This window comes from Pseudomonadota bacterium, from assembly GCA_016711215.1.
Lineage (GTDB): Bacteria > Myxococcota_A > Polyangia.
Window position 1 is genome coordinate 1 of sequence record JADJTL010000002.1, and the last position, 57,671, is coordinate 57,671.

The window sequence follows — 57,671 nt, forward strand, 5'->3', positions numbered from 1 at the left end:
GGTGCTGACGGGCATCGGCTTTCTCGGCGGCGGCGTGATTCTCCGGCTGAGCGACGTCATCCGCGGCGTCACAACCGCCGCGGCAATCTGGTTCGTCGCCGCGCTGGGTATCGTGATCGGTCAGGGCTACTTTGGCCTGGCGCTGACGGCTACCGGCGTCGGGATGGTGGTGCTGTGGTTCTTCCAGTTCCTGGAGCGACCGCTACACGGGCAGATCTACCCTACGGTGCACTTGCTCGTCGAGGCCGAGCGGGTCGGCGACGTCCTGCCAGCGGCGCGCGCGCTGCTGCTCCGCAACGAGATTCGCCTGATGGACCTCAAGGCCGCGACCGACAAGGCCACCGCCGTGACTGAGCTCCATCTCTTCGTCCGCACGCAGCAGCACTTCCAGGCGCACGAGATCGTCGATGCCCTGGCGACGCTCGAAGGCGTCCAGCATGTGCGTTGGCGCTAGCGGCCCGCGCTGACCCGCTACACGCAGGACGGCGCAAGTTTACAGCGTGAGGCAGCGCAGCTAGGCTGAGGGTCGGCACGGCTCGGTTACCGCAAGCGCGGGGGCTGAGCGAGCGGTGCCGGAGAGGCAGGCTGGTTCGTGTTGCACTGTTTCGCCTTGCGTTGGAGCAAATCGCCACGACGGGGGCGCGGCGGCGCGCCCGGGCCTCGAGCCGGAGCGCGGACCTCGGTGCCGGTTTCGGGGCGCCCGACGTGGCCGCTCTGCGTCGTTGCGCTCGCGGCCCTCGGCTGCGGCGACGGGCTGAGCGTCAAGGGGCGCCTCGATCGCGTCATCGGCGAACCGCTGACCATCGAGCTGATCGAGGGCAAGCCGACCTTCGGCAGCGACGTCACGCTGGTCGATGCCGCGGGCAAGGTCTTCGAGGCCGACGCGCTGCGGGCCCGCCTGGTCAGCCCGCGGGAGCTGAGCTGCTTGATTCCGCGCGGCGCGCAGGTAGGCCCGGCGCGACTGCGGCTGCCCCGACAGGGGACGAGCAGCGAGTATGCGATCCCCTTGACCGTCAGCCGGCTGTTGATCGCGCTCGACGAGGCCGGAGCGGTCCACGCCTTGCCGCTGGCGGGGAGCGTGGTCGCTGGCGCCCAGCTCGATACCGCACGGCCCGTCGCCCAGCTTTCGCTCTCGCCGAGTGGGGGTCAGCTCGCGGTGGTGACGGTGCCGTCCGAGGACGCGCCGCACGGGCAGCTGCGGCTCTACGCCCTCGCCGCCGAGCCGCGGCTCTTGCACACCCTCGACCTCGAGCAGGCGCCCGCGGCCGTCGCGGCAACCGACGACGGTGTGGTGGTGGCCACCGCGGCCCAGCTGGCCTTCTACCGCGCCGATCGCGAGAACGGGCTGCAGACCGCCTTTACCGCCGCGCTCGCGCAGGTGCAGGGCCTTGCTGTCGCCGCCGAGGCGCCTGTAGCCGCCGTGCTGCTGCGCTGTGACTCGAACAACGACGGCACCGTCGACGCCGACTGCGTCGCGCGGCTGGCGCTCGATCGCGAGGATGCCGCTCAGCAGCTCAGCGCCACCACCGTGCTCGATTCCACGCCGAGCGCCAGACTGATCGCCCTGCGTCGCGACGGACTCGCCGTCGTCGTCGCTGATACGCAGGTGGTCTATGGCGTGCTCTACGACGGGGCGACTGCGCGGGTGACGGCGCAGGCCTGGGATCCGAGCCCGGCCGAGCCGACGAGCATCGATGACGCCCCGTCGGGCATCGGCGACATCTTCGCGATCAGCGATCGCCGCAACGGCGTGGTCTTCGTGGTGGGCTTCAATCCGGCGGCGAATAACGACCTCGGGGTCGTGCGGCGCTCTCCCGTGCTGGACATCGCGCCCGTGGCGCTCAGCTTCGGCCGCGGCACGGACCTGCTCGTGGCCAGCCCCGCGGGCGGGATCTTCGGCCTCGACGTCGCCACCGGCAAGAGCACGGATCAGGCGCTGCTGATGGGCCCGAGCGCCGGATTGCGCACCTTCGTCACGCAGCGCTGAGAGCGCTAACGCGCTCAAGCGCTGAAGCGCGGCACGAGCCGCCGACGCGCCAAGAGCGCCAGCGGCCCGCGCAGCCACCTCATGCTGCGCAGCCCCGCTACTCGCTGATCGGGGGCAGCTCGTCGAGCTTGGGCATCAGCACGATCTCGATGCGGCGATTGGCGCGGCGCCCCTCCTCGTCGGCGTTGTCGCCGACGGGATCGAACTCGGAGTAGCCCGCGGCGACGAGCTGCCGCGGATCGACGCTCTCGGCCTGAAGAAACTTCACGACCTCGACGGCCCGCGCCGCCGATAGCTCCCAGTTGGAGCGAAAGCGGCGCGTGCGGATCGGCACGTTGTCGGTATGGCCGGCGACGAGAAACTCGCGCTCGCCGATGTCGCGCAGCACGCCGGCCAGCGCTGTCAGGGCCTGCTTACCTTCTCCCTTGAGCTCCGTTTGACCCGGGTCGAAGAGGATCTTGTCGTTCATCTGCACGATCATCCGACCCTTGCGGATTTTGACGTTGAGCTGGCCCGAGTCGATCATCGCCCGCAGCCGCGACAGCAGCCCGCGGTAGGTACGGGTGCGCTCGTCGGCCGCGACTCGCGCCTGGCGCACGGCCTGCAGCTCCTTCTCCGTCGCGCCGAGCTGCCGCGCGAGGGCGTCCTTGTCGCCTTTGGCCGCCGCGAGCTGCAGCTTCAGCTCATCGCGGGCGGCGCCCGCCCGGTCGAGCTCGCTGCGCTTGGCGGCCAGCCCCGCCCGGCAGCGTTGCAGGTCCTTCAGCGTGGCGTTGTAGTTTTCTTCCGGGATGCCACAGCCCGCAACGGTCGCGGCGATCGCGGCCCAGATCCACCAGCGTGTCTGCATGTTCCCTCTCCTATGGTCGCGTCGGAGGTGCCCCGTAGGGCCCCGAACGCTCGCAGCATAGGCGCCCGCTCGGCGACCGCGCAACAGCCAGCGCGTGTCGGCCTGCCGACGACCAGCCGTGCCGGTTCTTTGACAGCAGAGGCGGGCGAACGTATCTTGGCGACCTACGTTATCCTACCTAAGCGCCTATGTAGGGATGACGATGTAGGATTCATCCGGGGCGGTTGTTGGCCACGCGAGCGGGGCGCGTTTGCGTGCGGGGGATTATCGTGGGCTCAAGAGTATCGCGCAGGCACGCCGCCGACGACGACCACTGCGGCGGGGCCGCGACCGACGCCCCCGGCTCGGAGCCGGGAGGCGGATCACGGCGGCGGCGCCACGAGTCCCTGGGAATTCTTACGATGACGGCCGCGCTGCTGACTGGGCCCAGTCTGGCATCGGTTCAGTTTGGCGACGGACGCCTGATGGGCCCCCTCGGTCGGATGGTCGGATCGGCGCTCAATGCCGCCTTCGGCCTCGGGGCCTATCTCCTGGTGCTTTGGCTGCTCGCCGAGGCGGTGGCAGTCTTTGCGGGAGCGCTTCCCTCGGCCGCCAGCGCGGCCGGCCGTGATCGCTTCAAAGGGGGCTGGCGCCGGTCGATCGGGCAATTGATGGTGCTGCTCTGCAGCGCGATGCTGCTGCACCTGATCGTCCATCCCCATCGCCTCGCGCATGCCTCCGGCGGCGGTGCGCTGGGGGAATACAGCGCCGAGCTGCTGAGCGCCGTGCTCTCGCGGCCAGGGACCTGGATCGTCGTGCTCGGCGGGTTGGCGCTGAGCCTCGTACTGAGCACCAATCTGAGCTGGGTGCGCCTCAGCCTGCGCTTGGCCGGCCTCTTGCGCCGGCTCGGGGCGGCGGCGCATGGGGCCTTGGCTCGCGTGCCGCCGCGGCTGCTCGCCCTGCAGCGCTGGGTGGCGCAGCAAGTCGCCTATGCTCGCCTGCCGCCGCAGCTCGTTGCTCATGGTGCCGGCGCCGCCACGCTCCCGCCAGTGCTCCGCCTCGACCTCGAGGAGGAGGGCGACGCGACGCTGGAGGACGCCCTGGCCGCGTTTCCGCCCGGTGGTGCCGGCCTCGGCAGCGGCGGCCTGCTGGCGCGGCTTCGCACGCATCTGCGCGGTCGTGGCATGGCCGGCTCGGGCCCGGCTCCGCTGACCGCCCCGCAGCGGCACGAGGCCTACGGCAGCGGCGCAGCTCTCCCCATCGAGGCGCCGCGCGTGGCGCAGGCCGTGGTTGCGGCGGACGCGCTCTTCGGCACGCGCCGGGCAGAGCAGCCGACGTCCGAGCCCACCTCAGAGCCGACGTCCGAGCCCACCTCAGAACCGACGTCACCGGGCCGCGCCCGCGCGCAGGTCGAGCGCACCCGCGCCCAGGTCGATTCTGCGGCGCGTCGCGCTGTTCGCCGGGATCAGGTCGCGCCAGGCGAGGCGCAGCCCGCCCCCGAGGCGGTGGTCGGCGCTGGAGCGCCAGCGCGGGAGGACAGCGCCAGGGTCGGTCTGACGATCGTCAAGCCGCACGTGACGCCCCCGGCGCGCGAATCGGCGGCGCTGGCGCAACCCACCATCGCGGCGATGGCCGAGCCGGAGGGCATCGATCCGGCCGCGAGCGGCTTCGTGTTGAGCGGGGCGACCTATCAGCTTCCGCCCCTCTCGCTGCTGCAGGAGCACGGCGCCGAGCGGATCGCCATCGACGAGGACGCGATTCAGCGCCAGGCGGCGCGACTGACGAAGACGCTCGCCGACTACAAGATCTTCGGACAAGTGACCGAGGTCCATCCGGGCCCCGTGGTCACGATGTACGAGTTCGTGCCGGCGCCGGGGACGCGCGTGAGCAAGGTCGCCGGGCTCTCGAACGACCTGGCGATGTCGCTGCATGCGCAGCGCGTGCGGATCGTGGCGCCGATTCCCGGCAAGGGCGCGATCGGCATCGAGGTCCCCAACGACCGGCGCGAGACCGTTTCGTTTCGCGATATCGTCGGCGACGAGGCCTTTCGCGGCAAGGCCAGCGCACCGCGCGGCAGCAGCGCGCGCGCGCCGCTGAAGCTGGCCTTGGGCAAGAACATCGCCGGCCTGCCGGTGGTGATGGATCTCGGCAAGGCCCCCCACCTCCTGGTGGCCGGCGCCACCGGTGCGGGTAAGAGCGTCAGCATCAACGCGATGATCTGCAGCCTGCTCCTGCGCTGCACGCCGGATGAGGTGCGCCTGATCCTGATCGACCCGAAGTTCCTCGAGCTCTCCGGCTACAACGGCATCCCCCACTTGCTCTTGCCGGTGGTCACCGACCCCAAGCAGGCGGCCGTCGCGCTGCGCTGGACGGTGGCGGAGATGGAGCGCCGTTACCAGCTGCTGGCCGCGATGCACGTGCGCGACATCGTCGGCTTCAACCGCAAGGTCGACCGCCTTCGTGAGGGGCACGAGGGCGAGGACGAGCAGCCGACACCGCGCGCGGCGGAAGCGGGCGGCGCGGGGCGCCACGGCGCTCACGACCCCAGCGCCGGGCCACCGCAGCGCCTGCCCTACCTGGTCGTGGTGATCGATGAGTTCGCCGATCTCATGATGTGCAGCGCCAAGGACGTCGAAACCTGCGTGGCGCGTCTGGCGCAGAAGGCCCGCGCCTGCGGGATTCATCTGATCGTCGCCACGCAGCGGCCCTCGGTCGACGTGATCACCGGACTGATCAAGGCGAATTTCCCGTCGCGGGTCGCCTTCCAGGTGGCCGCCAACCATGACTCGAAGACCATCCTCGGCACCTATGGCGCAGAGAACCTGCTCGGCGCCGGTGACATGTTGGTGCTCGATCGCGGCGTCGAGATGAAGCGCGTCCACGGCGCCTACATCTCGGACGACGAGATCCGCGCGATCATCGACTGGCTTCGCCAGCAGGGCCGGCCGATCTACGACATGGACATCCTCAAGGACGACGAGGAGGACGAGGACGGCGCGGCCCAGCCGGACGAGCCACATGACGAGCTCTACGACCAGGCGCTCGCCCTGGTCGCCGAGAGCCGTCAGGCCTCGATCTCGATGGTCCAGCGCCGCCTGCGCATCGGCTACAACCGCGCCGCCCGCCTCGTCGAGCGGATGGAGCGGGAGGGCGTCGTGGGTCCCGCGGACGGCGTGCGCGGGCGCGAGGTCCTGATCCAGCACCACGCGCCATGACCCGCGCCATGACCCGCGCCATGACCCGCGCCATGACCCGCACCGTCGCGCGCAGCGCGCCCTAGGCTTCGACAGGGCACGCAGGCGAAGTCCGGACCCCGGCCGTCACACCGCGCCCCGGTGCGCGCGCAGGCCGCTGTGCTAGGCTGCGCCGAGCCGGCTAGGCCCAGTAGAGTGGGGCCGGTCAAGCGAGAGGATTCCCCGATGCGACTCGACCGCTGCTGCGGGTGGCTGCTGCTGCTGGGCGCCGCCGCGTCTCCGCTGCACGCGCAGGGCGTTGAGCCCCGCGCGGCCGCCACCGTCGCCACCGTCGAAGCGATCGTACAGGCGGTCCAGGAGCGCTACGAAGGCACCGTGGATCTCAAGGGCCAATTCAAGCAGGTCTACACCGACCAGCTCTACGGGCGCAGCCGCACCAGCTACGGTTTCCTCTTCGTCAAGAAGCCCGGTATGATGCGCTGGAACTACGCGTCGCCAGAGCGCAAGGCCTTCATTTCAGACGGCAAGGTGCTGTGGGTCTGGGAGCCTGCGGATAAGCAGGCCTTTCGCAACCCGCTCGATCTCCGCACGCTCTCGACGGGCCTGACCTTCCTGCTCGGTGCCGGCGACCTGCGCCGAGAGTTCGCGATCGCCTTCGCCAGCGCCCCGCGCGACCGGCTGGGCGGGCCGGACGACTATGTGCTCAAGCTGACCCCAAAGCAGCCCAGTGCCCAGCTCGACTACCTGGTGCTCGTGGTGCGCCGCAGCGACCATGCGGTGCTGGAGTCGATGATTGTCAACGAGAGCAGCACCAATCACTTGATCTTCTCTAAGCTGGTCTTCAACTCGCGCCTCGGCAACGCGCGCTTCATCTTTCGACCGAGCGCCGATACGCGCGTGGTCGAGGGCGCCAAGCTCGAGCGCCCCTGAGCGCCGCGGCGACAGCCCCATGCGCGACACGGCGATCCGCCTGCCCGACGCTCGCTTCAGCTGCCAGAGCTGCGGGCGCTGCTGCACGCTCTGGAGCGTGACGCTCGACGCCGCGAAGGCGACGGCGTTGCGCCGGCACGATTGGTCGCACGTCGGTCGCGGCGATCCCTTCGAGCGCAATCGTGGGCCCGGCGAGCCCTTTCGCCTTCGGATGGTCGACGGGCGCTGCTTCTTCCTCGACGCGGACCGCCGCTGTTGCATTCACAGCGAGCTGGGCTACGAGGCGAAGCCCGAGGGGTGCAAGGCCTTCCCGCTGCACTTCACCACCGTCGCGGGCACGTCCCACGGGCGCCTCAGCTTCTACTGCCCGACGGTCACCAGCAATCAGGGCAAGCCGCTGCGCGACCAGCAGCGCTGGGCACGAGCGGTGCTCAAGCGCGCCGGAGCGGGCGCCCACGAGGGCGCGCTGCGGCTCAATCAGACGATCGAGCTGAGCGCCGCCGAGGTCGATCGGATCGAGCGCCAGCTCATCCGTTGGGTCGAAACACCGGGCGGCCCGGTAGCGCCGCGCCTGGCCGCCGGTGCCGCGCTGCTGGCCGAGCTCGAGCGGCGGGTTGCCGAGCAGGGCAAGCGAGCTGTCGCCGGCTGCCTCGCCGAGGCCGAGCAGTGGGACGTGGGGGCGCGCTACGGCCCATGGCAGGCCAGCGGGCGTGCCGCCCAGGCAGGGCCGGTGCTTTCGCTCTTCCTCGGGGCCGATTGCAGCCCCAGTCCCTGGCCACGCCTGCTGCATTTCTTCGGCGTGCGCTTCTTTCAGCTCGGGCTCGGACCGCTGCGTTCACGGCTGATGCAGGGGCGCGCGTGGCGCCGTCAGCTCTCCGGCATCGCCTTCGATCCCCCGCTCGGCGACGAGGCCCTGCTGCAGCGCTATTTCCTGCACAAGCTGCAGGGCCGGCGTCACCTTGGCGGTGATACGCCGCTGATCGGCGCCTTCAACCTGCTGGTGGCCGCATACGGCGTGATCAGCCTCTTGGCGCGGCTCAGCGCCGCGCACCATGGCCGCAGCGCGGTCGATGCCCACGACGTCGCGAGCGCCGTACAGGCCGCCGACCTGCTGGTCGTCGAGCATGCGACGATGCTGCACAAGCCGCTCTTCGCCGCCCTGATCGAGCGGGTGCTGGCATCGCCCTCGCTGGCGCCCGCGATGTTCGCGCGCGTAGGACCGAGGGGCTGAGCCGAGACGCCCGAACGAGCGCGACAACGCGCGTGACGTGGACGACCAAGGCCGCAGCCGTCACGAATTGAGCATCACGGGGAGCATCACGCGTCTAGCGGGGCTGCGAGGAGCTCGCGCTCCCCTTCGGCATCGCCACCGTCTCGCCTCCTTGGCGCGCGGGCAGACCTTGCCGCGCCGCGATGGCCGCCGCGAGCTCGCGGTCGACCTCCGGGCAGCGCGGGCGGTTGCGGCGACGCGCCCGCGGGGACTGCGCGTCGAGCAGCACGCGCAGGGCCCGCGGGTCGTCGAGGTGACGCAGACCGGCCACCGCGCGGCCCTGCAGCGCGCAGGAGGTGCGCTGGTTGAGGTCGAGCCGCCAGACGGTGAGCCAGTCGACGCGCCGGCTCGCACCGAGGCGCAGGACAGCCCCTAACGCTCGGTGGCGCCAGCTCGCGTCGTTGCTGGTCACCGCCCCCAGCAGCGGCTCGACACCGCCGGGCCCCAGTTCCTCGACGAGGAACGCGAGCGCCTGCGCGCGCGCGCCGGGCGTGGCGAGCAAGGCCCCGGCGTCCTCGAGCAAGCGTGCATCGCGCCGATAGCGCGCATCGAGGTGAATGGCGCGGCGATAGGCGGCGAGCGCCGCGCCGACCTCGCCCTGGCAGATCTTCGCCGCACCGAAGAGGTAGTGTAGCGGCGCCAGCGTCGGCCGCTCGGCCACGGCGTTGCGCAGATCGAGCGCGGCCTCGCGGCAGGCGCCGCGCGCGATCAACAGCCGCGCGGTGGCCAGCCGCTGCGCGAGCTCGTCGGGCATAGGTGGCGCGGTCGCGGCGCTCGACGCACCCCCGGCAACGACCCCCGAAGCAGCGATCCGTGAGGCTCGCCACCACCAAAGGCCGGCCAAGGCCAGGGCGCTCAGGGCCAGCAGCCCGACCAGCGCGCTGGCCAGCACGACGCGCCCGTGGCCCGGTCGGACGAGCAGGCGCAGGCGCAGCGACCAGCGCGGCGCGGCCTCGAGCTCGGAGCAGCGATACCAGCGGTGAAAGGCACGGGCCAACGCGCACCCGCCGCGCTGAATCGCGCGCAGCGAGCGCCAACGCGACGCCGTGCTGAGCCCACCGCCGCGCGCGCGCTGCACCTGGTCGAGCGCCCGGAGCATGGCCTCGGCGGAAGGAAAGCGTTGCTCAGGCTCACGGGCGAGGGCGCGTGCCACGAGCTGCTGGAGCGCGCGCGAAAAGACGCCCGGGGCCACCTCGTCGAGCGCGGGGGCGCGATGCGTCGTCTTCTGCCTGAGCACGCGCATTGGATCGTCGGCGCGAAAAGGAGGTCGCCCCGTCAGCAGGTAGAAGAGGATCACCCCGACGGCATAGAGGTCGCTGCGCTCGTCGATCGCCAGGCCGGCGGCCTGCTCGGGCGCCATATAGGTCGGCGTTCCGGCGACCTCCGCCGGGGCGGCCGGTCGCGGAGCGCCACGCGCCGCCGGCGGGACCGCCAACCCGAAGTCCAACACCTTCACGAGCGTCGACCCCTCGGGACCGTCGATCAGCATCACGTTGTCGGCCTTGATGTCGCGGTGGACCAGCCCGGTGCCGTGCGCATGCTGCAAGGCGAGCAGCACCTGCCGCACGAGGTCGAGCGCCAGCGAGACGGCCACCGGCTGGTTGAGCAGGCTCGTCAGCGAACGACCCGCGAGCAGCTCCATCACCAGATAGAGCTCACCCGTCGCCGCGTGGCCGAAGTCCGTCACGAGGACGCAGTTGGGGTGCTCCTGGCGGCTGGTCGCCAGCGCTTCGCGCTCGAAGCGCGCGGCGAAGCCCTTCAGGTCCCCGAGGTCGCGACGCACGACCTTGAGCGCGAAGCGCTTCTTCAGCCGCAGGTGCTGAACCTCGTAGACGGTGCCCATGCCGCCACTGCCGAGGCGGCGCAGGACCTCGTAGCGCTGGTCGATCTGCGCGCCGAGCAGCGGATCGTCGGCGATGTGCGCCCCGCAGCCGCGGCAGAAGGCAACGCCCTCGACGCGCTCACTCGCACATTGTGGGCAGGACGGCGGCGCCTGGTCGTTCGGCGAGCCCGCGGCGGTCAGCTCGCTCATGGCGGCAGACTGGCACCCTTCCGCCAGCGTTTCAATCGCGCTGCACATCGCGCTGCACCGGCGCGGTCCGCAATCGGGCGAGTCGATCGGGCTGGTCCACCGATCTGGCGCGCCGGGCGATCAACCGGCACACTAGAGGCCAGTCGGGTTGAGTGTCTCTGCGGTGACGGGAGCGAATACCGGGCGCTGAGCGCCTGGCACGCTGGCCGTGCCGGGCGGCCAGGAGGGCCCCGCGGCGCGACGATCAGGAGGGCTCTACGTGAACAACTCGCCGCGCTCGAAGGCCGCTGGCTGGCGCCTCGCCTCCCCGCTTGCACCCTGGATGCTTTTCGCCCTGGCGCTGAGCATCGGCTGCGGTCGCAGCCTTTCACTCGGCGACGAGGGCGATGAGGACGCTGCGGTCGGGCTGCGGGACGGAGCGATCGAAAACACCGACGGATCGGTGGCGCGCGACGGCGCGACGGCGCGTGATCAGGGGATTGCCCGTGACGCGAGCATTTCCCCTGATGCCACCCTCAGACGCGATGCCAGCGCGACGCGCGATGCCAATGGGCCGCGTGATGCCACTATCCGGCGTGATGCCTCTGGGCCGCGCGATGCCTCTGCAAGGCGTGATGCCTCTATCCGGCGTGATGCCTCTGTCGGGCGCGACGCCACTGGGCCGCGCGATGCCTCTGTAAGGCGCGACGCCACGCTCATGCGCGATGCCACTGGGCCGCGCGACGCCACGCTCAGACGCGATGCGGCCCTTTCTCGGGATGCTGCGCCCCGGCGCGACAGCGGCGGGCGCCGTGACAGCGCCTTACCGCTGCTGCGGCCGGACCTGCTGGTGGCGTCTTTTACCGCTCAGGCCGCTGCCAATGGCAGCGTGACCTACACGATCGTCACCTGCAACCGGGGCGCGGCCAGCAGTGCGGCGAGCCAGCTTGGCCTCTATCTGGACCTTCCGAGCGCGCCGACGCTCGCCACACCGCCGAGCCGCCTGGTCGACGTCGTGGCGCTCGGCGTCGGTCAGTGCCAGCTCGCGCGTCTGACCCTGACGCTGCAGTCCGGTAACTACCGCTCCTGGACCCGAGCGGACGTCCGGGCAGTGATCGCCGAGAGCAACGAGGGGAATAACCTGGCCGGCCCGGTCGTCCTCGCGATCGTCCCCGGACGTCCCGATCTGGTGATCAGCGCGCTCTCCGTCGCGGCGGGCACAACCCAGCGTGCAACGGTCTATCAAACGACCGTCTGCAACCGCGGCGTGGTCGCCTCACCGGCGACGCGGCTCGGGATCTTCTTCGACCGCCTGCAGGCGCCCAGCGTGAATAGCGCGGCCGACCGTGAGGTGGCCGTCCCGGCGCTGCAGCCGCAGCAGTGCAGCAGCCAGACGGCGAGCGTTGCGCTCGCCAGCGGCGCGTATTTCTCCTGGGCCCTGGTCGACCCGCGAGCCGCCGTTGTGGAAAGCAATGAGGCCAACAACGTCTGGGGCCCGCAGGTCTTCCTGGTGCTCAACACGGCCACGATTCCGCCCGCGTGCGTAAGCGCGTGCAGCGCGCTGGTCACGCCCTGCGGCTTGTTGGCGCGCAATCAGCAACAGAACTGCGCGCTGCTCTGCGCCACGCGCACCGCGGCTCGCATTGCCTGCGCGGGCGCCGCGGCGGCCAGTGGGCGCTGCTTTTCGATCGTCGGCTGCCTCCTGCTGCCTTAGCCGCCTGCGGATCGATCGCGGGCGGGGCGACGCTGGCGCCGCAGCCCGAGGACTGGTCGCGGCGGCAGCCACCTGCAGCGCAACGCCGACTTCGCACGGCGACAGGGGGCCAGTTTCGCAGTCGCGTCGTTCGCAGTCGAGTCGCTCGGTGCGCGGCTCAGGGCAAGGGAGCGGTGATTTGACAGCCGCCGGCCCGGGGACCTAGGATCAATCCCGCCGCAAGCACTGACGAAACGGAAGAAATCGGCCGCTCTCGCGGCGTCGCGCAAAGGCCTTCCAAGAGGGATGCTCGACCCCGCACCTTTGCTCGGTCGTGCGGCTGCGCTGGCCGGCCGCGGAGAGAACTATGCCTCGAGTGATGATCGTCGAAAGCGACAGCGACTACGCTGGCGAGCTGGCACGCGAGCTGACCGCGCGCGCGGCCCGGCTCTACCGTGGTCCGGCCATCGAAGTAACGCTGGCACGCGACGGCCAACTTGCGCTGGACGCGGCCACACGGCAGCCGCCCGACCTGCTGCTCGTCTGCGTCGAGCTGCCGACGATCAGCGGCTACTCGGTTTGCAATAAGGCCAAGAAGCACCCGCTGCTCAAGGATACCCCGCTGATCATCATGTCGGCGGAGGCCACGCCCGAGATCTTCGAGCAGCACAGTAAGCTGCGCACCCCCGCCGACGCCTACCTGATCAAGCCCTTTCCGATCGGGACGCTGGTCGAGCGCGTCGCGGCGTTGCTCAAGCTCGGCGACGACGGCACCCAGCTCGAGTCCGCCATCGACACGAGCATCGAGGAGGGGTTCAGCAGCAGTCAGCCGACGCCTTCGGAGCGCAGAGACGATGCCCTCGAGCTCGAGCTGGAGCTCGAGATCGACGACGGTGACCTGCTCGCCGACGAGCTCGCGCAGGCGGCGAGCAATCCCTCGCGCAGCGCTCCTGCCGGAACGCTCGCTGATCAGGAGATCGCCCTCGCCACCGACGCGGCCTTCGCCGCCCTCGAGCTGCCAGACGACCCAAGCCCCCTTCGGCCGCCGCCGAGCGCAGCCCCAACGCCGGCGTGGACCGTCCCGGCGCCGATCCCAAGGCTGCAAACGCCAGCGGTCTCGCGGCGCGCACCCGTGTCGACGCCCCTCGCGCTCGATCCGCCGACCGACCCCGACGATGCCGTCGAGCTCGAGGCACCACGCGCCACGCCCGAGCGTGATGCCGAGGCGGACGCATATGGCGAGCGCGAGGCGCTGGAGCCGATCGGGATCGACGAACCGCTGCCAGCGCTAGCCCCGACGCCCCTGGCGATCGACGAGTCGCTCGAGGACCAGCCCTTCGCGCTACAGACAGTCGCCGAGACCGTGGTCAGCTCCGGCCTGGCGCCCTTGGCAGCCGTTGCGGTCGAGCCCCGCGAGGCGCAGGCGGCGCAGGCGACCGAGCGGCGCGTAGCTGAGCTGCAGCGCGACAACGACCGCCTGACGCAGGCCCTGCACGAAGCGACCGCGGCGAAGCCAAGCGCCGGCGGCGCGTTGGTGCGCGATCGCGAGATCCTCGGGCTGCGCGAGGTGATCAACAAGAAGGAACGCGAGCTGCTCGATCTGCGGGATGAGCTCGATGCCAGAGAGCGGCAGATTCTCGATCACAAGGACAAGGTGCGCGAGCTCGACCGCCGGGCGCGCGACATGGACGAGAAGCTGCTGACCATCGAGAAGGAGATGGTCTCGGCGCGTGAGCGGGCCGAGGCCTTGCAGGAGGACAAGCAGCGCCTGGTTGACCGCGAGAGCGGCGTCAAGCAGCGGCTGGAGGAGGCCAAGCGCGAGATCGAGAAGGCCTACGCTGAGAACACGCAGGTCAAGGAGCGCCACGAGCGGGAGCTGGCGCGGATCAAGGAGCAGCATCGCGAGGAGCTGAGCCTAGCGGAGCAGCGACTGACGGACGAAGGGGCGAAGCTGAGGGAGCAGCAGGCGGCCGAGTTGCGCGAGCTGACCGAGGAGCTGCGGCAGGAGCAGCAGGTCGAGGCGAACGCGCACCTCAAGGAGACCGAGCGTCGTGAGCAAGAGCATCGCGACGAGGTCGCCGGTCTCGAGAGCCGCCACCAGCTCGAGCAGGCGGCGCAGCGCGAGCAGCAGCAAGAGCAGCTCGAGCGAGCGAAACAAGCGCACGAGCAGGCGCTGGCGGCGCAGCGCGCCACCGCGCGGGCCGAGCTGGAACAGGCCGAAACGGCGAGTCAGGCCGCGCTCGAGGGCCAGCGCGCCCAACACGAGGAGGAGCTCGCGCGTACGCTTCAAACACATCAGGGGCAGGTGCAGCAGGCGCGCGCCAGCCACGACGAGGCGCTGCAACGAGTCAAGCAGCAGCACCAGGATCTGATCGAGCAGATCGGGACCGAGCATGCCGAAGAGAAGGAGAGCCTGCGCGGCGCCCATCAGGGGGAGATGGACCAGCTCCGCCTGGACCATGGCAGCAGCCTCGCCACGCTCAAGACCCAGCACGAGGCGTCGGTCACGAGCCTCCGTCAGGACCACGCTGACGAGCTCAGCCGCCTGATCGAGCAGCAGCAGGCGAAAGCCGCGGCGTTCGAGCGAACGAGCGCCGAGCAGCAGGAACAGCTGGCCGCGTTGGGAGCCTTGCTCGAGAGCCATGAGCTACGCTTGGCCGATGCGCTGGCGGCGTTGCAGATCGACGCCGAGCTGGGCGAAAAGGCTCGCCGCGCGCTGGCGGTGGCGGTAGCGCTGGTCGACCAACAACGGGCAGCCACCGGCGCCGCGGTCGGCGACGACCGCAGCGCCGCGGACCAGCAGGTGCGCGATTGAGCGACCGACGACGGGTTTCAGCGGCAGCTGCTCTCTTCTGTAAACGCGGCTCATGCGCGCCGCTTCACGAGGTACGACCACGTCTGAGGTGACCGGAAATACGAACGGGCTACGCGCCAGCACCGTGCGCGCGATCGAGCGCATCTTCCGCCGCCGCGTGCGGCCGACGGAGGTGGTCTCGGGCGAATTGGCGACCTATCTCTGCCGCCTCTCGCATGAGCTGCACCGCCAAATCGGGGTGCTGATCGACCGGCGGGGCCAGCCCGAACACGTCGTGGTGGGGGACGCCAGCAAGCTCTGGCTGCCCGACATCGGTCGTTTACGCGCGGGACACGGGCGCCTCAGAGGGCTGCGCCTCGTTCACACCCATCTGCGTGGCGAGGAGCTGAGCAACGACGATCTGACCGATCTCGCGCTGCTGCGGCTCGACCTCGTCTGCGCCCTGACCTTCGCGGCCGACGGGCAGCCGACGCGCGCCTATTGCGCGCATCTCAACGCCGATGCCGCAGCGATTGATCCCTGGACTGTCCTGCCAGCGGTGGCCGCGCAGCAGCTGACGCTCGATCCGCTGGCGCTCGTGCAGGCGCTCGAGGGCCAGTTCGCGCGCCAGAGCGCCGGGCGCACCGCGGCAGCGCAAGGGGAGCGGGCGATCCTGGTGCACCTCGGCCTCGAGCGGGCCACGCGCACCCCTGCCGCCTGCATCGCCGAGCTCAAGGAGCTCTGCCGCACGGCGGGGGTGTCCGTGCTCGATACCGTAGTGCAGCGGCGGTCCCGCGCGGATCCGCGCTATGCGGTCGGGCGGGGCAAGCTCGAGCAGATTGTGCTCAGAGCGAACCAACTCGGCGCTGAGCTGCTGGTCTTCGACACCAATCTGACGCCGACCCAAGCACGCGCGATCAGCGAAGCCACCGAGCTGAAGGTGATCGACCGCGCGATGCTGATCCTCGACATCTTTGCGCAGCACGCGCAGACCAGCGAGGGCCGGCTGCAGGTCGAGGCGGCGCAGCTGCGTTACATGATGCCGCGGCTGGTGGAGAAGAACACGATGATGAGCCGCCTGACCGGCGGCATCGGCGGTCGGGGTCCGGGCGAGACCAAGCTGGAGATCAACCGCCGCCGCGCGCGGGAGCGCGTCACGCGGCTCAATCGCCAGCTCGCGCAGCTATCCGCGCAACGGCAGCGGCGCCGCGCGCTGCGCGAGGCGAGAGAGCTGCCGATCATCAGCATCGTCGGCTACACCAACGCCGGCAAGTCGACCCTGCTCAATGTGCTGACCAACAGCGACGCCGTCGCGGCGGACCAGCTCTTCGCCACCCTCTCGCCCTTGAGTCGGCGCTTGCGCTTTCCGCGCGAGCGCGAGGTCATCTGCACCGATACGGTCGGCTTCATCCACGACCTGCCCCAGGAGGTGATCGAGGCCTTTCGCGCCACGCTCGAGGAGCTCCGCAACGCTGATCTCCTGCTGCAGCTCGTCGACGTCTCGGATGACGACTTCCGCGCGCACATCACGACGGTGCAGAAGACCTTGGCCGAGCTCGAGGTCGGCGACACCCCGCGTTTGCTCGTCTTCAATAAGGTCGACCGCCTGGATCCCGACGAGCTCGCGGCGCGCCTCGCCGAGTTTCAAGCCTTGCCGATCTCCGCGCTGCAGGTCGAGGGCTGTCGCGGCCTGCTCGAAGCAGTGGCCGAGGCGCTGTGGCGCGAGGGTAAGCCGATCGCCCAACCGGCAGCCATTTCCACGGGCGTCTGACGCCGGCGCTCGCCCTACTTCGCGGTCGCCCGCAACACGACCTTGCCCTCGCGCACCACCACCTGAAACTCGATCTCGCGCCCGGGGTGGCGCTCGCGCAGCTGGGGAAGCTGCTTGCGGACAGTGCGCGCGAGGGTCTCAAAACCGACGGTGGCGGGATCCTGGCCGCAGTCCGCCTTGGCGCGCTGATAGCGGCGAAAGAGCGCTTGCAGCTGCTCCTCGCCGAGATCCGCATCGGCCGGCGCGATCGGCGCTGCCCGGGGGGCGGCTGGTGGCGGCCTGGTCACCGCCGTCGCCGGAGCGGCGCTCGGGGCCTCGGGCGCATCCTCCGCCTCCGCGCGACGCAGCGCGCTGGCGAGCGCCCGCTCCAGGTCGGCGGGGCTGTGGATGGCGATCTGGTCGGGAAGCTGCAGGCCGCGGCTGGCCAGGTGGCGCTTTGTCCGGGCCACGTCGCGGTGATAGGTGCCCGCCTCCATCTGGCGCACTGTGCGGCCCCAATAGGCGCGGTAGCTGCTGAGCTTCTGCAGCAGACCGCGATAGCGAAAGCGCACGGCGGTGTTGCGGATCTGTTGTTGATCGAGCAGGTACTGCAGCCGTGCGACGTTCTTCAGCAGCACCAGCGGCGCGCGCTTCTGGATACCAAGGAAGTACTGCTCGTAGAGCACGCGGAGGCGCTCGAGCTTCTGCTCGAACTCGGCAACCGCAGCTTCGACGTCCGGCAGTTCTGCAGCCACGGTCGGATACTAACATAGCCTCCCGCCGCTTCCCGGTGCGCGAGGCCGCAGTGGGATTCCACTGCCCCACGCCAAAGGAGCCCTTCGCAGCCGGCTCGCGTTGACGCCCGAAACCCGCGCACTACCGCATCCCGCTGACCCGCTCCAGTCGAGCGTCTGGCGGGTGGCTGCTGTGGCGCGCGTCGGCTACACTGCGCGCCGATGACCCTCCTCTACTTCGTGCTGCTCGTGGGCGTCCTGATCTTCGTGCACGAGTTCGGCCACTTCCTGATGGCCAAGCTCTTCAACGTCAAGGTGCTGAAGTTCTCGCTCGGCTTTGGCCCCGCGGCGTTGGGATTCCGCCGCGGCGAGACCGAGTACTGCATCGCGTGGCTACCGCTCGGCGGCTTCGTCAAGATGCTGGGGGAGGACCCGGCCGAGCCCTTGCGGCGCGAGGACCACGAGCGCGCCTTTCACCACAAGCCACTCTGGCAGCGCTATGCGATCGTCCTGGCCGGTCCGGTCTTCAACATCATCTTCCCGACGCTGATCTACTTCATCTTCTTCGCCGCGCAGAGCAGCTTGCCGCCGCCGGTGATCGGCAAGGTGCTGCCGGACGAGCCCGCCGCCGAAGCGGGGCTACGCCCCGGCGACCGCATTCTCTCGATCGACGGTCGGAGCGTGCGCTACTGGACCGATCGCGAGGCGGCCGGCGGTGGTCTTTGGTCGGTCACCCATAACATCGCGCCCTACCCCGGCACGGCCCTGCGCATCGCGATCAAGCGCAGCGGACAGCAGTTGGAGCGCTTCGTCACGCCGCGCGAGGACGTCTGCTATGACCGGCTCGGCCTGCGTTGGCGTTGCGGGCTGATCGGGGTCTCTCCGCTCTTCGAAATGGCGCAGATCGGCGTCATCGATCCAGCCTCGCCCGCCGGGCGTGCGGGCCTCCACACGGGGGACCTGATCACCGCGGTGAACGGGCGCCCGATCGAGCGCTGGGATGAGCTCGCCGAGGTGCTTCAGCGCAATCGCGGCGACGCGCTGCGGCTGGCCTATCTGCGACCCGGGGCCTCGCTGAGCGACTTCGCTGATCTGCGACTGCTGCAGCCGCAGACCACCGTGGTCGATCCGGAGCCACGCCACGAGGCGACGGTCGTGCGCTATGAGACCGGCATGGCCTCTGCCGAGCTCTTCGTGCGCCGCGTCGACCCTGGCTCACCTGCCGCCACGATTGGGCTGCGGCCGGGCGACCAGATCGTGGCGCTCGACGGGCGCCCCGCGCGCCACTGGGCGATCTTCGCCCAGGCGCTGCGGCAGCGTCCCGCGGCGGATCACCGGCTCGTCTGGTTGCGGCGCGGTGGAACGCGGCACGAGGCGCGCTTTCGCTTCGCCAAGGTGACCTATCGCGACGACATCGGCAACAACCAGGCACGCTACATCTTTGGAGCCGAGGCCGATGTGGTCGCGCGAACGCACGACCCGGTGCCGGTCGAGGGCCGCCTCACCTATGCCGCGGTCGAGTCCGTACGCTACACCAGCGATCTCGTGCAGAAGCTTCTCGTCGTGATCGTCGAGCTCTTCCGCGGCGGGATCTCGCGTGACACCATCGGCGGCCCGCTGATGCTGGCCAAGGCGGCTCGCGTCGCGGCGGAGACCGGTTGGGATAAGTTCTTGCTGCTGATGGCGCTGATCAGCATCAACCTCGGCATCATCAACTTGCTTCCCGTGCCGATTCTCGACGGCGGGCACATCATGTTCTTCACGGTCGAGGCGATTCGCCGGCGGCCGCTGAGTTTGCGCGCCCGCGCGATCGCCTCCTATATCGGTCTGGTGCTGCTGGTCTCCCTGATGGTGCTCGCGATGAAGAACGACATCACCCGCTACTGGTTGCGCTGAGCCGCGCTGCGATGATCAGGCCTCTGCACCTGCTCGCTCTGGACACGGCCACCCAGCAGGCCACCGTCGCGCTTTGCCGCGAGACGGCGATCGTGGCCGAGGCGTCGCGCGTGGTGACGACGCATAGCGCCGGACTGCTGACCCTGATCGAGGACGTGCTGGTCGGAGCCGGCCTGACGCTCGGCGCTGTCGATGCCATCGTTTGCGGTCAGGGGCCCGGCTCGTTCACGGGACTGCGCATCGGTCTGGCCACGGCAAAGGGCCTGTGCCTGGCTGCCGAGAAGCCGCTGCTCGTCGTCGGATCGCTGCTGGCGCTGGCACGCGCAGCGTTGGTCGAAGAGGCGGCAGCGACCCTTGCGCTGCTGGACGCGGGGCGTGGCGAGGTCTATGCGCAGGCCTTCGCCGCGGCGGAGCCGCTGGCGCCAGCCTGGCTCGGCGCGCCGCTCCAGGTGGGCGACTACCTCGCGACGCTTCCGCCCCGCGCCGGCACCGATTGGCTGCTGATCGGCGAGGGGGCGCTGCGTCACGCCGACGCACTGGGGCTCGCACTTCCCCAGGGGCGCCCAGCGGCGGCGACGCGGCACACGATCTGCGCCGCTGAGCTCGCACGCGCCACGCTGCCCCGCGCGCGCGCCGAGGACTTCGACGACCTCGCCCGCGCGGTGCCGCTCTATGTGCGCGCGCCTGACCTGTGGAGGCCCGCCCCGCCCGCGAACGCCGCCTGATGAGGGCGGGGCGCAGCAGCCGCGCTACAGCGTCACGATGAAGCCGACGGAGGCGCCCACGGCGCTGAGCCGGCCCCCCTGCCCGAGGTCCAGCGTGACCTGGTGAATCAGCTCGAGCTTGCCGTTCAGCACGACGTTGTAACCCAAGGCGACGCCGCCGACCTCGGCCGGTGGCGCACCGCTCTCGGGGCGGAAGTGATAGGTCGCGTCGTACTCGAGGAGGAGCTGGTGGCGACTGGCGACGGTGAGATAGAGCCCGAGGATCGTCGCCAGATCGACCGTGGTGTTCGCGGCGCTGGCCGCCCCGGACGCGCTGGGCCTGATGCCATCGACCGGTACGCCGAGGCGCAGGTAGAGCCCGCCCAGGCTCAGCCCCGGGCGGAGGTCGACGTTGAGCTCCAGTTCGGGACGGTAGCGGAGCTCCCTCAGGCCTGGCCCGGCCAGGGCCACGGCGAGCTGCAGGTCGAGGTCGAGGTGGTCGGTGTCCAACGGGGTGGCGACCAGCAGGAGGTAGCCAGCGGCATCTCCGTCCGGGTAGGCGTCGTCGCGACCATGCAGCGTCGTACCGACGCAGAGCGCCAGCCAATCGACGAGGCCGTAGCCGAGGATGAGTTCGCTGCGGCCGTGGGGCTTCGGTCGCCCGCGTCCCTCGCTCGCGGAGGCCAAGCCAAACATGCCGCCGTAGAGCTCAAGATCGTAGCCGCCAGCAGCGAAGGTCTCGATCGTGTCGGCCGCGCAGCAGCGGGAGGGGCGAGCGAAAAGAGCGCAGGGCAGCGCCAGCACCAGCGCTAGCGCCATTCGCCAGCGCGCGCGTGCGCTGGGCGCGGACGCGTTCAGGCAAGCCCTTCCCGCGTGAGGCTGAAACCAGGCGGCGACAGCCCGCGACTCGCGTTGCGGCCTCAGCGCCAAGGGAAGATCGTCGTGGCCAGGACGCCCGTGCCGTAGGTTGCGGCCGCAGCCGCCGCGCCGAGGCTGAGCATCCTCAAGGCGCCGCGCCCTGGGCTCCTGCCGGAGGTGGACGCCAGCCAGGCCCCGCCTGCCGCCAGCGCCACGGCGCTCACCGCGGCGCTGAGGGTCAGCGAGAGGCCGTTTGCTCCGATCACCAGCGGGACGAGCGGAATGGTCGCCCCGATCAAGAAGGACGCAAACGAGCTGAGCGCTGCGCCCGTGGGGCAGTCCAGTCGGTGGGGAATCAGTCCGAGATCGACGGCGGCGGCCTCCAACCGACCAGGCGTCGCGAGCACCGCGCGGGCCAGGTCCTCCGCATGCGCGGTTGAGAAGCCCCGCTTGGCAGCGGCCTCAATCAGCGTAGCCTTGGCCGCCCGAGGGTCATCGCGTATGAGCCGGTCGAGGGTGTGCAGGATGCTGCGGTGCCTCTCGTTCTGCGAGGTCACAGACACCCATTCGCCGGCCGCCATGGACAGCGCACCGCCGACGCCGCTGATGATCCCGGCGAGGATGGCGAGCTGGGTGCTTCCCGCCAGCCCGGCGACGCCGAAGACGAAGGCGAGGCTGGTGATCAGCCCGTCGGTGCCCCCCATCACGGACGCGCGCAGATTCCCGCCCTCGACAAGCCCACTCCACGGACCTTCGCCCGGTCGTGCAGCGCGCGAGCTTGGCCCTTGCGCCGGCTGCTCGTCCTCCGGCTCGAGGCCGCGCGCCCTGCGGTCCAGGGCGGGCCGCTCCTGTCGATCGCCCCTGCGGTGCCAGAACGCGCCGCGCAGCCCTCGGCGCCACGCGCTCGCCCCCGAGCCACCGCTGGCGCGCCTGCGCAAAGGCCACGCGCCGCTCGCCAAGCGCGCGCCGCCCGCCGGCCGCGCCGCGTCGCCGCAGCGGCGCCCGAGCGCAGGCAGCGGCCGAGGCGACGGCGCCTTCGTCCGCTGCGCGGCGGCCAGGGGGCTCGTCGCCAGCACCAGCCCGATGGCGAACACAACGCTCACGCCGGACGCCCGCGCCGCCACGGTGGCAAGGCGTGTCCGCCGAGGGCGGTAAGGCGGAAGCGGCGCTCGGCTGGATCGTCCCGCTAGCACTTTCGGCGTCCACTCAGAGAAGGAAGGAAGCGAGGGCGGATCAGCCCTCGTTGCGAACTTGCACCACACGCGCTTCCCCGCGCCGCAGCCTGAGCTGCGCGCCCTCGCAGCGGATCCAGAGCGGATCGCCGCGGTCCCCCACGCGTTCGAGGGCGATCGTCGTGTCGGGGAGAATTCCCATGTCGAGGATGCGTTGACGAAGCGCGCGGCCACCCTTGATCTGCGTCACCACGGCCCGTTGCCCTGGCGCCAGTTGCGCCAGGCTACGCAGATTCGCCGGTGCGCCCAGGGCGCCGGAGGCGCGATCCAGGCGGCAGGGGGAGCTGCCGGCGCCCGCACCCTCGTCCACGCCCTCGGGGAAGCGATCCAGGGCCTCGACCACCGCCCGGCAGTTGCCGATGGACTCGAAGAAGGTCACGAGCCGACCCATCGCCTCGTCGGTCAGGCTGTGCTCCATCGTGCAGGCCTGATCGCTGGCGGCCTCATGCGGCATCCTCAGCACCTGCTCGAAGAAGCGCGTCAGGAGCCGATGCCGGCTGAGCACCTTGCGGGCAGCGTCCTCTCCCTTCGGCGTCAGGCCGATGTACTCGCGGCGCTCGTAGTTGACCAACGCGCCCTCGGCGAGCTTGCGCAGCGCCACCGAGACCGTCGCGGCCTTGACCGCGCGCGCGCGCGCAATATCCCGCACCCGCGCGAAGCCATGCTCTTGGATCAGCAGGTAGATCGTCTCGAGGTAGTCCTCGAGGGCGGCGCTGATCGGGGCCGGCACGCTAGTAGTCGCAAGTTCCATTGTTAGCGCGTACTAACACGTGCGCCCAAACTGTCAAGCGTGGCGGCCGCGCCGAAACGCCGGCGGGACGCTGCCTCGGACCGGTCGCGGTCAGCGGGACTTGCGGCGCAAGGGGAAGACGCCGAAGAGCGCGTCGCGGTCGAAGACACGCAGCTCCACACGGTCGTTGTCGAAGAGGCTGAGGATGACGAGGGCCGTCGCGCTGCCCGTGTCACCGGTCGCAGGGGCCCACATAGGGGCCCACATAGGGGCCCAGAGCAGATAGCTGCGCAGCGGATCGCCGTCGAAGGTCAGGCTCGCCAGCGCGTCGGCGTCGCCTCGCGTTACCGGCTGCAGCGCGGTTTGGGCGAAGCGCCCATCGCTGGTGGTCAGCGTGGCCGCGAGGCTGCGCAGGGTCACGTCGGCGAGCGCGAGCTCGTCCACGCGAGTTTCAGCCTCAAAGCCGACGCGCACCGCCGGGTCCTCGATCACGGTTCCGGCCCAACTGCCCTCGTAGGCGCGCACATCGACGCAGCCAACGAGCGCCCCGAGCGCTCCGAGCGCCCCGAGCGCTCCGAGCGAGAGCCGGGGTCCTCGTCGCCGCTGCCGCAGGGGGCGCCCGGCGCGACGCATCACGCGAGGGCGGAGGGTGCCGACCCGTAGGGCTTCGAGCGCCATAGGTCCGTCTAGCACGACTCCGGCGGGGTTGGGGAGCACCTGCCGGCTTGACGTTGGGCGGTGGGCGACGCGATGCTGCCGCGTCGTGCCGAGGTCTGCCAAGCTCGCTGCTCTGCTCGTGGTGCTGCTCGCGGTGCTGCTCGGCAGCCAGGCCGCGCGTGGCCAGAGCCTCACCACGGGTCCGATCTACCGGATCGAGGCGATCGAGGTCCAGGGCAACCGCAGGACGCGTAGCCACCTGATTCGCCGGGCCCTGCTCGTCCGCGCCGGCGAGCGCCTGGCCGTCGACGACCCAGCCTTCGAGCTCTCCCAGTACCGCGTCCTGGCGCTCGGCTACTTCTCCTCCGTGCGTTTGCGCCTGCGCAAGGGGGCGAGCCGGGGCGCGGCGGTGCTGGTGGTCGAGGTCGTCGAACGCGGCACCCTGGTCATCAGTGACCTCTTTCTCGGAACGAGCGAAGCGACCCGGGCCTGGGGAGGTCTCGGCCTGGCAGAACGGAATCTCTTTGGTCGCGGCATCGAGCTCGAGGGCGCCTTCGTGCTTGGCACCGACCCGCTCGTCGAACGCGCCCATCTCCAGCAGTCGTATTGGTTGAGCGCGACCTCGCCCCAATCGCGCTGGCGGCGGCTCGAGGCCAGCGCCGCGCTGCTGCTCGTCGACGGCAGCGAGTTCTTCCGACGCTCTGGTGCTGACGCGAGCTCGGCGCCCCGGCACTTCATCTCGGCGGGTTATCGCCGGATCGGCGGCAGCCTCGGAGCGGGTCTCGACGTTGGACCGACCGTCCGCGTGCGCGCGGACCAACGCGTCGAGGCGGTCGAGGCGGCGATTCCCGTCGGTGCGACGCGGGAGCTGCCCGCGACCGGCGCCCTGCCGCCGCGCAGCGTGCCCGTGCCCTTCGCCCTGGTCGAGGGGCACAGCATGCTCTCAGTCACCTCAGTCACGCTCGAGCACGACACGCGATCCGATCCGATCATGCCCGAACGGGGCGCGTTGTTGACAGCCACCGCCGACGTCTCCAGTCGCCTCTTCGCGTCGCGCTATAGCTTCGTCAAGCTCAGCGCGAGCTATCGTCGCTACTGGGCGCTGCCCTGGCGCCACATCGCCTCGCTGCAGCTCTTCGGCGGGGCGATCTTCGGCGAGGCCCCCTTCTTCGAGAAGTTCTTCATCGGCGACCTCAATGACCTCGTGCCGGCGCGCGCCCTCGGGCTCAACTTCTCGACCCTGCCCTCGCGCAACGTCTTCGGCACCCCGATCAGTGGCCGGCGCTATGAGGACCTCGCGCTGCGCTGCAGCGGGCAGTACAGCATCCCCTGGTTTCGCGGCGGGCGCTTTGCCTATGCGGGGGACTTCTTTCTCGATGTCGGACTGATCTTCCTCGCGTCCAAGGACGACCTACGCCTGCGCGACCGGCCCTTGCTGCAGTCCGTGCCGCTCGACCTGACCGTCGACGCCGGGCTGCGCCTCGACACGCGGATCGGCGTCTTCCTCTTCTCCGTGGGCAACGGCCTCGGTCGCATCCCCTTCTGAGGACCTCGACGATGCCCCGCGCCCGTCTGCGACCGAGCCCCGTCAGCCGCTACCCAGCGCTGCTGCTGCTGGGCGCGCTGCTCGCCTCGGCGGCCGGGCCCACCAGCGCGGGCGCCAAGACGCGACTCCCGCTCAAGCCCGTGGCCATCGTGCGTGAGGGTAATCGCGCGCTGATCAGCATCGGCTTTCGCGAACTCTTCGACGCCGAGCTGCGTCGAAGACTGGACAGCGGCTTCGTGATGACGGTCGCTCAGACGCTCTCACTGCACGCGACGAGCGGCGCACGCGCGATCACCGTGGTCCAGCGCAGCCTGCGTGCAGTCTTCGACCTCTGGGACGAGCAGTATCTGGTGACCATCGCCGATGGGAAGGGTGAGCGGCGCGTGCGCTTGCGCCAACAGCGTGAGGTGGTCGAGCTGCTGACGAGCTGGTGGCGCTATCCGCTCGCCGTGCCCACAGCGAGCGGTAAACCTTCCGCCTATTTCCTCACCGGCCTGGCCCAGGTCAACCCGATCAGCGACCAGGCGCTCTCGCAGGTACGTCGCTGGCTGCGACGACCCTACCGCAAACAGCGCAGCGGTGGTGGCGATAGCTTCTTCGGCTCCTTCGTCAGCATCTTCGTCAACGCGCGGATCGCGCAGGCGGAGCGGAGCTTCGCCTTCCGCACGCCGGTCTTCTCGCTCGAACGTTGAGGTCTTGATGGCGCGCGCGGGCGGTGGCAAGCGGAGGGGCGAGCGCGGCGCGGCGCTCGATCGCCTGCGGCCTGCGCGGCGCTTCCGCTTCAAGCTCGTCGCGGTGATGCTGCTGATCGCGCTGATTCCGCTGGTAGCCTCGGCGCTGCTCGTCGATCAGGTGATCAGCGTCTCCGACGGCGTCGCCGCCGGGCAGGCACGGGCGCTCGTTGCCCCGCTGAGGCAGGCCGCCGACGCCTACCGGGCGCTCTTCCGCGCCCAGAAGCAGCTCTTTCGCCAACAGACGCAGCTCTTCGCCGTGGACGAGCCGCTGCGGCGTGCAGTCCGCGCCGGTGAGCGAGGGCCAATTGTCACGCGCCTCGCGCAGCTGGCCGCGCAGCGTGATGGGGTGCGTCGGCTGCGCGTGCTCGCCGCCGACGGGAGCGTGCTCGCCGACGCAGCGCACGCGCAGCCGGCGGGCGAGGCGCTCCGACCCTATCGGTGGTCTCGACCCGTGGCGGGGACCACCACGCGCCTGGAGGCGACCTTCGTCGCCAGCGGTGAGCACCTGACGCACTTCGCCGCGCTCGCCACCGCGCAGCGGGCGGCGCTCGAGATCGATCGCCTGCGCCGTGGCTTGGCCCCCTACTATCGCATCGCCTTTCTCAGCCTGCTCGGGCTCGCCCTAGTGCTGGCCACGGCAGGTGGGCTCGTCTTCGCTGGCCGCACCGTCCGCCGCGTGACCGCGCTGCTGCACGGGACGCGCCGCGTTGCCGCGGGTGATCTCGAGACCCGGGTTGAAGCGCCCGCCAGCGATGAGCTGGGGCAGCTCGCGCGCTCCTTCAACCTGATGGTCGAGCAATTGCGCGAGAGCCGCGATCGCATCGCCTACCTCGAGAAGATCGGCGCCTGGCAGGGCGTGGCGCGGCGCCTGGCCCACGAGATCAAGAATCCGCTGACGCCAATCCAGCTCGTGGTGCAGCAGCTCTTCAACAAATACAGCGGTGACGACCTACGCTTTCAGCGGCTGCTGACCGATGCCCACGAGATCGTCACCGAGGAGGTCCAGGGCCTGCGCCGCCTGGTGGAGGAGTTCTCGGCTTTCGCCAAGCTTCCAGCCGTGCAGGCGGAAGCGGTCGAGATCGATCTGGTGCTCGACGACTTCCTCAAGAGCTATAGCGAGCTCGCCGAGCGCACGCAGGCGCACTGGACGCCGCTAGGCCCGGGCCATGTCGTGCTCGTCGACCGCATGCTGATCAAGCATGTGCTGCACAACCTGCTGGAGAACGCGCTCCAGGCCGCCGCGGGGCCGGGGGCACGAGGCTCGGCTGGGCTTCGCGTCGAGCTCACCGCGCGCCTGCCGCTCGGCGCGGGCGAGCTCGCGCTCCAGGTGCGCGACAACGGACCGGGCATCGATCGAGAGGCGATGGAGCAGGTCTTCGACCCCTACTTCACCACCAAGGAGCGCGGGACGGGTCTCGGGCTGGCGATCGTCAAGAAGATTGTCCTCGAGCATGGCGGCGCCGTGCTCGTGCGCGCGGCGCCCGAGGGCGGCGCGGAGTTTGTGATCACCCTGCCGCTGGCCGAGGGCTCGGCCGACCTCGCCGGCGAGGAGGCGTCTCCTTGAGCTCCTGCCACGATGAACCGCAAGGTGGCGCCCCAGCGGCGGGCTGCGCCTAAGGGGCCAGGTTGTACCTGAAGAGGGTGCCGGTGCTGGTGCCGACGTAGAGCATCAGGGCGCGGGTGTCGTAGGTGGGGCTGCCGACGGCGGCGCTGCCGCTGCCGACGGTCTGGGTGTTGAGCAGGGCGCCGGTACTGAGGCTGAGCTCGCGCAGCTTGCCGTCGCTGGCGCCGACGAAGAGGCTGTCGCGCTCGGGGATGGCCAGGGGCAGGCTCGCCCCGGGGATAGCGCTGGCGGTCTTCCAGACCAGCGAGCCGTCGGCGTCGAGCAAGCGCAGGTGGCCATCCGCCGTGGCGAAGAGCAGGCGGCCGAGGTGGCTGCCGCTCCAGAGCACGACCACCCCCGAGGCGATGGCGCTGCCCGCCGCGCAACTCGTGCCGAGCGCGTCGGTGGCGGTGCAGAAGGCCTGCTCGCTGCCGCCGAAGGCCGTGCAGCCGCTGCCGCCGGTGCTCCAGCAGCTCACGCCGTCTGCCGCGCGGACGCGGTGCAGGCGACCGGCGTTGGTGCCGACGTAGAGGCTGGTGCGCGTGGTCTCGGCGAAGCTGGGCGAGGCGTCGCTGTCGCCGAGGTTACGGCTCCAGCTCACCGTCCCCGGCGTCGCATCCCCGGCATCGACCGCCCAGAGCGTGCTACCGCCGCTGAGGCTCGTGCTCGTCGCAAAGAGCTTGCGGGCCGTCGCGTCGTGAATCGGGCTGCCGCTGATCTGGCCCACATTTAGGGCGCCGGTGGCGCCGGCGCAGCTACCGTTGAGCACCCAGCGACAGGCGCCCGTCTTGGCGTCGAAGGCGAAGATGCGGTTCTGCGCGCCGCTGAGGTTGCGGGTGGCGAAAAACGCCAGGTTGCGCGTGGGCGAGACCACGGGCGCGGCGACCAGCGCCGCGCCCAGCGGCTGGTCGCCGGCGAGGCCGCTGTCGGCATCGGTCGTGAAGCGCAGCGCGCCCGTGTCGGCGTTGATCGCATAGCCCAGGCCTGAGGCCGTCGCGGCATAGAGCGTGTTGAAGCTGTCGCCCGGTAGCTTACCCACCGGGCTGCGGCCTTGCACCGCATCGGCCAGCCGCGCCGGGCTGTAGCGCGGCACGCGCGCCGTCGGGCTGAGTGCATAGAGCCAGCCGCTGTTATTGCCGGCGAAGGCCACGCGCTTGGTCAGGTCCGTGCTCGGCAACACCGTCGGCGGCGCCAGGCTCGCGACCTCCGTGTCGTAGAGGATCGACGGCTCCCAGGGCGGGATGCGCCGTACGACGGCGCCGTTGGCGCCCACCGCCACGCCCATCGTCCAATCCGCCGGCAGGGTCACGGCCAGCAAGGTCTCGCTGGTGCCCGAGGCCTCCTGCGTCCACGCACTGCCGCCATCGGTCGTGCGCAGCACCAGGCCCCCCTCGCCCACGGCCGTGCCCTGCAGCGCACCCAGGGGGAAGCTGAGCGCGTACAGCGTCCCGCAGACCGCGGTGGTCAGCGTGCTCCAGCTGCTGCCGCCGTTGATCGTCTTGACGATGGTGCCGTTGTCGCCGGCGGCGAAGCCCGTCTGCGGGCCGATGAAGGCCAGCGCCCGCAGCGTCGCCGGTGTGCCCGAGGTCAGCGCACTCCAGCTCGTGCCACCGTTGGTGGTCTTGAGCAGCACGCCGCCGTCCCCGGCCGCGAAGCCCGTCTGCACATCGATGAAGCGCAGCGCCTTCAGTGCCGCCGCCGTGCCCGAGGTCAGCGCACTCCAGCTCGTGCCGCCGTTGGTGGTCTTGAGCAGCACGCCGCCATCGCCGGCCGCGAAGCCCGTCTGCGCATCGAGCAGGGCGAGGGCCCGCAGCGTCGCCGTTGTGCCCGAGCTCTGCGCCGTCCACGCCAGGCCGCCGTTATTGGTCTTGAGCAGCACGCCGCCGTCACCCGCGGCGAGGCCTGTCTGGGCATCGGCGAAAGCCAGCGCCCGCAGCGTCGCCGCCGTCCCCGCGCTCAGCGCCGTCCAGCTCGCCCCGCCGTCCGTGCTCTTGAGCAGCGTGCCGTTGGTGCCCGCCGCGTAGCCCACAGTCGTATCGACAGGGAAGGTCACCGCCTGCAAGGTCGCGCTCAGCGCCCCGGAGGGTGCGCCCCAGGCCGTGCCTGCGCACGCCCCGCAGTCGCTCGGACACGAGCCGCAGCTCTCGCCCGCATCGCAGCTCGCATTGCCGCAGGCCGGCGCCGCGCACGCGCCGCAGTCGTCAGGGCAGCTCGTACACGTCTCGCCCGGCTCGCAGCCGTGCTTGCCGCAGGTCGTGTAGCAGGCGCCGCAGTCCCCCGGACAGAGCGCGCAGGTCTCGTCCGCCTCGCAGCGCGCGTTGCCGCATTGGCTCGGCGTACATGCGCCCCCCTGCACGCAGTCCGCCGGGCAACTCGTGGCACTCTCGAGCAGAGCGTCGCAGACGCAGTCACCGCAGGTAGCGGTGCAGTCCGCGCTGCAGCCACCGAACTGAGCCTCGTCGAGCTCGCAAACGCCATCGCCGCAGACTGGGAGCGGCGTTGGGACCCGCTTCTCCGAGATCGCGGAGCCACCGCCGGTGTCCTGGCTACCCCAACACCAGAGCGACCCGTCGCTGCGCCGCACGCAGGTGCTTTGGTCCCCGAGCTCGAACGCGACCGTGCTCGTACCCACGGCCGTGACCGCAGTCGGGACCAAGCGACCGATGGTCGTGCCGTCGCCGAGCTCACCGTGGTTGTTCCAGCCCCAACACCAGAGCGTTCCGTCCGTACGCCGCGCGCAGCTATGCTGATAGGCGATCGCCACGCGGTCGACGTTGGTGCCGAGCGCCGTGATGCGCACGGGCAGCTTGCGCATGGCCGTCGACCCATCGCCCACCTGACCGGCGTAGTTCCATCCCCAGCACCAGAGGCTGCCGTCGGTGCGCCGCGCGCAGCTATGGGAGGCGCCACCGAGGGAGACCTGGGCGACCGTCGTGCCGAGCGCGGTCACCCGCACGGGAAGCAAGCGCTTGATCGTCGTGCCGTCGCCGACCGCGCCAGCGTAGTTGTAGCCCCAGCACCAGAGCGTTCCGTCGCCACGCCGCGCGCAGCTCGTACCGCTGCCCAACGAAAACTCGGCGACGGTGGTGCTCAGCGCCGTGACCTGCACCGCGAAGGGCCGCGGGATGGTGGTGCCGTCACCCAATTGGCCATTGCTATTGGACGCCCAACACCAGAGCGATCCGTTGCTGCGGCGGGCGCAGCCGTAGGAGCCATCGCTGCCTCCGAGCGCGATCTCGGCGACGCTGCTCCCCAATGCAGTAACCGGCACCGGGCTGAGGCGGGTGATCGTCGTTCCGTCGCCGATTCCGCCATAGAGGTTGAAGCCCCAGCACCAGGCCGTGCCGTCGACGCGGCGCGCGCAGCTCGCGTTAGCGGCCAGCGAGAACTGCGTTACGGTGGTGCCGAGCAGCGTCACGGCCACCGGGGTCGGGCGCATGATGGTCGTTCCGTCGCCAACCTGACCGGATTCGTTCGCGCGGAAGCACCACAGCGATCCGTCGGCGCGACCCGCGCAGCCGTGGTACCCGCCAACCGCCACGTCCGTGTAGGTCCGCCGAGCGCAATCGGCGGGGCAGGAGAGCTCGTCCTCGTCGCCCGTGCAGCGGGTGTCACCGCAGCTCTCCCGACGGCAGTCGGAGGGACTCGACCCTCGCGTCTCCCCGCGGCCGCAGACCCCATCGCCGCTGTCGCAGCGCAGCCCCGCGACGAGCCGCGGGCTGGCCGCGTTGACGACCGAGCCGTCCCCGAGCTGCCCCGTCGCGTTGTAGCCCCAACACCAGAGGCGGCCGTCCGTTAGCCTGGCGCAGCTATGATACTGGCCCAGCACGAGCGCTGCCGTCGCCGTGCCGAGCGCCGTGATCGCCACCGGCAGTCGGCGCTGCGTCAGCGTGCCGTCACCGAGCTGGCCCACGGAATTATTGCCCCAGCACCAGACTGTGTTGTCGGCGCGCCGCACGCAGGTGCGCAGGTTGCCGGCGGCGACGTCGGTGACGGTGGTGCCGACCGCCGTGACGGGGAGCGGGACGAGCGTACCTACTGTCGTGCCGTTGCCGAGCTGGCCCCAGTGATTGTCCGCCCAGCACCAGAGCGTCCCATCGGTGAGGCGGGCGCAGCTATGCGCCTGCCCGAGCGCGACCTGAGCCACCATCGTGCCCAGCGTCGTCACCGCTACGGGCGCCCGCGGCGTGTAGGCCGTGCCGTCGCCGACCTGACCCCCGAGCACCGTGTTCGGCGCCACGTAGAAGCTCCCGTTGTTGCCCCAGCACCAGAGGGAGCCGTCCGTACGCCGCGCGCAGCCATGCACCGCCCCAACCGCAACCTCCAGGACGGTCGTGCCGAGCGCCGTCAGGGCCAAGGGACTCGGACGGTTCGTGGTCGTGGCGTCGCCGACTTGGCCCACGTCGTTCTTTCCCCAACAGAGCACCGAGCCGTTGGTACGCCTGACGCAGGTGTGCTCCAAGCCCGCCACCACCTGTTCGACGCCAATGCTCGTACCGAGCGCAGTGACGAGCACAGGGCTCGGGCGGTTCAGCGTGGTGCCATCGCCGAGCTGGCCGGCGCTATTCTTGCCCCAGCACCAGACGCTCCCATCGCTGCGCCTCGCGCAGGCGTGCGCGGTCCCAGTCGCCACCTCGAGCACCCCCGTCAAGGCCTCGCCCCCCAGGGACTCCAACACGGGCTGGGACAGGACAGACCCACCATCGACCAAGCCGCGACCGAGCTCGCCGTTGCGATTATCGCCCCAGCACCAGAGCGTCGCGTCGGTCTTCACCGCGCAGGTGATTGCCAGGCCGGCCGAAAAGCGCCCAACGCAGCAGCTCTGCCCCGGTTCGCAGGTGGCGAAGCTGGGGCAGCGGCGGGGCGTGGCGTCGCCGAGGTTGAGACCCATGCGGGTCTGCAGCGGACCCGTGCCGATGTCGAAGACTCGGCAGCCGCCAACCTGCTGCGTGGCCAGCACCGGGAGCCCCCAATCCTTGGCCCACGAGCAGCCATCCTGGTACCAGCCGGCGACGCTCAGGTTGAGGAGCATCCCCTGCTCCACGGCGCCGGTGGAGGCCAGGTCGGGGTAGCTGTGGTAGCCCGGCTCGCATTGGTTGAGCTCGCTGCTGTCGAAGCTCAGGCCGCCGGTGGCGTTGGCGCGGTTATAGGGGCTGACGGTCACACCCGTGCGGTTGGTCGCGGTCTTCAGCGCGAGCGCCGCCAGGTAGTCGGGCTCCTTGCTCGCGCCGCTGCCGGCGTGCGTCTCGCGCGGGTTGAGGCCCCAGGCAGCGTCGAGCGCATAGCCGATCTGCTGGCCCGCGGCGATCGGCTCGGGGATCGAGCCGATGTGGTGCTCGCGAAACTGCCAGTGGCGCTTCCAGACGTTGTCGCCCCAGCTCAGCTCGGAGAGATAGATCGGCCGGGCCGAGAGCGTGCCATCACGCACGGCGTAGCCGGAGACGCCGGCGGCGAGCATGCCCTTGCCGCAGCGGTAGACCGCCTTGCCCTGCGTCTCGTCCCAGCTCTGCAGGCAGAGGTAGCGAAAGTAGGTATTGAAGGTCTCGGGACTGGCGGTGGCCTCGGGGCCCGTGGTCGGGTGCAGGAAGAAGGGCCGATAGGCGCGGTCGGCGCAGGCCAGACCGATCCCCGAGTGGACCTCGTAGGTCACGTTTTGGTCGATGCCCGCGCCGGGGTTGAAGCTGCCGTCGCCGTCGAGGTCCTCGTCGATGGCCAGCGTCACCGTCGGACAGGCGCCCGGCAGACCGAGCGCGATGCCCGTGTCGCAGGCCTCACCGCCATCGACCACGCCGTTGCCGCAGCTCGCCGGCACCGGATTGGCGCAGGCCTCGCGCACGCGCTCGAACTGGTCCTTGAGCACGAGCCAGCGCGGCAGCGTCAGGTGGGCGGCGAGGTCATCCGAGGGGTCCCCCGGAGTGCCCTGGTCGAAGGTATGCGGCAGCCGCGTCGCCGGGCAGAGCAGCTCCGTCTGCGCCAGCGTGTAGCGCCCGAAGTCCGTCAGCGTCGTCGAGGGGATGCGCAGCTCGCCGACGTCGAGCGCGCTGCCCCCGTTCATCGCGTTCATCGCGTTCATCGCGTTCATCGCGTTCATCGCGTTCATCGCGTTCATCGCGTTCATCGCGTTCATCGCGTTCATCGCGTTCATCGCGTTCATCGCGTTCATCGCGTTCATCGCGTTCATCGCGTTCATCGCGTTCATCGCGTTCATCGCGTTCATCGCGTTCATCGCGTTCATCGCGTTGGCAGCGTTCGTCGCCGCCCGCGCCGCGACCCCAACCTGCGCCGGCGCCTCGTCCCCTACGCCGCTGCAGGCGAGCCCCAGCGCGATCCCAAGCACCAACGCCAGACGGGCGACGCGCGTGAGTCTCTTAGCGTTGATGGTAATCAATGATGCACCTCTGTATGAGCACAATAGACGCTCTGGAAAGAAGCGGCTACTTCTTTTGTAGCACCTCTAACAATGCCAAATGTGGAAGATACGGGTATTGGCGCGGCCGAGTGCTCGTTTGTGCAGGCCAGCGCCTCGGGCGCGGCCCTGCGCCGCTGAGGGACGCAAGGCACTGCGGCCGCTGGTCGGAGCGCGAGAAGACGGCGCGCGCGGCGCGGCCCGACAGGGACGGCGCGAGGGATCGGGGAGACGGAGCGGGCGTGCGGCGATCGCCGCGTCCTAGCGGCTGGAGTGGCTCTCCCGCGCACGACCCTCGCGCCAGCGGGACTTCGTGCAGCCCGGCCCGACGAGCGCGGCGACGGTCCAGCGGAAGGTTGGAAGGTCGATCGGCTTGCGCAGCACGGCGGCGGCCCCCAGGTGGCCTGCGTGCGACTTGGCCTCCTGCTCGCCGAGCCCCGTCACAACGAGCACGGGCGTCGCCCAATCGAGATAGCGCAGCGTCGCCACCGACCAGAGCCCGTTCGGCCCGGGCATCAGCACATCGACGACCAGCAGGTCGAAGAGAGCGGGCGAACCGACAGGATAGAGCAGCTGCGAGGACACGAGCTCGAGCAACCGATGGCCGTCGGCGGCCTCGGTGACATGGTAACCCTCGGCGGTGAGCGCGGTGGCCAAGAGCACCCGCAGGTCGTCGTCATCATCGGCGACGAGGACGCGAGGCGCATAGAGGCTGGTCGGCTCGCGTGGACGGTGTGCGGCCATGTGCGGTTCCCGCCGGGCATGCGTGTGACTGTGCACGATGCACCTCCTTGGTCGCCGTGCCAGCGATGACGATGCGACCCCCGCACGGGGACTTCCCGCGTTCCAGCAGCTCAACCCCCACGGCTGGGCCGAACACGCCTCCGTGCAGACCTACCTGCCGCCGACACTGATAACGAGCGTAGCTTTCCGTTGCAGCCGCGGTGCCAGATCGCCGCGTCGTCAGGCAGACGAACGGTGCGCCTTCCGCCGCCCTGGTGGGCAGCGGTGCGAAGCCGCGTGCCACTGCCGTACTGGCGCTTCCACCGTGGGGAATAAGTCGCCTTGACTCCTGGCGATCCGGAATGGACCGGCACGGAAGGAATCCTTGGCCACCAAAGTCGCAGCCGCGCCAGCGCCTCGCCCTTGCGCGAGGCGACCGCCCTGCGCCCTGCGCCGCGCGCTAGCGGCCAGCCTGGGGCAGTTAGCCACACGCAGCGCGCACCACGCGACAGCGGCCGCACGTGACGGTGGCGTGCCGGCGCGGCGATGCTGCACAATGACGTCATCCCGTGCGCTTCGCCAGGGCAGCGTCGCCGTCCGCGCGGCCAGCCGCTTACCGTGGGTCAGACTGCCTCACGGGGCAGATTGCGGCGCTGCGCGGCGAGCGCGGCGAGCCTCACGATGGAGGCGCGCCCAGCCGTCCGCGATCCACCGCAGCGCGCGTGGACGTCAGCAAGGCCCTTCCTCAAATAGCGCCATCGCTGGCATGACCCCAACCAGGCGAGCAGCAGCGCTGCGCGTTGCTTGAACAGGGCCGGCCCTTCGACCCTGGCCTTCGACACTGGCCTTCGACCCTGGCCTTCGACCCTGGCCTTCGACAGACACTGGCCTTCGACTTGTCTCAAAGGAGACGAGAGCGCTACACTCCCCGACTATGAGCATCAGTAAGCTGGGATTGACGACCGAGCAGCTGCACGGGATTCCCCTACTGCGAGCCCTCTCCGCCGAGCAGCTGCAGCGCCTCGTGGGGCTCTTCAGGCGCCGCGAGCTGACCACAGGCGAGCTGCTCTTCAAGGCGGGCCAGACAGCCGACGCGATGTACTTGCTCACCGACGGTGAGCTGGTGCTGCGCCAGGGCGACGAGGAGACGCACCGCCTGCGGCCGCCCGCGATCATCGGCGAGCTTGGTGCCCTAACAGGTCTGCCGCGCACCAGCACGGCGCTGGTCGGCACCGACGCCGTCCTCTGGCAGATCGATGCTCCAGCGCTCCGAGCCTTCGTCGACGCCGAGCCGACCGCCGGTCTCGAGCTGATGCGGGTGCTGCTGGAGCTCACGGTCGACAAGATCAGCCGCGATCAAACGCGGCTGGGCGACATGCGCGAGAACATCATTCGCACGCAGAAGGCGATGAAGCGCATGCGCGACTTCCTGCTGGAGAGTCAGGACACCGTCGTGAGCAGCCCAATTCACGAGATCATCGAGGGGCTGATCCGGCAAAACCGACGCGTCAACTACCGCGTCGCGCCACCACCGACGCTGATGGCGCAGTGGCGGTTTGACGACGGCGGCGAGGCGCCCATCGTCGAGGTCTCGCGCACGCACATTTCGTATACCCGCGAGCCCGGCGATGCGCTGGCCCCGGGCGCGCGGATCAGCGCGGTGTTGGCGTTGAGCGGTCCTGAGATCCCGGTCAGCGGCAAGGTGCTGCGGACGATCGGACGCCGGGTCGATGTCGAGCTCGACCTGCTGATCGACGAGTACGCGGCTACCCTCGAGGGATATCTGACGCGCGTGCAGATGCTCGACTTCTTGGTCTGAAGCCAGACGGCGCTCTGGCGCGAAGGGGCGCTCTGGCGCGAAGGCTTGGATCGACCTGGTCTGCTCTGCCTTCCCGGCTATCTTCCGTCAGGGGCGCTCTTGCCGCTGGTGCAGCGGCGGCGCAGCCGGCACGGCGTCGAGGCGTTGTAACCGGTCACCCGCTCGCCATGCCTCGACCTGCTCGATTCCCCCCACGACCCGCGCCACGCGCGGAAAGCGACCATCGAGCTGGGGTTGGCGCTGGAGCGTGAAGAATATCGCGCGCGAGGCGGCACCGTTACTAGCCACGAGCCCAACGCTGCCCCGTTCAAACGCACCAGCGGCGTAGTCGTCCGGCAGCGGATCACTCTGCTCGTCAACCGGCAGACGGCCCAGGGCGACGAGCTCACCCGGGACGACGCGAAAGGGTGCGGCGCCCTCGAGCGCCCGCTCGGCGATGAGACGCGCCAGATAGTCCGTTGCCCGCGGGGCCTCATCCCAGAGCAACTCGAGGGTCACCTGGGCGCGATCCGTGCGCAGCATGAGGCGCTGAGGTCCTCGCTGCAGCGACGCGGCGCGACGAAGCGCGCCCGAGCGGTCGTCGCGCTGGGCGCCCCCGCCGAACCACCATGCGCTACCCGCGGCCGCCCGCGGAGGTGAGAGCTCGCCGGCACGGAGCGCGAGCAGCGCTGCACGCGCGCACTCGGCGACCGGGATGAAGCCGCCGCGCGCCAGCGCGACCAGCAGCGGCGCGGGCGGGGACCGGCCCAAGGCGGCCAAGGCCTCGCTACCGGCGCAGAGGGCCACAGCATGCGGCGGCCGCCTGCGCGCCATCATGCCCTCGACCAGCCGCGCGTCGAGCGCTCGATCGTCGAGTCGCGAAGCGACGCGCATCGTCGCCCGTGCCGCCGCCACGAAGACCGCGGCGCTCGGGTCGGCATAGGCGCGACGCAGCGCCGGAACGACCACCGGGCTATCGAGCACACCGAGCGCCTCGACGGCCGCGGCGCGCACGGCGAGCGCGGCGTCGACCAAATAGCGGCGCAGGAGCGTCAGTCGCCAGCCGGCATCGCGGGCCAGCGCCGCGAGCGTCGTGACCACCTGGCGCCGACGCCACCCCGCGTCGAGCTGCGGCTCGTGCGCGGTGCCGCAAGTTGGTGTGCGTTCGACCGCCGCCGCCGCGCGGTCGTGCAGCCCAGCCGCCAGGCAGTGGACCTCATCCATGCTCCGCGCCTCGGGTGGCGCGTAGCTCACGCTGGATCGAGCAGCGTCGGCGAGCTCGAGCAGATCGTCGGCCAATAGGCGCACGCTCGACAGCGCTGCGTGAGGCAGGAGCGCCACCAACCCCGCGCTGATCGGATGAAGCTCGAGACCCGCTAGCCGCTGGCGATTGGAGGCCGCGCGCAGCCACAGCGCTCGCACAGCGCCGGCCAAAGCAGCCGCGCCCACGGCTCCCAACCCGGCGAGCGCCCTTACCGCCTCGAGCTGCACCCAGACGCTGGGATCCTCGGCGCGGCGCAGCAGCCAGGCTCGCGCCTGACCGTCCGCCCTCGCCGCGAACGCGCGCAAGCAAAGCGCCCGCGTCCGCGCGTCCGGGTCCGCGCTCGCGCAGCGGTTGAGCGCTCCCGCCACCGCCGCGGGCCACGGGGACGGGAGCAGGGAAGGCGGCCCTGCCACGCCGGTCGCGGTGAGGACATTGAGCAGCTTTGGCGGGGCGCGGCAGGCGCAGGCGGGGCGCGTACAGGAGAGCGGCAGGGCTGCGCGGTCAACACCACGAGCGAGGCGGGTCAACACCCACGCCGCGGCGCGACGCAGTAGCGCCTCGGGCCGCCCCAGGGTCGCCAACATCGCCGTCGCGCTCTCGAGGCCGAGCTGCCCGCGATCCGCCAGCACGGCCAAGGCCGCCAATGCTGCCGGCGCTTCGCGGCCGCTGCCCCGCAGCCAGGGCGCCAGGCGTCTCAGGTCCGTCGCATCACCAGCGTGGGCCAAGCCACCGAGCAGCGCGACAATCACCTGCGGATCGTGCTCGACACGGAGGCGCTGGCGAAGCACCACCGCGAGGCAGGCCCGGTCGGCCGGTGCCAGACGGACCCCGCCCGCGAGGCGTGCCTGTAGCAGCAGGGCCGCGCGTCGTCGTTTTCCCGCGTCGCGCGCTTCGAGCCCCAGGATGGACGATCGCGCCCAGGGGGAAAGCACCGCCCTTTCCGTGCTGCTCGTCGGCGGGGCGGTGGCGGATGGGCCGGGCCGCGCCTCCGCCGCGGGTTGCCTTCGCACTCCCCGGGCGCTGCCGCAAGCGGTCAGGCCGCCGAGCAGCAGCATCAGGGCGCAGCGCGTTGCCCGGGCAGCCATGCCGGCAACCTTAGCGCCAACCGCGACCGCAGCGCATCCCCGGACGCCACACACCCAAGGGACGACGCCCGGGGACGGCGCGTTGAACGCCAGCTCGGGGGCCCGCGCGCGGAGTGCCTGCGGGGTGTCCCGCCGAAACTAACGTAGAGGGGAAGGCTCGGCGGCTGCTAGCACGAGAGGCCGGTCAGGCCGCGAACCTTGGCCACCAGATCGTCACTGGAGAAGGGCTTGCCGAGCGTGTCGTTGGCCCCCACCTCGGCGACCTTGGCAACGTCACAGCCGGTGACGCTGCCGTGCAGCAGGAGCACCGGGATTTTGCCAAGCTCGCTATCGGCCCGCAGGGTGCTGCAAATCGCATAGCCGTCGGGCCCGTCGAGCGTGAGGTCCGCGATCACCAGATCGGGCCGCAGCTCGCGGACGCGATCCTCCACGCCACGACCGTCAACCACGCTGACGACCTCGATCGACTCCCCCGCCAGGACCACCGAGACGATCCGGCGCATCGTCTTGCTGTCCTCGATCAGCAGCACGCGCTTCAGCGCGGGCGCCGCCGCCGGCGCCGCTGCCGCCGCTGGCGCTGCCGCCGCCGCTGCCCTGGCTGCTGGCGCTTCGGCGGCCGTTGAGACCGGTGCCAGCGGGTCCTCGAGGGCGACGTCGATGGCCGCAGACACGGAGACCTCGACGGCCTCGTCGGGCGGGGCCACCCCCGCAGCGACCCGTCCCGTGCCCGGCAAGGGCGCTGCTGGCGCGGGCCAGGCCAGCGGCGCGGGCGCCTTGGCCACGACCCGGCTCGGCGCCGGCACGGGCTCGCGCGCCAACATGGCCGCAACCTGGGAGCCCGACAGACTGCGCTGGACCGTGGGTTCCTCAGCCGAGCTCAGTTCGCTCGAGCTGTCCACTGCGGCGGCAGTGGCGCCCGCCTTGACAGCGTGCTTTCCGGTCGTGCTCCCCGGCGCCGCCAGAGTGACGGCCGGCGCGGGCCACGCCAGCGCCGCCTTCTCGCCACCAGCAGCTGGAGCAGCAGCTGGAGCAGGAGGGGCCGACGTCGCGCTCACAGCGGCCGGCGCGCTTGCCGGCGTCGACGCTGGCGGCGGAACGGGCGCCGCGTCCGGCTCCACGGGCGTCGGCGCCGCGCTCAGGGCCGGATGCGCAGGTGTCGTTCGCCGCGCCGCGCTCGCCGGGGTGGGTTCCGGCGTGGACGCGAGCGGCGGAGCCGGCGTCGGCGCGGGCGGCGGAACCGGCGTCGGCGCGGGCGGGGGAGCCGGCGTCGGCGCCGCACTCAGCGCCGGATGCGCCGGTGCCGTCGGCCTTGCCCCACTCGCCGGCGCGGAGAGTGGCGGGGCGGGGAAGGGCGCGGACGGGAAGGGCCTAGGGCGGGCGGCGGCGTCAGGCATGACCGCCGGCGCCCCGCCGGAGGGGACCCGACGTCCCTCGACGGCAGGCGTCGCCGGGTCCATCCCGACGGTGGTCGGCGCTGAAGGCGGCGCCGCGACGGGGACCTCGACGACAGTGGGCGCTGCCTCGCCGAGCGCGAAGGGCGGGGCTGGTGCCTCCGCGGGCTCAAAGGCCGGGACCGCGGGTTCGCCGGCCGGGACCGCCGCCGCAGCAGCTTCGGCTGGAGCAGCTTCGGCTGGGGCCGGTTCAGCTGGGGCCGCTTCGGCTGCGGCGCGGGGCGCTGGCCCCGGCGGCCGCAACCCGGGCGCCTCGCGCTCCTCCCGCAGCAAGTAGACCAGCAGCAGGAACGCGAGCACCGCGACCGCAAGGCCGACGATCAGGCGAAGGTTGAGCTGGCCGTCCAGCACGCTGGTGGCCAGGCCTAGCAGGGGAGCAGGAAGGCGAAGAGCCTCGGACGTGACGAGGGCAGTCATCAGGCGCAATCACTCCAGGGTCGAGGTTCCGGCAAGCATAGGCCAGCAGCGACGCCAAAGCAGCATTTTTGCGGATGCAGCCCTGATAGCCGACTCGGGTCTCGACGGCCGGTGTCGCGTCCCGAGGGCAGGGGGGAGGCCGACCCTCCAGCGGAGGGAGGTCTCGAGTCGCGCAAACCCTCAGCGCTCGGGGCGTCGCCAGATATCGGCGAGGGCATTGCTTCCAGCGGCCAGCCGCGCGAGAATGCGCGCGGGTTTCGTTCGGACCACGGCGGAAACGATGAACACTTCAGTGGATTCAGTGGTCGAGTCGACGGCGGGCGCGCTACGGGTCGGCATGCCCGCGACGGGGGCCGCCGAGACGGCGCCCGGGAGCGACCGGGGCACGCCAGCCCTGCGCACGCACAAGCTCGCCAAGACCTATGCGCTCGGGTTCTTCCGCAAGAAGGTCCAAGCGATTCGGGACGTCTCGCTGCGCGTCGAGCGCGGTGAGATTTTTGGCCTTTTGGGGCCTAACGGGGCCGGTAAGACCACCACGCTCAAGGTCCTGATGGGTTTGGTGCGACCGACCGCGGGGGTGGCCGAGCTGCTCGGCCGCCCGGCCGGTGATCCCGCAGCCAAGAGCCGCCTCGGTTACCTGCCCGAGTCGCCTTACTTCTATGACTACCTCTCAGGGCGCGAGCTGCTGGTCTTCGTCGCCGAGCTCTTTGGGCTACCGCGTCGCGAGAGCCGGCGCCGCGCGGACGCGCTCCTCGAGCAGGTCGGGCTGACGCAGGCGGCCAGGCTCCCGCTGCGCCGGTACAGCAAGGGCATGCTTCAGCGCGTGGGGCTCGCGCAGGCGTTGATCAACGATCCAGACCTCGTCGTGCTCGATGAGCCGCTCTCCGGCCTCGATCCGATCGGTCGCAAACAGATCCGCGAGCTGATCGCGCAGCTCGGCGCCAGCGGCAAGACCGTCGTCTTCTCGTCGCACGTGCTCTCCGATGTCGAGCTGCTGGCCCAGCGGGCAGCGATCCTCGTGGGCGGCCGAACCGTCGACAGCGGCGCGCTGCACCAGCTCGTGCAGGCCCGCGTCTTGAGCACCGAGGTGCTGATCGACCGTCCCTCGCGGGAGCTAGCGCGCGCGTTGGCCGGCGGCGCCTACGCGCCTGAGGCGATCGGCGAGACGGTGCGTGTGGTCATACCCGAGGGCGACGACGTGGGGGCGCTGGTCGACCTGGTACGCCGGCATCACGGGGCGCTGCTCGCCATCACCCCGCGCCGCGAATCGCTCGAGGATGTGGTGGTGAAGCGCGCGACCTTCCCGCTGGCCCCCTCAACCCCAGACGCGAGGAACCCCGCCGATGATGAAGACCCCAGCGATCGCCTTCAACACCTTCCGTGAGGCGATTCGCAACAAGGTGCTCTACAGCCTGCTCTTCTTCGCCGTGTTGGTGATCGTCTCGGCGCTGGCCTTCGGCGCGCTCTCCGTCCATGAGGAGGTGCGGCTGACGATGGATCTCGGCTTCGCCGGAATGAGCGCGTTCCTGGTGCTGATCGCCACCTTCCTTGGCGTCAACCTGGTCTACAAGGAGCTCGAGCGCAAGACGGTCTATGTGCTGATCCCCAAGCCGATTCACCGCTACCAGTTCGTGCTCGGTAAGTTCCTCGGCCTCGCGCTGACATTGATCGTGCTGCTCGCGCTGATGAGCGGCGTGCTGCTCGCGGTGTTGTGGCTGCAGGGTGCCGCGCTGGAACCGGCCCTGGCGATGCTGATCACGTTGATCCTGATCGAGGTGCTGGTGGTCACCGCCGTTGCGGTCTTCTTCTCCTCCTTCTCGACGCCGCTGCTCTCCGGGCTCTTCACCGTCGGCGTATTTCTGCTCGGCCGCAGCGTGCCCGATATTCGCGCCGTGGCGGACAAGCTCGATCAGCCCATGCTGCCCCTGCTGCTGCGGGGCGTGGCGCGCGTGGTCCCGAACCTGCGTCACTTCTACGTCACCGGCGCCGAGGTCGATGGACAGCACGTCGCCATCAGCGGCGCGTTCGTCGACTGGGGCTACGTCGGGTTGGCCGGCGGCTACGCGGCGATCTACCTCGTGGTCGTGCTGCTGCTGGCGATGGCGCTCTTCTCGCGGCGGGACCTGATCTGATGGCTTGGCTGCGCCACGAGCGACCGATGACGGTCGCGCTCGCGGCGATCGGACTCGTTGTGGCCCTGCTCTGCGGGCGGATGCTGCTAGGCGCGCGGCATGAGCTGCAGCGCGCCCGGGCGGCGGCGGCGCGGGCGGAAGGCGAAGTTGCGCGGCTGCACCTGCGACGTGCGCTCGCCTACTACCTTCCCGGCAACCCCTGGATCGCGCAGGCCGCGAGCGCGCTGCAGCAGCAGGCCGAGCGCGAGGAGCGCAGGGGCCATCGGGCCGAAGCGCTGCAGAGCTGGCGCACCTTGCGCGGGGCGCTCCTGTCCCTCCGCGGCGCGTACCAGCCCTTCGCCGAGCGCCTGCCGACGATCGACGCGCGGGTCGCCGCCCTGACGGCGGTGCAGGCCGATACGGCAGCCGGCTGGCGCGGCGCCGCTGGCCGCGCGCGCCTCCGCACCCGGCTGGCGCAGCCGCGCGATCCGCGCCCCGCGTGGGTCGCCACCGCACTGCTCGGGTTCGTGCTGTGGACGGGCGGTACCCTGACGCTGCTGCTGGTGGGGCTGACCCCGCGCCTCGAGTGGGTCCCAGGACGCGGACGCGCGCTGCTGCTGGTCGTGGCGGTCGGCCTGGCGCTCTTCTGCGCTGGACTCGCGCTTGCCTGAGCCGGTGCCACGGGCGGCGATCGCCCGCCGGCGGCACCATGCCGGTTAAAAATCGGCGAGCGATTGGCCGCGCCCCGGGCCGAGGAATGCGCTAGCCTGAGAGGTAATCGATGGATCAGCTCGACACACTCACGCCACTAGCCGCGGGCGCTGCGCTCGACCTGCACGCGCCGGCCAAGGCCCCACGCGGCCCCGCGGACCGGTCCGATAGGTTTCAGTTCGCCAGCGACACGGTCGGCTTTCACGCGGAGCTCCGGCGCCGCGTCGTCGCGTACTTCGAACACAACGGCCTGGCGCAAAACGACAGCCCGTGGATGTACCTCAAGTCGGTCATCCTCCTGCTCTGGTTCGGCGCGTCCTACGCCGGGCTCGTCTTTGGCGCCAAGACCGGCTGGCAGGCCGTGCTGCTCGGGTTTTCGCTCGCGCTGGCGATGGCCGGCATCTCCTTTGCCGTACAGCACGACGCCAACCACGGCGCCTATTCCAAGCACTCCGCGGTCAACCGACTGATGGGGCTGACACTCGACCTGCTCGGCGCGAGCTCCTACATCTGGCAGTGGAAGCACAACATCGCGCACCACACCTACACCGGCTTGAACGGAGCGGACAGCGACATCGATGTCCCCTTCGGACGACTCTCGCCAGCGCAGCCGTACCAGCCGCTGCATCGCTTCCAGCATGTCTATCTCTGGCCGATCTACGGCTTCTTCGTCGCGAACTGGCAGCTCGTCCAGGACTTCCGGCAGCTCGCCGAGGCGCGCATTGCCACCAATCGCTTTCCGCGGCCGCGGCGCTGGCGCTTGGTGGAGCTGGTGGGTGGCAAGCTCGTCTTCTTCGGCTGGGCTCTCGTGCTGCCGGCCTGCCTGCACCCCTGGTGGACCGTGCTCCTCGGCTACGCCGCGATCGCCGCGCTGCTCAGCTTCGTCCTCGTGCTCGTCTTTCAGCTCGCCCATAGCGTCGAGGAGGCTTCACTGCCTCCGCTGGCGCCGGGCACGCGCCAGGTGCCGCGCTCCTGGGCCGTGCACCAGGTCCAGGCGACGGTCGACTTCGCGCGCGGCAATCGCCTGCTCGGCTGGTACCTCGGCGGCCTGAACTTCCAGATCGAACACCACCTCTTCCCGCGGGTCTGCCACGTCCATTACCCACGCATCGCCGGCATCGTCGAGCAGACCTGCAGGGAGTTCGGCGTGCGCTACGTCGCCAACGACACCTTCTTCGGCGCCCTCGCCTCACACTGGCGTTGGCTGCGGCGGATGGGCCGGCCACCTGAGGCGGCGACGCCCGCGCTGGACGCCTCACCAGGCGGCGCGGCGTAGCTCGAGCGTCGCGACCTGGTCGGCAGCGCCGACCAATGGCGCCTCGATCCGCGCGGCGACGCGGCCCCCCGCGGGCACCTCGGCCAGGCGCGCCTGCGGCACCCCCGCAAACCCAGCGCCGCGACCGCCGCGCAGCTCGGCGCCCACGACCACGTCGCGCAGCGGGCGCGGACTACGATTCTCGACGCTGAAGTGAATCGTCAACAACGCCCCCCGGCGTTCGCTGCGAGTCTCGACGAAGGCGACGAAGGGCTCGATCTCGCTCAACGCCGCGGCTGGCCGCAGCGCCCGCGGCTGCAGCACGAGCTCGCCTTGCTGCGCGTCCAAGGTCACGACAAAGTGGCGCGCGAAGTTCAGGCCCAGCAGTCCGGCGGTTCCCGCGCCCCCGCAGTCCTCGCAGAGCCCCACGGTCACACCACCGCCGACCTGCGCCGCGCCCACGGCGACGCTCTCGATCACGGCCAACGCGCGACGAACACGCCCGCTCGCGGTGCTGGTTTCCGTCGTCACCGCGCTCGCGGGAACCCCGAGCCGCGCCAGCGTGGCAGCGTGGAGGGTGGTGAAGGTGGCCCCGGTGTCGAAGACCAGCTTCGTGGCCAGCGGCCCCCCGGCCCCACCCAGCACCACCGGGACGACGATCGCGTCGCCGCGCTGCTCGATCTTGATACGCACAGCGGCGCCGCCGGCGCCGGCGCCAGCGCCAGCGCCAATCGAGGAAGCCGCGGAGGAACTTGCGGCGGGGTCGCCCGTCAAGGCCTCCGCCGCCTCGACCGGCGCCCCATGCCCTGTGGCACGCGCACCCGCCAGCGGGCTGACCCGCGCGGCAGCGCCTGCACCCTCCGGGCGCCGCAGCGGACGGTCGCGGCTCAGCGCCCGCGTCGAGAGCACCGAGGCCGAGCGCCCCTCGAGCGCGTCCGGCGTACGCCAGCTCCGCACCAACCAGATCGCCGTCAGGACGAGCGCAAACAACACACCGTACTCGGCAAGAACCACGAGGCGGGCCCGCCAGGCCGCGCGGCGCGCCTTCCGCAGCGCCGCGAGCTCCTCCTCGCTGCGATAGGGCGAGCTCGGATCGATCGCGGCGAGCGGGGCCGCCTTCGGCCGCGGCTTGACCGCCTCGTAGAGATCCGTCGGCGCGTCGTCGCGCGCTTCGGCCTTCGCGGGTGCGGCGCCAGCGCCGGGCGCGCTGGGTGGGGCCACCGGCGCGGCAGCACGGTCGACCAGCGCGAGCAGCTGGTCGAGGTCGGGCGGCGCCGCAGCGCTATCAGTCGCCTCTAGCGACCGATCAGACCGCTCATCATCAGCGTGCGCCATCGGCTCGTCACCGTCCTCGCCAGATCAACGGACTGCTTGCATTCCCACGATTGTAGGACCGTCGGGCGCTGACGGCCAAGCGCGCGGCGTGGCGCCTACAGCAAGCGGAGCCCCGCCTCGCTCAGGCGGCGCCCGGGCCCCGCGTCGCCTCCAGTGCCTGTCAGCGTTCGCGCACGCGGCGCACCTGAGCGCCGAGCCCTCGTAGCTTGCGCTCGATGCGTTCGTAGCCGCGATCGAGGTGATAAACGCGGCGCACGCGCGTTGACGTCCCCGGCTGCGCGGCGAGGCCCGCCAACACCAGCGCGGCGGAGGCCCGCAGATCGGAGGCCATCACCGTCGTCCCGGCAAAGCGCGTCGGCCCGCGCACGATCGCCGTCCGACCCTCGATGTGGATCTGCGCGTTCATGCGCGCCAGCTCCGGCACATGCATGAAGCGGTTCTCGAAGATCGTCTCCGTGATCACGCTCTGCCCCTCTGCCAGTGCGGCGAGGACCATGAACTGGGCCTGCAGGTCGGTCGGAAAGCCCGGATGTGGATGCGTCGAGAGCTCGATCGGCCGATAGGGCCCGCCACCCCTGACGCGCACGCCGCCCGCCACGGGCTGCACGCTGACGCCCGCCGCGACGAGCTGCGCGATCGCCGCACCGAGATGCTCCGGCATGCAGCCGCGCAGCACCACATCGCCACCGGTGACGGCGGCGCCGACCATGAAGGTCCCCGCCTCGATGCGGTCGGGCATGATCGCGTGCTCAACTGGATGCAGCTCCTCGACGCCCTCGACGCTGATCACCGCCGTGCCCGCACCGTGGACCCGCGCGCCCATCTTGTTGAGCACGCAGGCGAGCTCCTCGACCTCCGGCTCGCGCGCGGCGTTCTCGATCGTGCTGCGCCCACGCGCCAGCGTTGCGGCCATCATCAGGTTCATCGTGCCGGTCACGGTCACCATGTCGCAGGTGATTTCAGCCCCGTGGAGCCGCCGGCAGCGGGCCTCGATGTAGCCTTGATCGAGGGTGATCTTGGCCCCCATCCGCTCGAGGCCCTTGAGGTGCTGATCGACCGGCCGCGCGCCGATGGCGCAGCCACCGGGCAGCGAGACCCGCGCCTGCCCGTAGCGCGCCAAAAGGGGCCCGAGCACCAGAATCGACGCCCGCATCGTTCGCACGAGATCGTAGGCGGCCTCCGGTCGATTGAGGCTGGCGGCGTCTATTTGCAGGACCCGCGTGCCGGCCACCCCCGCGCCCATCGAGGCCAAGACCTGCCCCATGGTCTGCACATCGCGCAGCACCGGCACGTTGCGCAGCGTCGTGCGGCCGCTCGCCAGGATTGCCGAGGCGATCAGCGGCAGCGCTGCGTTCTTCGCGCCGCTGATCAGCACCTCGCCGACCAGGGGCGTCCCGCCACGAACCACTAGCGCATCCATCGGTGCTCTAATCCCTCATCACCGGGGCTCAACCGTGACCGCCCGTCGTCGCGGCCGCTGCCACCGCCGCGGGCCCACGATAGCGACGATGCGCTCAAAGGATCGGGAGGGCAACCACCAGGCCGCGCAGCGGGCCATGGCGGACGGGCACAGGCCGCAGCGTCCGCGGCGCCGAGGGCCGCCGCTTCAGCGCACCTCTGGATGCAGACGCAGGATGGTCGAGGGGACCAGGGGCGTCAGCGGCTCTGGCACGAAGCGCGCCCGCTGCGGCCCCCCGAGCGTCAGCGCGCCGGCACCCCGCGTCGGCGGCGCGGTCAAGAGCTCGGGCGGGGTCGCCGACGGGGCGAGACCTTCGGTCGCCGGTGCCGGCGGCAACGCAGGTCCCTCGGCGGCTCGCCGCTTGGGCCCCGGAGCGTCGCCGCCCTTCGGCGCGACGGCCCCCCGCTTTCCGCCCGGCTGCGACCCACGTGCGGCCCGTGAGGGCGGCGTGGGCTCGCTGGGACGCGGCTGCTCGACCGCGGTCGCCCCCGTCGGCGGCAGCGAACGCTGCCCTGTCGCGCGCTCCGCGGCGGTCCCGGCGCGACCGGGCAGGACGGCGGGGAGAGGCAGCGTGTCTCGGTCCCTGGTGCTCGTGAGGAGGGCCGGCAGGTCGAAGCTAAAGGCTGAAGCTGGCCGGTCGCCGCTGATCAGCGCGACCGAGGCCAAGGCCACCGCAAGCAGGGTTTTCATGGTGCCACCCGCCTTGCCCGTCCAGGTCCAGCGCCGTCGCGCCGGACACCCACATCGACCCCAAGAGCGAATCAATAACCTCTAACAGAGCAGCATCGTCTACGTCTGACTACATGTCAACCTCTAATCATGCGACCGATAGCCGGCGGTCCCCGGCGGCCCAATCGGCCTGGCCGGGTTAGTATAAACGCCATTACCCAGGGGGGCGGACGTCCCGGAGGGAGCATGGGCGAAGCGTACATCTTCGATGCCGTCCGCACGCCGCGCGGCCTCGGCAAGAGTCGCGGCGCGCTCTACACCGTGCGGCCCGTCGAGCTCCTGGCGACCGCGCTCCGTGCCATCACCGCGCGCAACGCCCTCGACAGCGCCCTGATCGAGGACGTGATCATCGGCTGCGTGACGCAGACCGAGGAGCAGGGCGCCTGCATCGCGCGCTGGGCCGTGCTGGAGGCGGGCTACGATCAGCGCGTGCCGGGCGTCACCGTGCACCGCTACTGCGCGTCGGGGCTGGAGGCCATCAATCAGGCCGCGGCGCGGGTCGCGGCGGGTTACGCCGAGCTGCTGGTCGCCGGCGGGGTTGAGAGCATGTCGCGCGTGCGGATGGGCGCGGACGGCGGCGCGCAATACGACCCCGCGCTGCAGTGGGCGGTCGGCTCCGTGCCCCAAGGCATCGCCGCCGACCTGCTCGCCACGCTCCGCGGGCTCAGCCGCGGCGACGTCGACCGCTTCGCGCTGCAGAGCCAGCAGCGCGCCGCCGCCGCGCGCGACGCGGGGCGCTTCAACCGCAGCCTCGTCCCCGTCTGCGACCTCAACGGCCTGCCGCTGCTCGAGCACGACGAGCACCTGCGGCCCGAGACGACGCTCGAGCGACTCGCGCAGCTCAAACCGGCCTTCGCCGCGCTCGGCCGCCACGGGGCCCTCGACGCGCTGACGCGCCGCGCCTATCCGCAGCTCGAGGCGATCGACCACGTGCATACGGCCGGCAACGCCTCGGGTATCGTCGACGGCGCAGCCGCCGTGCTGATCGGCAGCCGCGCCCGCGGTGAGGCGCTCGGCCTGCGCCCCCGCGCGCGCATCGTCAGCGCCGTCAGCGTCGGCGATGACCCAGTGCTGATGCTCTGGGGGCCGGTGCCCGCCACGCGAATGGCGCTCGCGCGCGCCGGGCTGGCGCTCGAGGACATCGATCTCTTCGAGGTCAACGAGGCCTTCGCGGCCGTGCCGCTGGCCTACGCTCAGGAGTTCGGCCTCGACCTCGCCCGCATCAACGTCGACGGTGGATCGATCGCGCTCGGCCATCCGCTCGGCGCCACGGGCGCGATCCTGCTCGGCACGCTGCTCGAGGCGCTCGAGACGCGCGGCCTGCAGCGCGGCCTCGTCACCCTTTGCATCGGCGGTGGCATGGGCACCGCCACCGTCATCGAGCGCGTCTGATGGCGACGATGCCACCACCCACCGGCCCGGTCGTCGGGACCTTCGACCCGCTGCAGGGGCTCGCCACCTTGCGGCTGGGCGCCCCGGATAGCGCCAACGTCCTCGACGATACGCTGGCGAGCGCACTGCTCGCGGCCGTGGCCTGGGCCCGCGCCCTGCCGGAGCTGCGTGGGGTCCTCGTCAGCTCGGCGCACGAGGCGTTCTGTAGCGGGCCCGACCCCGAGCGCTGGCTCGCTTGGCCCGACAGCACCGCGCTGCTGGCCCACGTGCGCCGCGTGCAAGGGGGGCTGCGCGGGCTCGAGACCTGCGGCGTGCCGGTGGTCGCGGTGCTCGCTGGCGCGGTCAGCGATGGCGGCCTCGAGCTGGCGCTGGCCTGTCATCGGCGCGTCGCCGTCGACGACGCACGGCTCCGCCTCGAGCTACCGGCGCTCGCCCTCGGCCTGCTACCGGCGGGCGGGGCGACGCAGCGACTCCCGCGCCTGCTCGGGCTGACGGCCGCGCTCGAGCTGCTGCGCCCCGCCCCGCTGCGCGGCGCGGCAGCCCTGCGCGCCGGGCTGATCGACGCGCTCTACCCCGACCAGGCGACGGCGCTCGCCGAGGCCAGGCGCTGGCTCACCACGCGCCCCGACCCGGCGCAGCCCTACGACCGACCGGGCTGGGTCTTTCCGCCCCCGGCACCGCGAAGCGCCGCAGCGCGCGAGCTCTTCCTCAGCGCGGCCGGCGCGCTGCACGCGCGCACGGCGGGCTCGCAACCAGCCCCCGAGCTGCTGCTCCGTGCGCTCCACGAGGGCGCTGGCCTCGAGCTCGACCGCGCCCTCGAGGTCGAGGCGCGCCTGGCCGTCCACGCCGCCCGCAGCGTCACCACCGCCGCCCTGATTCGCATGCTCTGGCAACACCGCCGGGCGGCCGACGCGCTGGCGCGTGAGGGCGCGAGCGTCGCCGGCGCTGCAAGCGTCGCCGGCGCTGCCGGCGTTTCGGCGCGCTCGGGGTTCTCAGCGGGCGAAGGCGCGCGACCGCGGGTTGGGATTGTCGGCGCGGGGCTGATGGGCGCGGACCTCGCCCTCCACTGCGCCACCCGCGGCTGCGACGTGGTGCTGCGCGACATCGACGCGGCCGCGCTCGAAAGCGCGCGCGCGCGCTGGGCGGGGCGGGGCGACGCCCGGGACGCGGCGGCAGCCGACCCGCGCGGCGCGGCAGGCCACGCCGCGGCGCTGGCGCGCATCACGCTCACGCTGGGGCTCGAGCCCCTGGCGGGCTGCGAGGTGCTGATCGAGGCCGTCGACGAGACGCTGGCGCTGAAGCGGCGGGTGCTCGCCGAGACCGAGCCACTGCTGGCCCCGGCAGGGCTTTGGGCGAGCAACACCTCGGCCCTCCCCTTGAGCGCCATCGCAGCCGATGCGCGCGATCCCGCGCGCGTGATCGGCCTGCATTTCTTTTCGCCGGTGGCGCGGATGCCGCTGCTCGAGATCGTGCGCGGGGCGCAGACCTCGGCGGTTACCGTGGCGCGCGCGCTAGCCCTCGCCGCGACGCTGGGCAAGACGCCGATCGTCGTCGGCGACGGCTACGGCTTCTACACCACGCGCGTCTTCCTGGCCTATGTCGTCGAGGGCGCGGCGCTGGTCGCCGCGGGCCACGCGCCGGCGCTCGTCGAGTGGGCCGCGCGCCACGCCGGCATGGCCGTCGGCCCGCTGCAGGTCGCCGACGAGGTCGGCCTCGTGCTGGCGCGGAAGATCCTGACGGGGGCGCAAGAGCAGCTCGCCTGGCCGCGCGATGGTGCGGGGGCGCGGCTGCTCGCGACGCTGGTCGAGACGCATGGCCGCCGCGGTCGCGCGACAGGCGCCGGCTACTACGACTACGCCGCCGCAGCCGGCGGCGGCTGGCGACGGCGCGGGCTCTGGCCCGGCCTCGCCGCCTGCGCCGCGCCGCGCCCGTCCGGGGTGCTCCCGCCGGTCGCGCACGCGAGCGCCGCAGAACTGGGGCAGCGCCTGCTCCTGGCCCAAAGCGTCGAGGCTGTGCATGCGCTGGCCGCGGGCGTGATCCACCAGGCGCGCGACGCCGACCTCGGCGCCCTGCTCGGCCTGGGCTTCGCACCCGGCACGGGCGGACCGTTGGCCTATCTCGATCAGCTCGGCCTGGCCGCCGCCTGCGCCAAGCTCGACGCCCTGGTGGCGCAAGGTGTCGGGGTCGCGCCAGGCGAGTCGCGCTTCGCGCCGCCGCCGCTGCTGCGCGAGCTGGCCGCACGGGGTGAGCGATTCTATCCCGCGGGTGTCGCGCCCTGACTGCCCGGCAGTGGCCTGCGGCGCCCCGCGCGCGCTACTGCGGCCGGCGCCGGCGCGCGCGGCGCGCGCCCTTCTCGTGCGGCATCGGTAGCAGGTAGGGCGTGTACTGGCGCTGGTCGCTCGCCTGCAGCTCGAGGTTCGAGAGCAGCACGGCCGGGCTCGTCGTCGAGACGGGGACCACGCCCGACTCCGCACCGCAGAAGGCGTTCTCGCAGCGCGGCGTGTCGCCGACCGCGATCACGTTGCGCAGCGCCGAGAGCGGCGTGCCGACGAAGGTGATGTTGTGGATCAGATTCTCGCGCCCGTCGGCCCAGACCTGCACCGCCAGCGCGACCTGGCCCATGAAGGCCTGAAAGTCGTACGAGTCGGTCGCCGTCTCGCCGCCCTCGGCGTCGAGAATCATGATGCCGAAGGGCTGGCGCAGGCGCCGGATCGCCTCGAGGAAGCGCTGCTTCAGCGCGGCATGCGACATCCCGCCTTCGGCCTGCACCACCAGGTTGGCCATGCGACTGATCGGCCGCTCGTGGTACTCGCCGCGCGCGTGGCCGTTGCCGCGCAGCCGCGCCCGAGTCACCGGCGCCCGCCCGCTGAGGAAGTTCACCAGGCGCCCGCGGTCGACGAGCAGGGCGCGCTGGGCGGGTGAGCCCTCGTCGTCGTAGCGGTAGTGGCCGACCGCGCGCGTGCCGGCGATACGCTCTGCCGTCGGATCGTCGAAGACGCTGAGGAACTCGGGCACGATGCGCTTGCCGAGATCGCGGGCGAAGGTCTGACCCTCGCGCGTCGAGAGCAGGCGACTGCCCTCCAGTCGGTGCCCGAGCACCTCATGAAAGAGGATGCCCGCCGGGCCCGGGGCCAGCAGCACGGGCCCCGCGTACGACTTCAGCGTCGGCGCCTGACTGAGCTGGCGCAGCAGGCGCACACGCTCGCGGATCTGCGCGATGAAGGGTCGCAGCGCCGGGAGATCGTCGAGCGTCGGTGTGACGTAGAGCACGCGCGTCGAGACGACCTCGCCACACGGGCTGAGCAGCCACAGATCACAGCTCAGCTCGCAGACGCGGCTCTGATCGGCGAGGCGCGAGCCCTCGGTGTTGACGAAGAGCCGCGAGACGTCGCGAATGCGCACCTCGACCCAGGAGTTCTTCACCTCGGGACAGCGCTTGACCACGCGCGAGGCGCGCTCGACGTAGTCCTTCCAGTAGGCGAGGTCCGGCGGCCGCGCGCGGTGGAAGCGCTCGTCGACGATCGGCTCGGCGCGCACGAAGGACGGTAGATCGCGGTTGGCGTCGACGTAGGTGATGTGGTGCGACTTCTTGTTCAGGTACTGCCGCACGGCCTCGCGGTAGCGGCTGTCGGTCAGCTTCCAGAGGTGGAACTTGAGCGCATCGACGTCGTTGCCGATCGGCATCTCGACGTGCTCGTAGCTCTCACTCTCGGCGTCGTGGTCGTCGAGGCCACCCTCGGTCACCTGATCGAAGCGATGCGATCCCACGCGCACGTCGCAGAAGACGTTGCGGGCGTCCTGCACGCTGCTCTGGTTGATGTTGCCCAGGCGGCCCCAGAGCACCGTCAGATGGATGTCGCGCAGCAGATAGCTGATGTAGCAGGGCCGCGGATAGGACGGCACGCGCAGGTGCCGTCGCTGCCGCTCGCACTCCTCCTGCATCGCCGTGAGAAAACGTCGGGCCGCGCGTGGATCGAGAGCCATCAGAAACCCGCCATCAGCGAAGGGGAGCGCAAGGAGTGGACTAGCCCTCTAGCGCAGGCGACCCGGGCTGTCCACCACGGCTGGCGGCGAGCGGGCGCCAGCGTGAGGGCGCGGCGCGCGCTCAGGTCGCGACCGGCGCGGCGACCTCGCGCACCAGATCGTCGAGGAACTCGCGCCGCACGGGATCGAGATTGACGAAGCGCACGGCGAACTCGCCCGCGGCGCCGCCGACGTGGCGCACGACCTCGCCATAGACGGACATCACGCGCGTCTCGTTCTCGATCACCAGCCGCAGCCGCACCCTGTGGCCGACCGGGGGCGGCGGGTCCTTGCTGCGCAAGAGCAGCCCACCGAGGCTGAGGTTGACCGCCACATAAAAGCCGAGCCCCCCCTGGAGCTCGTCCTCGACCCAGGCGCCGTAGGTCAGCCGCGGGTGCCGCCGGCGTTCGATCGCGTCCAGCATCCTGTCGGCCGTCCTGTCGGGCATGTTGGCGACCACTTTCGTGGAAACGTTCTTGCTACGCCTCGGGCGCCCATCGCGCCGTCCTCGCGCAGCACTCTGAACCGGCCCAGCGCCCTGATTCGGCGCAACGCCGACGCCGTGCAGGCCGTCCGCATATCATAGGAGATGGCAGAGCCACGGTCTAGCAGCCTGTAGCCGGCGTCGAGCTCCACCGAGGGCAGAAAAGAGACGGGCCGGGTGCGCATGCTGCTGCACCCGGCCCAGGAAGCCACCGCCACGACGAGCGGCTCAGCTCACTCCGCTGGTTAATCCGCCACGATTCCACGTGCCAGCGGGTAGCCATCGATCGGAGGCACGCTGAGCGGCAACACGGCCGTCGCCAGCGGCGTCGCCAGCGCGCCGAGCGTGGCCACGCGCACCCCCGCGTCGGTGATCGCGTAGACGAACTCGTTCGCGTCATCGCTGGCCATCACGCTGCGGCGCACCTCCGGGCTGTACCACCACTGCCAGTCGTAGCGGCCCTGCCTGGCGTAGACGTCGCTCATCGACACGGCGCCCCGCGGGGTGAAGCCCTTGTCCTTGTCGACCTGATAGACGCGCAGCTCGCTGACGAAGCCGGGCCAGTAGGATTCGGCATCCGCCGGACCGACCCACGAGCGATAGTCCGTGTAGGGCACGGCGAGCAGGCCCTTCTCCGGGAAGAAGTTGAAGGCCTTGTGGTCCCATTGCGCCGCCGAGTTGGCGTTGGGCGAGCCGACGAGCTGCAGGAAGGTCTGCTGCGGATGGGCCGGATCGCTGACATCGAAGATCGCGAGCTGCACGCGCCGCTCGCCCTGACCCGACTCCGGCAAATAGGTGCCGATCGTCAGCAGGTGGTCGTCGCCGAGCGGATGGATGTAGCTCGAGAAGCCGGGCACCTTCAGCTCACCAACCACGCGCGGCCGGGTCGGCTGCGAGAGGTCGAGCGCGAAGAGCGGATCGACCTGGCGGAAGGTCACGACGAAGCCGCGCTTGCCGAAGAAGCGCGCGCTCTGAATTGTTTCGCCCTTGGCCAGGTCCTCGGTCACGCCGACCACCTTCAGCAGCCCAGCGTCGACCCCGAGCACACTGACGCGGTTGGTCGTCACCGTGCGCCAGGGCTGGTCGGGATCTTGCTGGTTCTCGTTGACGGTGGTCGCCACGCGCAGGAAGCCCTCATGCTCGTCCATCGAGAACTGATTGAGGACGTAGCCGTCGACACCGCCCGAGGCGACGTAGCGCGCGCTATTCCCGTCGCGGATGTCGAACTTGTGGAAGTAGGTGTGGTTCCTCTGCCCGACCTTGGCGGTCCACCACCAATGCTGGCTCGCCAGGTAGAGCGACTCGGCGGAGGCGTAAATCTGATCGACCTCACCGACCACAGAGGTCCGGCTGATCGCGTCGGGTCGATCGAGATTGAGGGTGATCACGCTGGCGAGACCCAGCCGCACCGAGACATCGGCGGCGGAGAAGTCCCTGCAATCGTAGGCGAGGTCCACCACCGCGCCGTCGGCCAAGCGTGCCTTGCCGGTGGGCAGCCACCCGGCCAGCGTCTGCGCACGAATCAGCTTCGCGTTGCGCACCTTGAGCGCCGCACGCGCGACCTTTAGCCGCTGCTCGTACTCCGCCTGGGTCGCCTGCTGCAGCTCTTCCTGCTGCTTGCTGCAGGCTTCGTAGCTCATGCCATCGGTGGGCGCAGCGCCCGCGTCGCCCGGCGTGGGCGCGACGCCAGCGTCATGCGCCGGGGCGCTTCCAGGGTCCTTGCTCGCGACGAACGTTCCCTCGGGGGTCGCACCACCGCTCGAAGCCACGCGGTCGCCTGTCGTCGCGCCCGTGGGGTCGGCCCCGCAGCCCACCTGGGGGTAGGCGGGGTAGTCGACGTTCGGGTAGAACTCGACGCCGTCGGGCCAACGCACGTCGTCGCGCAACACGACGCGCACCGAGGCGCCCACGCTGCGGGCGTAGGCGTAGTTGCCGGGTAAGTAGATCTCGCGCACGAGGCGCAGCTTGCTGAGATCGGAGACGTCGACGATGGAGAGCTTCGTCGCGGTCGGCACGAAGCCGCAGCGGAAGGCCGCGCCACCGACTGCATCCTCGAAGCAGGGCATCCTCAGGCCGACGCTCGGCGCGACGAGGGCATCGCTGGCACCCTGGCGGGTTTCGTTGGCCTGGTCGACCGTCGAGAAGACGACGATCAGGTTTTTGTCGCCGTGCAGGGCCATCTCGGTCGGGCGGCCTTCGATCTCGAGCTCGCCCTGGCGCGCCAGATCCTGCGGCGGCCAGCTCTTCAGCGCGTGCAACTTGCCGCCGCTGAGCATGAAGATGCGCTTGCCGTCGTTCTTCACGAAGTCGGGCTCGTCCACGCCTGCGACCTGATTGTTGGTCGCCGTGCTCGACGTCGGATCGGCGGCCTTGGAGCCCGAGTTGTTGCCAGATTCGGCGGCGGCCGGTGCACCCATCGCCACCGTCGTGTCGAAGGCGACGCCGCGCATGGCGTAGGAGCCGCTGCCGTCGACCGTCAGCTCCATCTGCTTGACCGCGGCATCTTCGATGTGCTGCTCGAGCTGCTCGCAGCTACCGAAAGCGCGCAGCGCGAAGGAGGCCTGCACGGGCGGCGGATTGTCGACGTCGTCGACGATGGGGCGGTCGGCATCGGAGCAGCCGACGGCCAGCGCCAGCAGCAGGCCCGCGCCGAAGGGAGAGGGGAGTTTAATCCGCGACATGACAGAGCCTCCTCGAGGGTTGAGCGGGGCGTTGCGAAGCCTCATGGCCTCATCTCGCTCGGCTGTTGTTGCACAAGACGTGCCTTCCCGCGACGTCCCCCAAGCGACTGTAATTCCGAGGCTGCCTCGCTCGCGCCCCTCAGAAATCTGACACTTCGCCGCCGCGGCCTCGGAAATCCGTGTCAGGCGCGAGCCCGTCGACGCATCGACCGGCATCCGTCGACCGGCATCCCTCGACCGGCATCCCTCGACCGGTGCGCTTCCCCGCATCGTGGCATCTGCGCTAGGGTAGCCGGGCCGCGGGCTAGCGCGGCAACCAGCGCCCACAAAAGGACACGCCTCGTGATGATGACCCGCTCGCGCATCGCCGCGCTTCTCACCCTCTGCGTCGCCGCGGGCTGCACCCGCGACAACCCACGGGTCTGCGAGACCAACAGCGACTGCGTGGCGAAGACCGAGGCCGGGCAGGTCCCGAGCGGTGACCTGCTCTGCCATCCGCTCGACCACATTTGTTACGCCGGCTGCGACACCGACGCGAACTGCCAAGGCCCCCACTTCCGCCCCGGCCAGCGCTGCGACGTGGCGACGCGCCAATGCCTGCCGGGGCCCGGCGATGGGGGGCTCGGCGATGGGGCGGAGGGTAGCGATGCGCGGGGGACGCAGGCGGCGGGGACGACCTGCGGCGGCGCCGGGGTCTGCGCCAGCGGCTTGCGTCGATGGGCGCTGCTGTCAGAGCGCCTGCGACGGCCTCTGCGAGCGCTGCGACCTCGCCGGCGCCCTCGGCACCTGCACCGCCGTCCCCGACGGTCAAAACCCCGGCGACGAGTGCTCCCCTGGCGGGGCCGCCTGCGCCGGCAGCTGCGACGGCGCGCGCCACTGCCGCTTCGACACCACCAGGCTCTGCGATGGCCGCTGCCGTAACGCCGTCGTCGGCGGCGACACCGTCGCCGAGACCTTCCGCTGCGGCGCCGACGGCCGCTGCAACACCACCACCGTCGCCACCACCAAGCTCTGTCAGTTTTCGCGCTGCACCGGCAGCGGCCTGCAGGCCGATTGCCCGTCCGCTGCGACAGCGCCCTCGACTGCCTCAGCACCAGCCTCTGCGACCGCGCCGACGCCCACGCCAACGCCAAGGGCGTCTGCGTCGACCCCGCCATGGTCTTGCGCCTCGCCACCCCCTCCACCGACCCCAACCTCG

At 71.0% G+C, this 57,671-nt stretch carries 39 protein-coding genes (1 of these 39 running past the window's edge); 22 read left to right on the forward strand and 17 right to left on the reverse strand.

The annotated features are described in order from the left end of the window. Window positions 1-454: MgtC/SapB family protein (locus tag IPL40_05200; GenBank protein ID MBK8480553.1), on the forward strand; the 454-nt coding region annotated here is incomplete at its 5' end. Window positions 455-682: 228 nt separating this feature from the next. Continuing rightward, window positions 683-1,987: a hypothetical protein gene (locus IPL40_05205; protein MBK8480554.1), complete on the forward strand. Its 1,305-nt coding sequence runs from the start codon at window positions 683-685 to the stop codon at window positions 1,985-1,987. Window positions 1,988-2,084: 97 nt separating this feature from the next. On the opposite strand, the gene IPL40_05210 is transcribed toward IPL40_05205, so the two are convergent. Next, a complete protein-coding gene (locus IPL40_05210) occupies window positions 2,085-2,834 on the reverse strand; it encodes an OmpA family protein (protein MBK8480555.1) in 750 nt (249 codons plus the stop codon). A 401-nt stretch (window positions 2,835-3,235) separates the two neighbouring features. Between IPL40_05210 and IPL40_05215 the strand changes: the two genes are divergently transcribed. The 3 genes from IPL40_05215 (at window position 3,236) to IPL40_05225 (ending at window position 8,168) form a co-directional block, all read left to right on the forward strand. Further along, on the forward strand, window positions 3,236-6,028 hold the full coding sequence (locus IPL40_05215) for a DNA translocase FtsK 4TM domain-containing protein (protein MBK8480556.1): 2,793 nt from the start codon (window positions 3,236-3,238) through the stop codon (window positions 6,026-6,028). 204 nt (window positions 6,029-6,232) lie between these two features. Continuing rightward, complete coding sequence (locus IPL40_05220; protein MBK8480557.1) at window positions 6,233-6,937, forward strand: outer membrane lipoprotein carrier protein LolA; 705 nt, start codon at window positions 6,233-6,235, stop codon at window positions 6,935-6,937. A gap of 19 nt (window positions 6,938-6,956) precedes the next feature. Continuing rightward, window positions 6,957-8,168, forward strand: a complete 1,212-nt coding sequence (locus IPL40_05225) for a YkgJ family cysteine cluster protein (GenBank protein MBK8480558.1) — start codon at window positions 6,957-6,959, stop codon at window positions 8,166-8,168. Window positions 8,169-8,262: 94 nt separating this feature from the next. Here the strand turns inward: IPL40_05225 and IPL40_05230 are convergent, their stop codons facing one another. Further along, a complete protein-coding gene (locus IPL40_05230; protein ID MBK8480559.1) occupies window positions 8,263-10,239 on the reverse strand; it encodes a serine/threonine protein kinase in 1,977 nt (658 codons plus the stop codon). 697 nt (window positions 10,240-10,936) lie between these two features. Here IPL40_05230 and IPL40_05235 point away from each other — a divergent pair. From IPL40_05235 to hflX, 3 genes are all read left to right on the forward strand, one after another. Next, window positions 10,937-11,932, forward strand: coding sequence for a hypothetical protein (locus IPL40_05235; GenBank protein ID MBK8480560.1), 996 nt, complete (start codon window positions 10,937-10,939; stop codon window positions 11,930-11,932). Window positions 11,933-12,278: 346 nt separating this feature from the next. Continuing rightward, window positions 12,279-14,726: a response regulator gene (locus tag IPL40_05240; protein ID MBK8480561.1), complete on the forward strand. Its 2,448-nt coding sequence runs from the start codon at window positions 12,279-12,281 to the stop codon at window positions 14,724-14,726. A 52-nt stretch (window positions 14,727-14,778) separates the two neighbouring features. Further along, window positions 14,779-16,476 carry a GTPase HflX gene (gene hflX / locus IPL40_05245; GenBank protein ID MBK8480562.1) on the forward strand — a complete coding sequence of 566 codons (1,698 nt, stop codon included), beginning with the start codon at window positions 14,779-14,781 and terminating at the stop codon, window positions 16,474-16,476. A gap of 14 nt (window positions 16,477-16,490) precedes the next feature. On the opposite strand, the gene IPL40_05250 is transcribed toward hflX, so the two are convergent. After that, window positions 16,491-17,210, reverse strand: a complete 720-nt coding sequence (locus IPL40_05250) for a hypothetical protein (GenBank protein MBK8480563.1) — start codon at window positions 17,208-17,210, stop codon at window positions 16,491-16,493. 201 nt (window positions 17,211-17,411) lie between these two features. On the opposite strand from IPL40_05250, the gene rseP reads away from it, so the two are divergent. Next, window positions 17,412-19,085: an RIP metalloprotease RseP gene (gene rseP / locus IPL40_05255; GenBank protein ID MBK8480564.1), complete on the forward strand. Its 1,674-nt coding sequence runs from the start codon at window positions 17,412-17,414 to the stop codon at window positions 19,083-19,085. 11 nt (window positions 19,086-19,096) lie between these two features. After that, entirely contained in the window at window positions 19,097-19,810 is a 714-nt protein-coding gene (gene tsaB / locus IPL40_05260) for a tRNA (adenosine(37)-N6)-threonylcarbamoyltransferase complex dimerization subunit type 1 TsaB (GenBank protein ID MBK8480565.1), read from the forward strand. A gap of 24 nt (window positions 19,811-19,834) precedes the next feature. On the opposite strand, the gene IPL40_05265 is transcribed toward tsaB, so the two are convergent. The 4 genes from IPL40_05265 to IPL40_05280 form a co-directional block, all read right to left on the reverse strand. Further along, window positions 19,835-20,608, reverse strand: a complete 774-nt coding sequence (locus IPL40_05265; protein ID MBK8480566.1) for a hypothetical protein — start codon at window positions 20,606-20,608, stop codon at window positions 19,835-19,837. Between the two features lie 101 nt (window positions 20,609-20,709). Continuing rightward, on the reverse strand, window positions 20,710-21,351 hold the full coding sequence (locus IPL40_05270; protein ID MBK8480567.1) for a VIT1/CCC1 transporter family protein: 642 nt from the start codon (window positions 21,349-21,351) through the stop codon (window positions 20,710-20,712). Between the two features lie 529 nt (window positions 21,352-21,880). Further along, window positions 21,881-22,630, reverse strand: coding sequence for a metal-dependent transcriptional regulator (locus IPL40_05275; GenBank protein MBK8480568.1), 750 nt, complete (start codon window positions 22,628-22,630; stop codon window positions 21,881-21,883). A 90-nt stretch (window positions 22,631-22,720) separates the two neighbouring features. After that, window positions 22,721-23,287, reverse strand: a complete 567-nt coding sequence (locus tag IPL40_05280) for a hypothetical protein (GenBank protein ID MBK8480569.1) — start codon at window positions 23,285-23,287, stop codon at window positions 22,721-22,723. Window positions 23,288-23,372: 85 nt separating this feature from the next. Here IPL40_05280 and IPL40_05285 point away from each other — a divergent pair, with 85 nt between their 5' ends. From IPL40_05285 to IPL40_05295, 3 genes are read left to right on the forward strand one after another with little or no spacing between them, the layout of a single operon-like run. Next, window positions 23,373-24,812, forward strand: a complete 1,440-nt coding sequence (locus tag IPL40_05285; protein MBK8480570.1) for a BamA/TamA family outer membrane protein — start codon at window positions 23,373-23,375, stop codon at window positions 24,810-24,812. An 11-nt stretch (window positions 24,813-24,823) separates the two neighbouring features. Continuing rightward, window positions 24,824-25,504 (forward strand): hypothetical protein, encoded by a 681-nt coding sequence (locus IPL40_05290; GenBank protein MBK8480571.1) that lies wholly within the window; start codon window positions 24,824-24,826, stop codon window positions 25,502-25,504. Window positions 25,505-25,511: 7 nt separating this feature from the next. Next, on the forward strand, window positions 25,512-27,110 hold the full coding sequence (locus IPL40_05295; GenBank protein MBK8480572.1) for a HAMP domain-containing protein: 1,599 nt from the start codon (window positions 25,512-25,514) through the stop codon (window positions 27,108-27,110). 49 nt (window positions 27,111-27,159) lie between these two features. Here IPL40_05295 and IPL40_05300 read toward each other — a convergent pair whose 3' ends face one another. Further along, window positions 27,160-33,537: a hypothetical protein gene (locus tag IPL40_05300; GenBank protein MBK8480573.1), complete on the reverse strand. Its 6,378-nt coding sequence runs from the start codon at window positions 33,535-33,537 to the stop codon at window positions 27,160-27,162. Between the two features lie 279 nt (window positions 33,538-33,816). Further along, window positions 33,817-34,299, reverse strand: coding sequence for a response regulator (locus IPL40_05305; GenBank protein ID MBK8480574.1), 483 nt, complete (start codon window positions 34,297-34,299; stop codon window positions 33,817-33,819). A 913-nt stretch (window positions 34,300-35,212) separates the two neighbouring features. Here IPL40_05305 and IPL40_05310 point away from each other — a divergent pair. After that, complete coding sequence (locus tag IPL40_05310; protein ID MBK8480575.1) at window positions 35,213-36,097, forward strand: cyclic nucleotide-binding domain-containing protein; 885 nt, start codon at window positions 35,213-35,215, stop codon at window positions 36,095-36,097. Between the two features lie 87 nt (window positions 36,098-36,184). Here the strand turns inward: IPL40_05310 and IPL40_05315 are convergent, their stop codons facing one another. Next, window positions 36,185-38,425 (reverse strand): peptidylprolyl isomerase, encoded by a 2,241-nt coding sequence (locus tag IPL40_05315; GenBank protein ID MBK8480576.1) that lies wholly within the window; start codon window positions 38,423-38,425, stop codon window positions 36,185-36,187. Between the two features lie 167 nt (window positions 38,426-38,592). Continuing rightward, complete coding sequence (locus IPL40_05320) at window positions 38,593-39,246, reverse strand: response regulator (GenBank protein ID MBK8480577.1); 654 nt, start codon at window positions 39,244-39,246, stop codon at window positions 38,593-38,595. A 1,384-nt stretch (window positions 39,247-40,630) separates the two neighbouring features. On the opposite strand from IPL40_05320, the gene IPL40_05325 reads away from it, so the two are divergent. The 4 genes from IPL40_05325 (at window position 40,631) to IPL40_05340 (ending at window position 44,391) form a co-directional block, all read left to right on the forward strand. After that, window positions 40,631-41,677 (forward strand): ABC transporter ATP-binding protein, encoded by a 1,047-nt coding sequence (locus IPL40_05325; GenBank protein MBK8480578.1) that lies wholly within the window; start codon window positions 40,631-40,633, stop codon window positions 41,675-41,677. After that, window positions 41,637-42,425, forward strand: coding sequence for an ABC transporter permease (locus tag IPL40_05330; protein MBK8480579.1), 789 nt, complete (start codon window positions 41,637-41,639; stop codon window positions 42,423-42,425). Before IPL40_05325 ends, IPL40_05330 begins: the two co-directional genes overlap by 41 nt. A 26-nt stretch (window positions 42,426-42,451) precedes the next feature. Next, on the forward strand, window positions 42,452-43,075 hold the full coding sequence (locus IPL40_05335) for a hypothetical protein (protein ID MBK8480580.1): 624 nt from the start codon (window positions 42,452-42,454) through the stop codon (window positions 43,073-43,075). A gap of 314 nt (window positions 43,076-43,389) precedes the next feature. Beyond that, on the forward strand, window positions 43,390-44,391 hold the full coding sequence (locus IPL40_05340; protein MBK8480581.1) for an acyl-CoA desaturase: 1,002 nt from the start codon (window positions 43,390-43,392) through the stop codon (window positions 44,389-44,391). Here the strand turns inward: IPL40_05340 and IPL40_05345 are convergent. The 3 genes from IPL40_05345 to IPL40_05355 form a co-directional block, all read right to left on the reverse strand. Then, on the reverse strand, window positions 44,371-45,705 hold the full coding sequence (locus tag IPL40_05345; GenBank protein ID MBK8480582.1) for an aspartyl protease family protein: 1,335 nt from the start codon (window positions 45,703-45,705) through the stop codon (window positions 44,371-44,373). The two genes, IPL40_05340 and IPL40_05345, sit on opposite strands and share 21 nt — an antisense overlap. A 160-nt stretch (window positions 45,706-45,865) precedes the next feature. Beyond that, on the reverse strand, window positions 45,866-47,125 hold the full coding sequence (gene murA / locus IPL40_05350) for a UDP-N-acetylglucosamine 1-carboxyvinyltransferase (protein MBK8480583.1): 1,260 nt from the start codon (window positions 47,123-47,125) through the stop codon (window positions 45,866-45,868). 186 nt (window positions 47,126-47,311) lie between these two features. Next, complete coding sequence (locus IPL40_05355; protein MBK8480584.1) at window positions 47,312-47,854, reverse strand: hypothetical protein; 543 nt, start codon at window positions 47,852-47,854, stop codon at window positions 47,312-47,314. A 225-nt stretch (window positions 47,855-48,079) separates the two neighbouring features. Between IPL40_05355 and IPL40_05360 the strand changes: the two genes are divergently transcribed. After that, complete coding sequence (locus IPL40_05360) at window positions 48,080-49,285, forward strand: acetyl-CoA C-acetyltransferase (protein MBK8480585.1); 1,206 nt, start codon at window positions 48,080-48,082, stop codon at window positions 49,283-49,285. After that, the gene (locus IPL40_05365; GenBank protein ID MBK8480586.1) at window positions 49,285-51,564 is read left to right on the forward strand and encodes an enoyl-CoA hydratase/isomerase family protein; all 2,280 of its coding nucleotides are present in this window, start codon (window positions 49,285-49,287) and stop codon (window positions 51,562-51,564) included. Before IPL40_05360 ends, IPL40_05365 begins: the two co-directional genes overlap by 1 nt. Window positions 51,565-51,598: 34 nt before the next feature. On the opposite strand, the gene IPL40_05370 is transcribed toward IPL40_05365, so the two are convergent. The 3 genes from IPL40_05370 to IPL40_05380 all read right to left on the reverse strand — a co-directional run bounded on the left by IPL40_05370 (window position 51,599) and on the right by IPL40_05380 (window position 56,473). Beyond that, window positions 51,599-53,269, reverse strand: coding sequence for a hypothetical protein (locus IPL40_05370; GenBank protein ID MBK8480587.1), 1,671 nt, complete (start codon window positions 53,267-53,269; stop codon window positions 51,599-51,601). A gap of 121 nt (window positions 53,270-53,390) precedes the next feature. Then, the gene (locus IPL40_05375; protein MBK8480588.1) at window positions 53,391-53,756 is read right to left on the reverse strand and encodes a PilZ domain-containing protein; all 366 of its coding nucleotides are present in this window, start codon (window positions 53,754-53,756) and stop codon (window positions 53,391-53,393) included. A gap of 281 nt (window positions 53,757-54,037) precedes the next feature. Beyond that, entirely contained in the window at window positions 54,038-56,473 is a 2,436-nt protein-coding gene (locus tag IPL40_05380) for a beta-propeller domain-containing protein (GenBank protein MBK8480589.1), read from the reverse strand. A 345-nt stretch (window positions 56,474-56,818) separates the two neighbouring features. On the opposite strand from IPL40_05380, the gene IPL40_05385 reads away from it, so the two are divergent. After that, window positions 56,819-57,394 (forward strand): hypothetical protein, encoded by a 576-nt coding sequence (locus IPL40_05385; GenBank protein MBK8480590.1) that lies wholly within the window; start codon window positions 56,819-56,821, stop codon window positions 57,392-57,394. A gap of 132 nt (window positions 57,395-57,526) precedes the next feature. Further along, window positions 57,527-57,671, forward strand: the 5' end (the start) of a protein-coding gene (locus IPL40_05390) for a right-handed parallel beta-helix repeat-containing protein (protein MBK8480591.1). 833 nt of this gene lie beyond the right edge of the window; only the first 145 of its 978 coding nucleotides appear in the window; its start codon is at window positions 57,527-57,529; the stop codon falls past the right edge of the window.

Bases quoted from the DNA above. Each gene is read 5' to 3' on its own strand.
- IPL40_05330 (MBK8480579.1), top strand. From the start codon at position 41,637: ATGATGAAGACCCCAGCGATCGCCTTCAACACCTTCCGTGAGGCGATT.
- IPL40_05345 (MBK8480582.1), bottom strand. From the start codon at position 45,705: ATGGCGCACGCTGATGATGAGCGGTCTGATCGGTCGCTAGAGGCGACT.
- IPL40_05340 (MBK8480581.1), top strand. From the start codon at position 43,390: ATGTACCTCAAGTCGGTCATCCTCCTGCTCTGGTTCGGCGCGTCCTAC.
- IPL40_05375 (MBK8480588.1), bottom strand. From the start codon at position 53,756: ATGCCCGACAGGACGGCCGACAGGATGCTGGACGCGATCGAACGCCGG.
- IPL40_05365 (MBK8480586.1), top strand. From the start codon at position 49,285: ATGGCGACGATGCCACCACCCACCGGCCCGGTCGTCGGGACCTTCGAC.
- IPL40_05230 (MBK8480559.1), bottom strand. From the start codon at position 10,239: ATGAGCGAGCTGACCGCCGCGGGCTCGCCGAACGACCAGGCGCCGCCG.
- IPL40_05320 (MBK8480577.1), bottom strand. From the start codon at position 39,246: ATGTTGGCGCGCGAGCCCGTGCCGGCGCCGAGCCGGGTCGTGGCCAAG.
- IPL40_05385 (MBK8480590.1), top strand. From the start codon at position 56,819: ATGATGACCCGCTCGCGCATCGCCGCGCTTCTCACCCTCTGCGTCGCC.
- IPL40_05275 (MBK8480568.1), bottom strand. From the start codon at position 22,630: ATGGAACTTGCGACTACTAGCGTGCCGGCCCCGATCAGCGCCGCCCTC.
- IPL40_05225 (MBK8480558.1), top strand. From the start codon at position 6,957: ATGCGCGACACGGCGATCCGCCTGCCCGACGCTCGCTTCAGCTGCCAG.
- IPL40_05325 (MBK8480578.1), top strand. From the start codon at position 40,631: ATGCCCGCGACGGGGGCCGCCGAGACGGCGCCCGGGAGCGACCGGGGC.
- IPL40_05360 (MBK8480585.1), top strand. From the start codon at position 48,080: ATGGGCGAAGCGTACATCTTCGATGCCGTCCGCACGCCGCGCGGCCTC.
- IPL40_05220 (MBK8480557.1), top strand. From the start codon at position 6,233: ATGCGACTCGACCGCTGCTGCGGGTGGCTGCTGCTGCTGGGCGCCGCC.
- IPL40_05335 (MBK8480580.1), top strand. From the start codon at position 42,452: ATGACGGTCGCGCTCGCGGCGATCGGACTCGTTGTGGCCCTGCTCTGC.
- IPL40_05210 (MBK8480555.1), bottom strand. From the start codon at position 2,834: ATGCAGACACGCTGGTGGATCTGGGCCGCGATCGCCGCGACCGTTGCG.
- IPL40_05270 (MBK8480567.1), bottom strand. From the start codon at position 21,351: ATGGGGGGCACCGACGGGCTGATCACCAGCCTCGCCTTCGTCTTCGGC.
- IPL40_05295 (MBK8480572.1), top strand. From the start codon at position 25,512: ATGGCGCGCGCGGGCGGTGGCAAGCGGAGGGGCGAGCGCGGCGCGGCG.
- IPL40_05305 (MBK8480574.1), bottom strand. From the start codon at position 34,299: ATGGCCGCACACCGTCCACGCGAGCCGACCAGCCTCTATGCGCCTCGC.
- rseP (MBK8480564.1), top strand. From the start codon at position 17,412: ATGACCCTCCTCTACTTCGTGCTGCTCGTGGGCGTCCTGATCTTCGTG.
- IPL40_05265 (MBK8480566.1), bottom strand. From the start codon at position 20,608: ATGGCGCTAGCGCTGGTGCTGGCGCTGCCCTGCGCTCTTTTCGCTCGC.
- IPL40_05355 (MBK8480584.1), bottom strand. From the start codon at position 47,854: ATGAAAACCCTGCTTGCGGTGGCCTTGGCCTCGGTCGCGCTGATCAGC.
- IPL40_05315 (MBK8480576.1), bottom strand. From the start codon at position 38,425: ATGGCTGCCCGGGCAACGCGCTGCGCCCTGATGCTGCTGCTCGGCGGC.
- IPL40_05370 (MBK8480587.1), bottom strand. From the start codon at position 53,269: ATGGCTCTCGATCCACGCGCGGCCCGACGTTTTCTCACGGCGATGCAG.
- IPL40_05280 (MBK8480569.1), bottom strand. From the start codon at position 23,287: ATGGCGCTCGAAGCCCTACGGGTCGGCACCCTCCGCCCTCGCGTGATG.
- IPL40_05240 (MBK8480561.1), top strand. From the start codon at position 12,279: ATGCCTCGAGTGATGATCGTCGAAAGCGACAGCGACTACGCTGGCGAG.
- murA (MBK8480583.1), bottom strand. From the start codon at position 47,125: ATGGATGCGCTAGTGGTTCGTGGCGGGACGCCCCTGGTCGGCGAGGTG.
- IPL40_05310 (MBK8480575.1), top strand. From the start codon at position 35,213: ATGAGCATCAGTAAGCTGGGATTGACGACCGAGCAGCTGCACGGGATT.
- IPL40_05215 (MBK8480556.1), top strand. From the start codon at position 3,236: ATGACGGCCGCGCTGCTGACTGGGCCCAGTCTGGCATCGGTTCAGTTT.
- hflX (MBK8480562.1), top strand. From the start codon at position 14,779: ATGCGCGCCGCTTCACGAGGTACGACCACGTCTGAGGTGACCGGAAAT.
- tsaB (MBK8480565.1), top strand. From the start codon at position 19,097: ATGATCAGGCCTCTGCACCTGCTCGCTCTGGACACGGCCACCCAGCAG.
- IPL40_05235 (MBK8480560.1), top strand. From the start codon at position 10,937: ATGCGCGATGCCACTGGGCCGCGCGACGCCACGCTCAGACGCGATGCG.
- IPL40_05290 (MBK8480571.1), top strand. From the start codon at position 24,824: ATGCCCCGCGCCCGTCTGCGACCGAGCCCCGTCAGCCGCTACCCAGCG.
- IPL40_05380 (MBK8480589.1), bottom strand. From the start codon at position 56,473: ATGTCGCGGATTAAACTCCCCTCTCCCTTCGGCGCGGGCCTGCTGCTG.